This is a genomic window from Bradyrhizobium australafricanum, from assembly GCF_020329495.1.
Lineage (GTDB): Bacteria > Pseudomonadota > Alphaproteobacteria > Rhizobiales > Xanthobacteraceae > Bradyrhizobium > Bradyrhizobium australafricanum.
Genome location: NZ_JAGKJL010000010.1, coordinates 1 through 57,671, shown reverse-complemented (window position 1 = coordinate 57,671; position 57,671 = coordinate 1). Strand labels below are relative to the sequence as shown.

Sequence of the window (57,671 nt, the reverse complement as noted above, 5' to 3'; positions counted from 1 at the left end):
ATTTCGTCGTTCTTCATGGCGTCTTGAGTGGGCAGTGGCGAGTGGGACAAGAGTGGGCAGAAGCTTCACGTGGTGAGTTCATATCACCATCTTCCCACCAATGGAAGGCCTACGCGCTATCGAAGGACCATACCGCGAGGCACGACCGCCCCTGTTTGACCGCTATCGCCTGGTCCACACGATCGGATGCGCTCTCTCGCCGCGCTTTTGCGGCGCGAATTGTCACAACCACCGATTTTCAAACAAAAGTTCCACAGCCCCCTTCGCATCGGGGAGCCGAGCTCGACGAGCGACCCAATCCGCACGTTTTACAACCGCGCCGACGTTCGTTAAGAGTGCCGGCTTTAGGGACACCAAATTCGCCAATGAAAACCACTCACAAGATCGGTGCCGCTCGCTTGATGTACCGCGCCGTTCGCGCTGGACGGTCGCTGCTGGGAAGATCCGATCGTCAGATCGCCGTCAGAAACGGCATCAACTACGATCTGGACCTGGCGCAAGGCATCGATTTCGCGATCTATCTCGGCAATATCTACGAGCGCCAAACGAGGGCCACGCTGCGCGAGCTTGTGAAGCCCGGATCACTGGTCCTCGATATTGGGGCCAATGTAGGAGCCCACACGCTCCATCTGGCTCGCCTCGTTGGTCCGGAAGGACGCGTTCTCGCCTTCGAACCGACCGACTTCGCCTTTCGCAAGCTCAATCGCAATCTCGAACTGAATCCCGAGCTGCAGAAGCGCGTGATCCCTCTGCACTGCTTCCTGACCGGTAAGGACGCCGAACCCGTTCCGTCAGCCATCTATTCGAGCTGGCCGCTCACCAATGAAAGCGGCTTGCACGCAAAGCACCTTGGGCGTGAGATGCGCACGGAAGCCGCGCAAGCTCGCAGACTCGACGATGTTCTGGCCCAGTTCCCGGATCTGCGGGTGCAGCTCGTCAAGCTGGATGTGGATGGCTACGAGTGCGACGTTCTCCGCGGAGCCTCAAAGCTCATGAAGGACGTGAAGCCGATTTTCGTCATGGAACTGGCGCCCTACGTGCTCGAGGAACGAGGGACCTCCCTAGAAGAACTCTTTTCGTATTTCATTCCAAACGGGTACCGTTTTTTCGATGAAAAGCACGGCAACGCGCTGCCTTCCTCGGCCGCCGAACTAGGCCGAATGGTTTCGGACGGCGCCTGCATCAATGCAATTGCCCGTGTGCAATAGCGTGACTGTCGGAGATTGCATTGGCTTCTTATTCATCCCAGGCGAACACAGCGGCGACTTTGTCCAGCGAGCCGCGGCCGCTCAGCAACCGTAAGCGCGAATTCCTGGAGCGCATCGAGGCCACGCTTGAGGAACAGGAGCGCTGGCGGAAGATCAATTCGGCCTACTATGCCGAAGACCTTCAGTACATGCGCTTTCTGATTCCTCCTGGAAAGCGTGTGCTTGAACTGGGTTGCGGCCGCGGCGAGCTGCTCGCCGCGCTTGAGCCTTCTTATGGAGTGGGCGTCGACTTCAGCCAGGCGGCGATCACGCGGGCGCGCGAACGATTCCCCAATCTGCAATTTCATGAAGGCGACGTGGAAGATCCGCAAACGTTCGACGCGATCGAAGGTCCATTCGACTACATCGTTATCGCGGACACGATCGGGATGTTCGACGACATCGATGGGACGCTTGGGCTGATCCAGAGGATCTGCTCACCATCGACGCGACTGGTGATTTCCTATTATTCCCCCCTCTGGGAACCGATCCTCAAGATCGGAGAAATGCTCAGACTGAAGAGCCGGCAGCCGAAGATCAATTATATCGCCACCTCGGACTTCCTTAATCTGATGGATCTTGCCGACCTTGAGGTCATCAGGCACGAGCAAAGGCAATTGCTGCCGCGGCGGTGGCTCGGGCTGGGGCCCTTCATCAACCGGTTCATCGCGCCGCTGCCGGGCATCCGCAATCTTTGCTTGCGGACATATTTTGTTGGGCGCCCCATACGGCAGTTTGCCGACCGGAAGCTCTCGGCGAGCATCCTCATTCCTTGCCGCAACGAACGTGGCAACATCGAGAGCGCCATCAAGCGCATGCCCAGGTTCGGCAGCGCGCAAGAGATCATCTTCGTCGAGGGCAACTCAAGTGACGGCACCTTCGAGGAGTGCGAGCGGGTTCGCGACGCCTATCGGGGCGTTTGGGACATCACGGTGCTGAAGCAGGACGGCAAGGGCAAAGGTGACGCCGTACGAAAAGGCTTTGCGGCAGCCAAGCAGGACGTCCTGATGATTCTCGATGCGGACCTGACCATGCCGCCCGAGGCGTTACCAAAGTACCATGCTGTGATCGAAAGCGGCAAAGCTGAATTCGTCAATGGCAGCCGCCTCATCTATCCGATGGAAAACGAAGCGATGCGGCCGCTCAACCTGATTGCCAATCGATGCTTCGCCTACATCTTCAGCTATCTGACCAACACGCGATTGACCGACACCCTGTGCGGTACCAAGGTCCTGCTGCGAAAGGACTACGAGGTGCTGGCGCGCGAGCGATCCTATTTCGGCAATTTCGATCCGTTCGGTGACTTCGACCTGATCTTCGGTGCGGTGAAGCAAAACCTGAAGCTGATCGAGACGCCCATTCACTACAAGGCCCGCACGTTCGGCCAGACTCAGATTTCGCGCTTTCGCGACGGCTGGCTGCTGCTGAAGATGGTTGTATTCGCGTATCGCAAGCTCAAAGCCATATGATCGGTGAGCCGTGACAGACAATCCAGCCGGCTTGAACCAGCGCCAGATCGTTCACCGCGAAGTGTGGGAAACGAAGCGGGCGATTCGCCTTCTCTACCAAGACTACCATCGGCAGCTGTTTGAGAACTGTCCGGAGGGCGCGATTCTCGATATCGGTGGGGGCACCGCCCACATCAAACAAACTCGCCCGGATGTCGTCTCCGTCGACATCCTGCGCTTTCCCGGCATCGATGTGGTGGCCGACGCTCACCGGCTGCCGTTCCAGGGCGGCGTATTTGGCGGCGTGGTGATGCTCGACGTCCTGCATCATCTGGAGCGCCCGATTGAATTCCTCAACGAGGCGTCACGTGTGCTGAAGCCAGGCGGACGGCTCGTGATGATCGAGCCGGCGATGACGACGTTGGCGCGCAGGTTCTACGACCACTTTCACGAAGAGCCGGTGGATATGACTGCCGATCCATTCGCTCCGGTGCCGATCGATCCCAATCGTGACCCGTTCGACGCAAACCAGGCCATTCCCTCGCTGCTGTTTGCGACGGAGCCGGCCCGCCGGCGCGTGGAACAGACCGTGCCATCGCTGCGCGTGCGCAGCGTGGACTGGCACAGCCTGTTTGCCTATCCGATGAGCGGCGGATTGCAGAGATGGTCTTTGATTCCGGCGGCTCTGGTCAGCCCGACGCTGCAGTTTGAAAAGATGGTACCGGTGTTCCTTCGCAAGCACCTCGCGTTCCGAATGATCGTCGTGGTCGAGCGAGTGTAGGAATGCAGCAACTGCTGAGAACCTTCGCAACGGCCAGCGGCAGAGGCAGCGATTGGACGCTGGCAGGCGTCAGAATAGCCAGATTGCTGTTCTGGCCGCTGACCGCGTTGACCCTGGTCTCACTCGTGCTTCAGCTCGGTGTCTGGCAGAGGGAGTTCAAATTTCCCGGACCGTTCGGAGCAGAGACGAATCCGCCGCGCGCTTCACTGATATTGGGTGTTCCGCAGGAAGCGGCGCCGCCATGGTGGAGGCAACCGCTGGTCGGGGACAGCAGCGGGAAGCCATTTGAATCGATGCTCGAGCTGAGCATCAACGGCCACACGATGGGGCCCCAGCACACTCTGCACGATCTCATTCGGTCGGGTACTACGGCCGGCTTTAGCCACTGGGGGGATTACGTGATCTTCGCGCTTCCCCCTGACGTAAAGAATGATGCGGCGGCAGTAGCAACCCTTCGCTACAGCGTACGACCGAGAGCCTGGGTCTCCTCTGCACTTGCGATACTGTGCGCACTGCTCGGCTGTTTTGCGTATTCCGGGCCGCTCGGATCGTTCGTGAACCGGTATGGGGAGCGATCGAGGACGGCCCTGCTGGGAACACCCTATTGGATCCTGGCCGGGCTCTGCGGGGCCGCGTTAGTTGCCTCGGCGGCATTCGTCGTCGCCAGCCTCTATGCATGGGCGAGCGGCTATGCGCTGCCAACCGCCGCGCTGATCCGCTGGTCGCCATTAGCCAAATGGGCCGCCAGCAACGAGCCGTTTCTCACGTACCCGCTCTTGATGCTCGCCGGGCTCGGTGCGGTAACGACGTGGTTGATCGGCTCGAATGCATCTCAGCAGGTCCGGACAGAAGCACACGAACGGGCCCTGCGGCGGCTCCTCGCCTGGTCTGGATTTCCGATCGTCGCGTGTGCATTGGTCTTTTGCATCAGCGCCATGTGGGCGGGGGTCGTCAGACCCAGCGACCCCAGCGCCACGATTCTTGGTGGTCTGCTTCCGTTTTCAGACGCAAACGGCTACTTGGCGTCCGCCCAAAGTCAGGTGGCGCATGGCAGCTGGAGCTGGTTCGCACTTCGGCGGCCTCTGGCCGCAGCCTTCAGATCGGTTCTCCTGATTTTTGGCAACCTTTCTCTGCAGCACATGCTGATTCTGCAAGCCTGCCTGCTGGCAGGCGCGATTTGTTTCGCGACACACGCGATCATGAAGTGGCGCGGCGTCTGGGCTGGAATGGCCTTCCTTGCGTTGACTTATATCTACAGCCGATATTTCGTGCCGACAACGCTCACCGAACCACTGGGATTGTTCTGGGCGCTGCTGTCGATCCCATTTTTCCTCAAGGCCTTCCACGATCGCTCTGTCAGTGCAGCGCTGGTCGCGTTTGCGATGACAGCCATGGCATTGATGACGCGAATGGGAAGCATGTTTACGCTTCCTGCTCTCCTGGTCTGGCTGGTCTGGCAATTCGGTCGTTGCGCCAAAGCAAAGGTCAGGATTGGCCTTGCAGCTTCATGTGTTCTATTCGGCGTTCTCGGATTGAATTCCGTGCTACCACGGGCCTATGGGGCAGGCTCTGGTTCGACGACCACCGGCAATTTTGCCTACGTGCTCTGTGGCCTTTCGATCGGAACGACTTGGGACGGCTGCCTCAAGAAACTCGCCGCGGAAGGTACGCCTGTGGTCGGCAGCGAGGAAGCCATGGTCCGGCAACTCTACTCTGCCGCCTGGAACAATTTTCGTGCGAACCCCGTCGTCCTCTTTCAGCGATTGGCAGACAGCATCGGGGAATTCGCGACGACGTTTCCCGGCGTGCTCTGGCGAGGCTACGGATGGGTCGTCCAGCCGGACTGGCTGCCCCAGAACGTGCTGACGGCGATATGCATCGTCGGCCTTTTGTATGGCGCCATACGACGAGCGAACGCCGTCGAACTCACATTCTGGGCTCTTCTCTGGACGAGCATCGTGGCATCGTCCGCATTCATTTACTTCGACGATGGAGCCCGCGCGCTCGCAGCAAGTCAGCCGATGATGGCGCTGTTCTTTGCACTGGGACTGAGCAGCCGTACATGGACAGCGATCGCGTCCTCTCAACATTCGCGATTGTCACGAAACGGATTCGTTGGATTGCTCGTGGCGGCGGCGCTCTTCGTTTGCGTGCCTTGGGCAGCTCACCGCTTCTTTGTCGAGAAGATGGATAGCGCGAGCAATCCGTCAAGCAACAGCGAGTCTCTGGTCTTCGGCGGTCGTCAGATGTCTGGTTTCCTGGTCGTCGACGACGACCAGCCTCTTCGGGCGAACATTCCCTCTGTCCATCTTGCGGAGTTCGCGGCGATGATCGCTCAAAGCGGCGTGGAACACTATCAAGATCTGATCCATCCCATAATGCCGCCTCTGCCCTTTGGCTTCGTGTTTGCTCCACGCATGGAAAAAGGCGTGGTTGGCGAACCTCTGTACATCGTCCCGGCGGAAGTCGTCGAACGTCCCGACGTTCAAGCTTGGCATTTCGATTTGAAGCCATGGGGCCAGCTACATGCAGGATTTGGCGTGCCGTATTGGGTCTATGTCACGAAGGCGGAGCCGTGGCCGGCGACCGAGCGATGACATCCTGAGCTACGCTCGCGTGAGCCACCTCCCGGCCCTGACTTGCCGCCAAGCATGGTCCATCCTTTGTCGAGAACATGGGATGATCGCTGCATTCATTTTTCCCTCCAATTGAACCCCCTCCGCTCCCCGATCACCAAACAGGCATGACCGCCCCTTGGACCGCCGACGCCGATCACCATGACGGCCAGCACCCGGATGAGCGATGCGCCGTCTGTTCCTGATCCCCTGCCTGCTTGCGGCCGTCCTGTGGTCGGCGGCCTGCTTCGCCCAGGCGCGCGCCCAGTTCGGCCCGCTCTGTACGACCGAGACCAGCCTGGCCGACCAGATGATCGACGCCTGCACCAAGATCATCGCGCTGAAGGTATTTTCCGGCGAGAAGCTTGCCACCATCTATTTCTGGCGCGCGGTCGGCTGGAATAAGAAGGGCAACTACGCGCAGGTGATTGCCGACGCCACCGAGGCGCTGCGCCTCAAGCCCAGCACCGCCGTCTACAATTTGCGGGGCTCGGCCTATTTCGACAAGGGCGAGCACGACATCGCGATCGCCGACTTCAACGACGCGCTGCGCATGGGCCCGCCGAGCGGCATCATCTTCCACAACCGCGGCAACGCCTATCGCAGCAAGGGCGACTACACCAGGGCGATCGCCGACTACGACGCCGCGATCAAGGCCGGTCCGAAATCGGCCTTCTCCTACCAGAACCGCGGCTCCTCGAAGCAGGCACTCGGTGATCTCGACGGCGCGCTCACCGACATCAGCGAGGCGGTCAGGATCGACCCGTCGCTGCCGCAGCCGCTGATCAGCCGCGCCGTGATCTGGCGCGCCAAGGGCGACATCGCCCGCGCCATTGCGGACACGACGGAAGCGATCCGGCTCGCCAAGGCGAAGGCGCCGGTCAACGTCATGACGCCGCCGGGCAGCGTGCTGATCTCGGCCTATACCCAGCGGGGCCTCGCCTATGAGGCCAAGGGCGATGCCGCGCACGCCAAGGAAGACTACGCGTCAGTGCTCGAGGGCGCGGCCTCCGACGCCGGCAGCAAGGCCAACCAGGCCACCGCCAAGGTGCGGCTGGCGCTGCTGAAGGAGGCCGACGCCGCCCCGCGCAAGACCGCGGCGGCACCTGCCGCCGAGAGCAGCCCTGCACCGCCGGCGCCCGCAGCTGCTCCAGCCTCGTCCGCGGCACGCGTGCAGGCCGCGGCCGCCGGCCGCCGCGTCGCGCCGGTGATCGGCAACGGTGCCTATGCCCATGTGAAGGTGCTGCCCAACCCGCCCAACGACGCGCGCGCCATCGCCAAGAGCCTGCGCGAGATCGGCTTCACCGTCTCCGAAGGTCTCGATCTCGGGCGCGACGCCATGCAGCAGACGATCCACGATTTCCTGCGCGAGGCCGCGCGGTCGCAGATCGCGGTGGTCTACTATGCCGGTCACGGCGTGCAGGTCGACGGCCGCAACTACCTCGTGCCGGTCGATACCGAGTTCAAGGCGGGCGGGCGCATGACCGACGCGATGGTCGACATGGACATCATCATGGCCGGTCTCGACGATCAGATCCGTACCAACATCCTGATCCTGGATGCCTGCCGCAACAATCCGATGGCGCCGCAGGTGGCCTCCGCGGGGCTAAGCCGCGGCATCGAGGCCGGCTCCGGCCTTGCCGCGCCCGCCTCGCTCGGATCAGGCTCGACGCTCGGCGCCGGCACGCTGATCGCGTTCGCGACCGCGCCGGGCCAGGTCGCGCTCGACGGCGAAGGCGCCAACAGCCCGTTCTCGGCGGCACTGTCGCGCCATGTCGGCACGCCCGGCCTCGAGGTGCAACAGATGCTGACGCGGGTTCGCGCCGAGGTCGCCGCCACGACCAAGGGCAAGCAGGTGCCGTGGTCGAACTCCTCGCTGCTCGGCGAGGTCTATCTGGTGGAGAGGTGAAGCACAGCTCTCACCCGTCATTGCGAGCGAAGCGAAGCTCTATCCATGCCTCCACGTGGGGAAAGATGGATTGCTTCGTCGCTTCGCTCCTCGCAATGACGGAGGAAGCGGTCTTACTTGCCCCACACCTCGTTCGCGACCTCGACGGCGAGCCGCAGCTTGGCCCACTGCTCTTCCTCGGAGAGGATGTTGCCTTCCTCGGTCGAGGCGAAGCCGCATTGCGGCGACACCGCGAGCTGCTCGATCGGGGCAAATTTGGATGCCTCCTCCAGCCGCCGCTTGATGTCGTCCTTCTTCTCGAGCTCGCCGAACTTCGAGGTGATGACGCCGACCACCACGACCTTGTTGCCCTTGGGCAGGAAGCGCAGCGGCTCGAAGCCGCCGGCACGGTCGGAATCATATTCGAGGAAATAGCCGTCGTAATTGGTGCCGGTGAGCAGCGTCTCGGCGACCGGCTCGTAGCCGCCGGAGGAGATCCAGGTCGAGCGGAAATTGCCGCGGCAGACATGGGTCGTGATCACCATGTCGGACGGACGGTCGGCGATCGCATAGTTGATGACCCGGGCGTAGATCTCCTGCAGGCCGTCGGGATTGTCGCCGCGGTCGCGCGACTTCTGCAATTCCTCCTGCGAGCACAGATAGGCCCACACGGTGTCGTCGAATTGCAAATAGCGGCAACCGGCGTCGTAGAACGCCTTGACCGCCTTGCGGTAGGTCTTGCCGAGGTCCTGATAGAATTCCTCGAGGTCCGGATAGACCTCCTTCGAGATCAGCTTGCGGCCGCCGCGGAAATGCAGCACCGCCGGCGAGGGGATCGTCATCTTCGGCGTGACGTGCGCCTGGTTGGCGTATTTCTTCAGGAACCTGAAGTGATCGAGCATCGGGTGACGATCGGAGAAATCCAGCTTGCCGATCACCCTGATGGCATCGTGCCGGGTCTGCACGCCGGCGAACTGGATGCCCATGTCGGGATGGAACAGTTCGCAACCGGTCAGATGGCTGAGGAAATCGAAGTGCCACCAGGAGCGGCGGAACTCGCCGTCGGTCGCAAGCTTCAGGCCGACCGAGGCCTGCTTGTGCACGACCTTCTCGATCTCCATGTCCTCGACCTTGCGCAGCTCGTCGGCCGAGATCTCGCCCTTCTCCAATCTGGCGCGGGCCTCCTTGATCTTCGGCGGCCGCAACAAGCTGCCGACCTCGTCGGCGCGGAACGGAGGCTTGGTTCGCTGCATGGTCAACTCCCGGACGTTTCTCATGTGCCTTCTAATGTGCCTTGGCCCCGGAAACGCCGAGGTGGCGCTCGAGGACGGAGGGATCGGCTTTCAGCGCGCTGCTTGCGGCATCGTGCACGATCATGCCGCGTTCCAATATCACAACGCGGTCGGCCAGCCCCAGAATCTTTTGCGCGTTCTGCTCGACGATGATCGAGCAGATGCCGCCCGAGCGCGTGATGGTTCCGATCGCCTTTAACAATTCCTCAACGATGATCGGCGCGAGGCCTTCGGTCGGCTCGTCGAGCAGCAGCACTTTCGGATTCAGGGTCAGCGCGCGGCCGATCGCCAGCATCTGCTGCTCGCCGCCGGACAGCTGGTTGCCGAAATTGCGCCGCCGCTCCTTCAGCCGCGGAAACATCTCGTAAACCCGCTCGACCGTCCACGGCCCGGGCTGCGCCACCGCGGTCATGTTCTCTTCCACCGTCAGCGAGCGGAAGATGTTGCGCTCCTGCGGCACCCAGCCGATCCCGGCGCGGGCGCGCTGGTCGGGCCGCATCGCCGTGATGTCGCGGCCTGCGAGCGCGACGCTGCCGCCGAAGCGCCTGACGATGCCGACGATCGAATTGATCAGCGTGGTCTTGCCGGTACCGTTGCGGCCGAGCAGCGCGAGCACCTGGCCCTCCGCAAGCGCCAGCGACATGTCGGGCAGCACCACCGCCTCGCCGTATCCGGCACGCAGGCCCTGGATGGAAAGAAGGTCAGGCATCGGCGGCCTCGCCGAGATAGACCGCCCTCACCTGCGGATCGCGCGCGACCTCGTCGGGCGCGCCCTCGGTGAGCAGGCCGCCATTGACCAGCACAGAGATGCGGTCGGCGAAGGAGAATACGAGGTCCATGTCGTGCTCGATCAGGAGCACGGTGACGTCGCGCGGCAATGCCGCCACCGCCGCGAGGATGTCGTGGCGCTCGCTCTCGGGCACGCCGGCCGCGGGCTCGTCGAGCAGCAGCACCCGCGGCTTGGCGGCGATCGCGACCGCGATCTCGAGCAGTCGCTGCTTGCCATAGGGCAAGGTCGAGGTGAGTTCCGTCATCACGTCGAGCAGATGGAAGCGCGACAGGATCTCGGCGATCTCGGCGTTGACGTCGCTCCGGGTCCCCATCCGCCGCCACCAGTCGCCGCCGCGGCCCATCCGTTCGGAGACCGCAAGCCCGATGGTCTCGAGCGGGGTCAGGTCGGGATAGAGCTGGTTAATCTGGAAGGTGCGCGACAGCCCGCGCAGCACCCGCTTGTGGACGGACAGGCCGGTGATGTCGCTGCCTTCGAGGAGAATGCGCCCGCTGTTCGGCGTCAGCACGCCGGTCAGCTGATTGATCACAGTGGTCTTGCCCGCGCCGTTCGGCCCGATCAGCGCGTGGCGGGCCCCCTGCATGACCTTGAGCGAAAGATCGCGGGTGACGCGAAGAGCGCCGAAGGATTTTTCGAGGCCGCGTGTTTCCAGCGCGATCGTCATGACGCGTCGCTCTCCGGCACGGCAACGGCGGCCTTGCGGCCGGCGAACTGGCGGATGATCAGGTTGGGCACGAACAGCACCCAGCGATGGATGCGCGCGCGGCCGACCAGCACGATCACGACCAGCACGAGGCCGATCCAGAACAGCCAGTATTGCGGGGTGATGCTCTGAAACAGCTCCTGCAGCATCTTGAACACGACGGCGCCGATGAGGCCGCCATAGAGATAGCCGGTGCCGCCGATCACCAGCACCAGCATCAGGTCGGCCGAGCGCTCGAAGGAAAACACGTCGAGCGAGGCAAGCGCCGTGGTCTGGGTGAACAGCGCGCCGGCGATCCCGGCATAGAAGGCGGCAAGCGTATAGACCGCGATCAGGCGGCGGTTGACCGGCACGCCGATCGCGGCCGCGCGCAGCGGATTGTTCCGGATCGCGCGCAGCGACAGACCGAACGGCGAATGCACAATGCGTCGGGCGAGCAGGAACAGGATGAACAGCACGATCAGCGAGTAGAAGAACCCGGTCTTGCCGAACATGTCGAAGGTGAACAGACCGAGGATCGGCTGCATCTCGATGCCTTGCAGCCCGTCAGTGCCGCCGGTGATGTTCGAGAAGCGTTCGGCGAGCGCTTCCAGCAGCAACGCAATACCGAGCGTCACCATCAGCCGCGTCAGGTCGACGCCGCGGATGACCAGGAAGCTGGTCAGGAAGCCAAGAACCGCCGCAACCAGACCGGCGGCGACCAGCGCGATCACGGGCTCGTTGATGATGCCGTGCAGCGCCAGCAAGCCGGCCGAATAGGCGCCGACGCCGAAGAAGGCCGCGTGGCCGAGCGAAACGATCCCGGCGTAGCCGAGGATCAGGTCGAGCGACAGCGCGAACAAACCGAGCCGTACGATGTCGGTCATGATCAAATAGCGCGACGGGAACACGAAGGCGCAGGCGAGCGCCAGCGCCCAGAACGCGACCTCGCTGACCCGCCAGCGGGCGCTGGCCATCGCGTGAGTGGAAACGTCTGATAGCGCCGTCATGAGCGCCTCACCGCGCAGCGGTGCGGCCGAACAGGCCGTTCGGACGCCAGAGCAGGATCACGATCATGACGGTGTTGATCACGAACGGACCGAGCTTGGGCACGTAATACTTGCCGGCGACATCGGCGATGCCAAGCAGCAGCGACGCCAGGAACGGACCGGTGATCGAGGACGAGCCCCCGACGGTGACGACGATCAGGAAGTAGATCATGAATTTCAACGGGAAATACGGATCGAGCCCGAGGATCTCCGTACTCAGCGCACCGCCGAGGCCGGCGAGGCCGCAGCCGAAGGCAAAGGTGAAGGCGAACACCTGCGGCACGTTGATGCCGAGCCCGATCGCAGCGCGCGAATCGTCGACCGCGGCGCGCAGCCGGCTGCCGAACCGGGTCTTGGCGAGGATCAGTTGCAGCGCCAGCGGGAGCAGGCCGCAGATCACCACGATCATCAGCCGGTAACGGCCGATGCCGACGCCGAACAGGTCGATCTGGCCTTCCAGCGCCGCCGGCAGCTTGATGAACACCCGCGACGATCCCATGATGTAGTCGACCGCCGCGACCGACATGAACACCAGGCCGATCGAGAACAGCACCTGGTCGAGATGGCTGCGGCTATAGAGATGGCGGTACAGCGTGCGCTCTAGCGCGATGCCGATCACCGCGCTGCCGACAAAGGCGAGCGGCAGGCCTGCGAAGAACGGCCAGCCGGAATTGTTCACCAGCACGGCGCAGATATAGCCGCCTGCCATGGCGAAGGCGCCATGCGCGAGATTGACGAAATTCATCAACCCGAGCGTCACCGCAAGCCCGCAGGCGAGCACGAACAGCAGCATGCCGTAGGCGACGCCGTCGAACAGGTTGGTGAGGATAGAGGCCATGGAAAGAGGAGGAATCCCGATATTTACGCGCCATTCCGGGCCAGCGCGCATGCACTGAACCCGGAATCTTTTTCACCAATTTCGAGATCCCGGGTTCGCGCTAATGCGCGCCCCGGGATGACGCACTTTCGCGCGTCACTTCTTGGTCTTGCCGGAATCCTTGACGGCCTCGAAGGCCGCGAATTCGACATTGTAGAGTTCGCCGTCGACCTTCTCGACCTTGCGAATATAGATGTTCTGCACGATGTCGCGGGTTTCCGGATCGATCGAGATCGGGCCGCGCGGGCTCTCCCACTTCATGCCCTTCATCGCCTCGATCAGCTTGTCGCCGTCGGTCGCACCATTGGTCTTCTTCAGCGCCTCATAGATCAGATGGATGCCATCATAGCCGCTGACCGCCATGAAGCCGGGGCGGTTGCCGAACGCCTTCTTGTAGGCGACGACGAACTCCTTGTTCATCGTGGACGGATGCGCGGCCGAATAGAGATGCGCCGTCACCGCGCCGAGCGCGGCATCGCCCATATTGTTGAGCAGATCGTCGTCCATGACGTCGCCGGGTCCGATCACCCTGATGCCGCTCTTGTCGAGCCCGCGCTCGGCATATTGCTTCATGAAGTTGCCGCCCTGCCCGGCCGGCACGAATACGAACATCGCGTCGGGCTTGGAATCCTTCATGCGCTGCAGGAACGGCGCGAAGTCCGGATTGGCGAGCGGGACCTTGACCTCTTCGACGATCTCGCCGCCGCCGGCGGTGAAGTGCTGCTTGAAGAAGGTCAGCGCATCGTTGCCGGGCGCGTAGTCGGAGGTCAGCGTCGCGACCTTCTTGATGCCGTTCTTCACCGCCCAGTCGCCGATGATGGTGGAGGACTGCGCCAGCGTGAAGCTGGTACGCACGATATAGGGCGAACGCTCGGTGATGATGGAGGTGCCGGCCGCCATCACGACTTCCGGGATCTTGGCCTGCGTCGCCAGCGGCGCCGCGGCGAGCGCCGCGGGCGTCACGCCGAAGCCGGCGATGAAATTGACCTTGTCGTTGACGATCAGTTCCTGCGCGAGCCGCTTGGTGTTGTCCGGCACCGCGGCGTCGTCCTTCAGGATGATCTCGATCTTCTTGCCGGCGACGGTGTCGCCCTTCTGCTGCATGTAGAGCTTGATGGCGTTGTCGATCTGCTTGCCGGTCGACGCCTGACCGCCGGTCATCGGCAGGATCAGCCCGATCTTGACGGCGTCGTCCGCCCACGCCGGCACGCTGGCGCACAACCCGGGAAGCACGGCCGAAGCGGCGCCCCACAGCAACATTTTGCGACGATTGAACATCGACATCCCCCTCCCCCTTCTGATCTTCGGCGCTGAGCTTTAGTTCCGGTTGTTGGCTTATCTTAACCCAACCGTGTCACCGCCAAGCCGCAACGCGACAAGGCGTCTCCCCGTGCCCTCTGTCAATCGGACGATGGATGTGTGTCGCGCGGGACGCGATCGGACCCAACTAAGAAAATGGTATTAAAATACCAAGAAGCCACGAAACTCAATGCCAAGAACCGATCACGCGCCACCAGAGCACCTTGGCGGCCCCGATTCATTTGTACGATTGTGCAAACAGCGCCGCGATGTCAACAAACAAGCACAATTGCAGCCGAACGGTCGCGCCCAAGATCATCATCCATAAAGACCAGGGCTGTATCCTGCCTCACATGCCGTTCTTCTCGCGCCCTATCTCTGTCCTGACTGCCCTCGCGTTCGCGGCCTGTACGCTCGGAGGATGCGGCACCGTGAACCGGAAGCTCTCGGCCGGCATGGCCGACTACATTCCGGCCTGGGCCGGCGGCCTGCCCGCCGACGCGCCGCCGCGGGCAGGTACCCCCGAATACGACAAGTTCATGCAGGAGCGGGAGCGCAAGCGCCTGATGCCTGCGGCCGAGCGCGGCGATGACGCCAAGCCGGCAACGCCACCGCAGGACGCTGCCCACTGAGCGTACGGCCGGACCAGGACAGGCACCGGGTTGTGCCGTGCACGGGATAAGCGACAGCCCGACAGACTAGCTGGAGTGATCCTCGCGGATGATTTCGCCGCGGTGGCCGAACTCCACCATGTGGACAGTGACGTTGTCGTCGCGACGAACGCACCCGTAGGAATCCGGCAGATCGGCGACGGTCAGCACCTCAGCAAATACTGAATAGCTGTCGTGGTTCGGCGCAGCGAGGGTCATGGGAACGCCCGCACCGAACCGCCCGGCACGATGTGGCAGTGACCGAAGAAAATGTGCCTGATCTTGCTCCGGTGCTTCGTGACGATCGATCGGAACTGCATCATCGAGCAGGCCGATCCGGTCCACCGGCGCGATGCGGGTCGGGAATAGATTGTGATGCATGAGCAGGAAGAACGGGCCGTCATGCGCTGGCGTTCCAGCCAGGCCTGCCGCGCCGGGCAAAAGCTGCCGGCGGCCGTCTGCAGGTCGTAGGTGTCAAGCAGCAGGTAGCCGCCGAACGAGGTGTCGTGAACGCCTTGCGCGAACCAGTCCGCGTCGGCGCATTTGGGAAACAGGCTGAGACACCTCTCGCGATGATCATGATTGCCGATGCAGAGCCGCACCGGGATTGAGAACCCGTTCAGGCGTTCGCGCGGCAAGTGATAGTCAGCGAGCTCGCCGATACCCGAAAGATCGCCGAGATCACCATCAGCTCGGCGTCGCGGTGATCGGCAAGCACCTGATCCAGCGCGCTCGAAGTTCTGCATGGGATCACGGCCAAAGATCGTTCTCCCCGGCGTCGTCAGATGGATGTCGCTCATGTGGATGAGTTTCATGCAGCACCTCGATGCAGGGCGACACCCTAGCCGTCAAAGCGCGACAACCGGAGTGAACGCGGATCAGTCCACGAACACCACGGTCTTGCGTCCGTTGAGGATGACGCGATCGGCGAGATGGTAGCGGATCGCGCGCGCCAGCACCCGGCGCTCGATGTCGCGCCCCTTGCGCACAAGATCCTCAGGCGTGTCACGATGGCTTATACGCTCGACGTCCTGGTCGATGATCGGCCCCTCGTCGAGATCGCTGGTGACGTAATGCGCCGTGGCCCCGATCAGCTTGACGCCGCGCTCATGGGCCTGGTGGTAGGGCCTAGCGCCCTTGAAGCCCGGCAGGAAGGAATGATGGATGTTGATGCAGCGGCCCGACAGCCGCGCCGACATCTCGTCCGACAGGATCTGCATGTAGCGGGCCAGCACCACGAGATCGGTCTTGGTGTCCTGGGCCAGCTTCCACACCGCGTCTTCCTGCTGCCGCTTGGCCTCCTTGGTCACCGGCAGATGATGGAACGGGATATCGCCGAAATCGAGCGAGCCATAGGTCTCGCGCGGATGGTTGGAGACGATGGCGGTCGGAATCATCTCGAGCTCGCCGGTGCGCCATCGGTAGAGGATGTCGACCAGGCAGTGATCGGATTTCGACACCAATAGCATCACCCGGCGGCGGCTGGCGCGATCGCGCATCTGCCATTCCATCCCGAAACGTTCGGCGATCGCGGCAAAGCCGGTCTGCAGCGCCGCGAGCTCGACCGCGAGGTCGGCCGCGGTGAACACCACGCGCATGAAGAACTTGCCGGTCTCCACATCATCGAACTGTTGGGCGTCCAGGATGTTCTGGCCGTTATGGGCGAGAAACGTCGAGACCGCCGAGACGATCCCTGGACGGTCCGGACACGACAGGGTCAAAACGAACTGATGGTCGGGCATGCCAATTGACCAAAGCTTGAGCAGATTGATGGAACGGTCATTTTCGGCCCCCGTCTACACCGCAGGCGGCCTTGCGCCAATCCCGGCGCGGGGGTCAAATCGAACAAATGACGACAATGTTTGTTAGGATCCATCATGGCTGAACGGCTGAACGGCTACCGCATCCTGATCCTCGAGACGCGCGAGGAGGCGCAGTTTTCCCGCCTGCTCGCCGAACAGGGCGCCGACGTGCTGCAATGCCCGATGTTCACGATCCACGATGCGCCTGATCCGGTGCCGATCGAGGCCTGGATTCGCCGCGCCATCGAACGGCCGCTCGACGACCTCGTGCTGATGACCGGCGAAGGCCTGCGCCGGCTGATGAAAGTCGTGCGCCGGATCGGCGTCGAGCGGGAGTTTGTCGATAGCCTCGCCAAGGCGCGCAAATTCGCCCGTGGCCCCAAACCCGGCCGGGCACTGCGCGAGATCGGCCTGGAACCGCAAATGACGACCGAGAAGCCGACCTCCGAAGGCGTCGCCGAGATGCTGTCGAAGCTCGACCTGACCGGCCATCGGCTCGGCCTGCAGCTCTATCCGGACAAGGATCACGCCAGCCTGATCGGCGCGATCAAGGCACAGGGCGCCGAGGTCGATACGGTGCTGCCCTACGTCTATGATGCGCAGGCCGCCGACGCCAACATCGTCACCGCGATCGAGGAGATGGCGCAGGGCCGCATGGACGCGATCGCTCTGACCAATCTCGGCCAGGTCCGCCGCCTGATCGAAGTGGCACGGGCGCGCGGTTGCGAGGACAGGTTACGCGAGGGGTTCGAGCGTACGCCGATCGCGTCGGTCGGACCGGCGGTATCGGACGAACTCAAGTCCCAAGGCCTGCGCACCGACATCTACCCGGCCGAAGACGCCTTCTTCATGCGGCCGCTGATATCGGCGATGGCGGCGGCGCTTTCAAAGAATCCGCCGCGCGCGACGGCGCGAAGCTAGAGCCTTTTCCGTTCCGATCGAATCGGAACGGAGCTCTAGATTCTAGTTTTGACGCGTTTTCTTCACGCGAACCGGCGTCCACTTCGCTCGAAAACGCTCTAATCAACCTTGGCGCCGGCGAACTTGACCACCTTGCCCCACTTCTCGGTCTCGTCGGCCACTAGTTTGCCGAAGTCGGCAGCCGAGCCCGGCAGCATGATCGCGCCGATCTCGGTAAACCGCGCCTTGGCCTTGGGATCGGCGAGGATTTCATTGACGGCCTTGTTGAGCCTGTCGACGATTTCAGGCGGCGTGTTCTTCGGCGCCGCGAGGCCGTACCAGGCGCTGGCCTCGTAGCCCGGCAGGAAGTCGGCGACCGGCGGCAGGTCCGGAAGCACGTCCGAACGGGTCGTGCTGGTGACCGCAAGTCCGCGCAGCTTGCCGGATTTGACGTGCTCGGCGCAGGTCGGAAGATTGTCGAACATCACCTGCATCACGCCGGACAGCATATCGGTGAGCGCCGGCGCTCCGCCCCGGTAGGGCACGTGCTGCATGTTGATGCCGGTCAGCATCTTGAACAGTTCACCCGACATGTGGATCGTCGAACCGTTGCCTGAGGACGCCATGTTGAGCTTGCCGGGATTGGCCTTTGCATAGGCGATCAATTCGGGAATCGACTTGATCGGCAGCGAGGGGTGCACCACCACGACGTTGGGAAAGCGAATGATGCCCGCGATCGGCTCCATCTCGCGCATGAAGTCGAACGGCAGCTTCTGGTAGAGCGTCGCGTTGATCGCATTGGCCGGCGCGACCAGCAGCAGCGTGTAGCCGTCGGGTGCCGCGCGCAGCGCCTGCTCGGTGGCGATGTTGGTCCCGCCGCCCGGCCGGTTCTCGACAATGAAGGATTGCCCGAGCTTTTCCGACAGCCACTGCCCCATCAGGCGCGCCGTCAGGTCCGCCGAACCGCCGGGGGTATAGCCGATCACGAGGCGAACCGGCCGCGTCGGATAGGCCTCGGCAATCGCTTTTCCAAATGTGAGCGGAAGCGCAGCCGTAGCGGCTGCAAGTTGCAGGAACTGGCGGCGTAGAACCTTCATGATATCTCCTCCGACGCACTGGCGGCTCTTGCGGCACGCTCGGGCACGCGCATCCTAGCCGCGCAGCGTCGCCAAGCCGACAGATATTCTCAGTCGGAGGGCGGGAGGTTTACCGCGTCACTTCGTCTCGCGCAGATAGGCCTGGTACGCGAGGGCGATGCCATCCTCGAGCGAGGTGCTGGCGCGCCAGCCGAGCCTCGCCAGCCGACCGACGTCGAGCAGCTTGCGCGGCGTGCCGTCCGGGCGCGATGTGTCGAAGCTGATCTCGCCACGATAGCCGACGGCGGCCGCGACGACGCGCGCGAACTCGGCGATGGTGATGTCCTCGCCGGTGCCGATATTGACCAGTTCGGGCGATGAATAGGTCTTCATCAGATGGATGCAGGCGTCGGCGAGATCGTCGACATAGAGGAATTCGCGGCGCGGCGTGCCGGTGCCCCACACCGCGACGTTGCCGGCGCCCGAAACCTTGGCCTCGTGGAAGCGGCGGATCAGCGCGGCGACGACGTGGCTGTATTCGGGGTGATAATTGTCGCCGGGGCCGTAGAGATTGGTCGGCATCACGCTGATGAAATCGGCGCCGTACTGGCTGCGATAGGCCTCGGCCATCTTGATGCCGGCGATCTTGGCGATGGCATAGGGCTCGTTGGTCGGCTCCAGCGGGCCGGTCAGCATCGAATCCTCGCGCAGCGGCTGCGGCGCCAGGCGCGGATAGATGCAGGACGAGCCGAAGAACATCAGCTTCTCGCAGCCATTGGCGTGCGCCGCCTGGATCACGTTGCTCGAGATCGCCAGATTGTCGTAGAGGAATTCGGCCCGCAGCATGTTGTTGGCGACGATGCCGCCGACCTTGGCGGCGGCGAGGAACACGGCCTGCGGCCGCTTCGCGGCAAACCAGGCGTTGACCGCGGTTTGGTCGCGCAAATCGACCTCGCTGCGCGACACCGTCAGTAGATCGGCCTCCTCGCGCGCCAGCCGGCGCATCAGGGCCGAGCCGACCATGCCGCGATGGCCGGCGACGAAGACCGACTTGCCCTTCAGCTCAAACACCGTGCTTGCCATTGGCCGCGTCCTGCCTGGCCTCGACGAGATCGCTGGCAATCATTTCCTTCACCAGTTGCGCGAACGGCGTCTTCGGCGCCCAGCCGAGCTTGGCGCGCGCCTTGCTGGCGTCGCCGATCAGAAGATCGACCTCGGTCGGGCGGAAATAGGTCGGATCGATCTGCACCAGGGTGTTTCCGGACGCCTTGTCGACACCGACCTCCTCGACGCCCTTGCCGCGCCATTCGATGCTGCGGCCGACCTCGGCAAACGCCAGTTCGACGAACTCGCGGACCGACCGCGTTTCGCCGGTCGCGAGCACGAAGTCGCCGGGCTCGTCGACCTGCAGGATCCTGTGCATGCCCTCGACATAGTCGCGGGCGTGGCCCCAGTCGCGCTTGGCGTCGAGATTGCCGAGATAGAGCTTGTTCTCGAGGCCGACCTCGATGCGGGCGACGGCGCGGGTGATCTTGCGCGTCACGAAGGTCTCGCCGCGGATCGGGCTCTCATGGTTGAACAGGATGCCGTTGCTGGCGAACATGCCATAGGCCTCGCGGTAGTTCACCGTGATCCAGTAGCCGTAGAGCTTGGCGACGCCATAGGGCGAGCGCGGATAGAACGGCGTGGTTTCCTTCTGCGGCACCTCCTGCACGAGGCCGTAAAGCTCCGAGGTCGAGGCCTGGTAGAACCGCGCCTCCTTCTCCATGCCGAGGATGCGGATCGCTTCCAAAAGGCGCAATACGCCGATCGCGTCGGCATTGGCGGTGTATTCCGGGCTCTCGAAACTGACCTGGACGTGGCTTTGCGCCGCGAGGTTGTAGATCTCGGTCGGCCGGATCTGCTGCACCAGGCGGATCAGATTGGTCGAATCGGTCATGTCGCCATAGTGCATCAGGAACGGGACGTTGCCGACATGCGGATCCTGGTAAAGATGGTCGACACGCGCGGTGTTGAGTGAGGACGAGCGACGCTTGAGCCCGTGCACGGTATAACCGAGGCCGAGCAGATATTCGGCGAGATACGCGCCGTCCTGCCCGGTGACGCCGGTGATCAACGCAACGCGCCGCTTCGAGTCCTGAGCCGCCGAATCCTTAACTGCCATGTCATCTCCAGAGATCGCGCAAACAGCGCGCCGACGAGGCCGGTCTGTAGCATCCGGCCTGCTCCAAGTCTAACATCACAATTGCTGAATCGGGGCTTCAGCGCCCCCGAAAATGGTTAAATGCGGCCTGGATCCCATCATTCCCCGTAGTGGCGCAGCCGGTCGAGGTTGAGGATGGTCACCCCGCCATAGTCGAGCCGCAACAGCCCCTCGCGCTCCAGCCGCTTCAGGCACTGGTTGGCGTTCTGCCGGGAGATCCCCGACAGCGCCCCGATCTCCTCCTGGGTGATCTCCAGGTGCAGGGTGAGGTCGGGGTAGAGAATCGGATTGAACAGCGAGGCGATCGAGCGCGCCAGCCGCGCGGTGGCATCCAGCGTGCGGCCATATTCGAGCAGCGCAATGAACTGGCCGAGCCGCTCATTGAGCGAGCCGACCAAGAACCGGTTGAAGCCGACACTGTTCTCGAACAGCCAGACGAAGGTCCGGCGATCCATCATCGCCAGTCGCGTGTCGCGCAGCGCGACCACATCGTAGCGCCGGGGCTCATTCTTGAGCACGGTCCCCTCGCCGAACCACGCGCCTGCGGTGAGACCCGCGAAACTCGCCGCCTTGCCGCCGCGCGAGACGATGCCCATGCGCGCCAGCCCGGTGACGATGCCGGTCCAGTACTGAAAATTGTCGCCGCGCATGAAGATGAATTCGTTGGCGCGATAGGATTTCTCGGAAATGCCAGCGCGCGCGATTTCGATTTCTTGCTCGCTCAGTTCGCGCGACCAGGCCGCGATGCGCCTCAGGTAATCAGCAGCGATCATTCTAGCGACGGCGTCCTACCCCAAGAGACTGCAACGATATTGCACTGCAGCAACGCCGTGCGCGAAGCCAGGGACCCGAGGCCTGGAATGCCAGCGAAAATTCCTGACCAAATGTCGGGCACATGACAATTCAACCTATCGCTTTCTCGTATTCAGAGCCACCTCGCGTAACGTCGCGCAGTTCCTTGATGGATCGCTGAAGGCGGACGAGGCGAGGGACGGGCTTGCAGGCGGGTGCGGCGTTACCGCGCATGACGCAGGCGATCGGGGCGAGCGATCTCCCGAACGCCGACATCAATAGTCGGATGGTCTCCCTTCGGCGGCCCATGTAAGATCGAAGTGTAAGATCGAAGCGAAGATAAGAAGATTAAAGAGCGCGCCAAAGCGCCCGTATCTGGAGGGAACAGGGTGGCTAATAGTCTCGAGGTGCGCGGAGTCTCATTGCGCTTTGGCGGCGTCCGCGCGCTGACCGAAGTGAGCTTCGGCGTCAACGAGGGCGAGCTGTTTTCCATCATCGGCCCGAACGGCGCCGGCAAGACCTCGATCGTCAACTGCATCTCCGGCCGCTACCGGCCGACTGAAGGCCAGCTGTTCTATCGCGGCCAGGACATCACCGGCCTCAACCCGAACGCGCGGCCCCGGCTCGGCATCGGCCGGACTTTCCAGAATCTCGCGCTGTTCCACCACATGAGCGTGCTCGACAACATCATGGTCGGCCGCCATCACCTCCTGAAGAACAACTTCATCACGGGATCGCTGTACTGGCTGACCGGCGCGCGCCGCGAGGAGCTGGAGCACCGCCGCAAGGTCGAGGAGATCATCGACTTCCTCGATCTGCAATCGGTGCGCAAGGCGACCGCCGGCACCCTGCCCTATGGCCTGCGCAAGCGCGTCGAGCTCGCCCGCGCGATGGCGCTCGAGCCGCAACTGATCCTGCTCGACGAGCCGATGGCCGGCATGAACTTCGAAGAGAAGGAAGACATGGCGCGCTACATCGTCGATCTCAACGAAGAGTTCGGCATGACGGTGATGATGATCGAGCACGACATGGGCGTCGTGATGGACATCTCCCACCGCGTCATGGTGCTCGACTTCGGCCGCAAGATCGCCGAGGGCGATCCGGGCACCGTGCTTGCCGATCCCCATGTCAAGCGCGCCTATCTCGGCGAGGAAGACGAAGTGCTGGTCGATCCCGACGACAAGCCCGCGGTGCGGGAGAGCGCCGCATGATGGACTATGCCGGTCGCGCCGCGCAGGCCGACACCTTTCCCAAGATGCTGCGCCTGAACGCGACGGAGCACGGCCGAGAGATCGCGCTGCGCGAGAAGGATTTCGGGCTGTGGCGCGAATTTACCTGGAACGACTACCAGACCCGCACCCATGATTTCGCGCTCGGCATGGTCGAGCTCGGGCTTGGCCGCGGCGACGTGATCGGCATTATCGGCGACAACCGGCCGGACTGGGTCGCCGCCGAGATCGCGGCCCACGCGATTGGCGCGATGAGCCTCGGTCTTTATCGCGACGTGCTGGATGAGGAAGCCGCCTATCTCCTGACCTATGGCGAGGCCAAGCTGGTCTTCGCCGAGGACGAGGAACAGGTCGACAAGCTGCTCGGCCTGGCCGATCGCGTGCCCCACCTCGAGCACATCGTGTATTCCGACCCGCGCGGCATGCGCAAATACGACGATCCGCGATTGATGGAGGCGAGCAAGCTCGTTGCGCTGGGCCGCGACCGCGCCACGCGCGAGCCTGGACTGTACGAGCGGCTGGTCGACGCTACGAAGGGCGAGGACGTCGCGATCCTCTGCACCACCTCGGGCACGACGGCCAACCCGAAGCTTGCGATGCTCTCTGCCGGGCGCGTACTGCGGCACTGCGCGACCTATCTCGCCTTCGATCCGAAGGGGCCCGACGACGAATATGTCTCGGTGCTGCCGCTGCCCTGGATCATGGAACAGATTTACGCGCTGGGCAAAGGGCTGCTCTCCCGGATGAAGGTCAACTTCGTCGAAGAGCCCGACACCATGATGCACGACTTCCGCGAGATCGCGCCGACCTTCGTGCTGTTCGCGCCGCGGGTATGGGAATCGATCGCGGCCGACGTCCGCGCCGGGGTGATGGACGCCTCGCCGTTCAAGCAACGGCTCTATGACCTCGGCATGAGGACCGGCCTTGCGGCGCTCGCCGAGGGCAAGCGTTCTGTGTTCGCCGACCAGCTCTTGTTCCGTGCGCTGCGCGACCGGCTCGGCTTCACGCGGCTGCGCTCGGCGGCGACCGGCGGCGCGGCGCTCGGGCCGGACACCTTCAAGTTCTTCCAGGCGATGGGCGTGCCGCTGCGCACGCTGTACGGCCAGACCGAGCTGCTCGGCGCCTACACGCTGCATCCCGAAGGCAAGGTCGATCCCGACACCACCGGCGTGCCGATGGCCGACAACATCGAGATCCGCATCGACAATACCGACGTCAACGGCGTCGGAGAGATCGTGGTGCGGCATCCCAACATGTTCCACGGCTATTACAAGAACCCCGAAGCATCGGTCGCCGACATCAAGGACGGCTGGATGCATTCGGGCGATGCCGGCTACTACAACGACAACCGGCAGCTCGTGGTGATCGACCGCATCAAGGATCTCGCCGAGACCTCGCGCGGCGAGCGCTTCTCGCCGCAATATATCGAGAACAAGCTGAAGTTCTCGCCCTATGTCGCCGAGGCGGTCGTCCTCGGCGCCGGCCGCGACGCGCTCGCCGCGATGATCTGCATCCGCTACTCGATCATCTCGAAATGGGCGGAGAAGAACCGGATCTCGTTCACGACCTACACCGACCTGTCCTCGCGGCCCGAAGTCTATGCGCTGCTCAAGAAAGAGGTCGAGACCGTCAATGCCACCCTGCCGCCGGCGCAACGCATCTCGCGCTTCCTGCTGCTCTACAAGGAGCTCGATGCCGATGACGGCGAGCTGACCCGGACCCGAAAGGTCCGCCGCGGCGTGATCAACGAGAAATACGCCGACATCATCGATGCGATCTACCGCGGCAAGGCCAGCATCCCCGTCGACACCGTGATCCGCTTCCAGGACGGCTCGACGCAGCGCGTCCGCACCACGCTCGAGGTCGTCGATCTCGGCCGCGCCGTGATCGCGGAGGCCGCGGAATGACTGTGTTGCGCGACCAGAGCGCGGTGCTCATGAATGTGCCATCTCCCCTTGTGGGAGAGGGCTACACCGCTAGTCGACACGAACTCGCTTGGGTGAGGGGTACCCTCTCCACGATCCCGATGCGGAGACAACCCCTCGCCGGGCTTCGCTTTGCGAAGCCACCCTCTCCCACAAGGGGAGAGGGTGCTGGCGCCGCAGTCCGGAGCGACCGCACCCCATGAACATCCAGTTCCTGATCCAGCTGATCGTCAACGGCCTCGTGGTCGGCACGCTGTATGGCGTGGTCGCGATGTCGTTCGTGCTGATCTACAAGGCGACACAGGTCGTGAACTTCGCGCAGGGCGAATTGCTGCTGGTCGGCGCCTGGGTGTGCTGGGCGCTGCTGACGAAGTATCAGGTGCCGTTCTGGGTCGGCATGCCGATCACGCTGGTCTTCATGTTCATCTTCGGCATCGCGATCCAGGTCGTGATCCTGCGCCCGATGATCGGTGAGCCGATCATCTCCGTGATCATGGTGACGATCGGCCTGTCGACGGTGTTCCAGGCCGCGCTGAAGTGGATCTTCGGCGTCAACCCGCAGCCGTTCCCGCGCGTGTTTCAGAGCCAGTCAGTCAGCCTGTTCGGGCTGCAGATCCAGACCGTCTATGTCATGAGCCTCGTGGTCTCGCTCGCCATGATGGTCGGCATGGCCTGGTTCTTCCGCGCCTCCAAATATGGCCTTGCGATGCGCGCCACCGCTTTCAACCAGCAGGTCGCGCAGTCGCTCGGCATTTCCGTCAAGAACGTGTTCGCGATGGCGTGGGCGATCTCGGCCACCGTCTCGGCGGTCGCCGGTGTCGTGGTCGCCGTGGTCAATGGCGTGTCGTCCGGCCTCTCCGCCTACGGCATCAAGGTGTTTCCCGCCGCGATCCTCGGCGGGCTCGACTCAGTCGGCGGCGCCGTGCTCGGCGGCATCATCATCGGGCTATTGGAAAATGTCGCCCAGTATGTCGACAGCCAGTACCTGCACTGGGGCAATCTCTACGAGATCGCGCCGTTCTACGTCCTGATCATCATCCTGATGATCAAGCCGTACGGCCTGTTCGGCACCAAGGATATTGAGCGGGTCTGATCAATGGCGACAAGCACACTCATCCCCTCGGGCGATTTCCGCACCAGCTACGCGGCCGACACCACGATCTTCCCGACCGCAACCAGCCGCAATTTCGCGATCCTCGGCATCGTGCTCGCCTGCTTCGCGCCGATGCTGCTGTCCAACTACCTGCTCTCGATCGCGATCCAGATCGGCATCTTCGCGATCGCGGCCCTCGGCCTCAACGTCCTGGTCGGCTTCACCGGCCAGATCTCGATCGGCCACGCCGCGTTCTTCCTATTCGGCGCGTTCACCTCGGCCTACATCTCCAACAACGCGCCGATCCCGGTGTTCTTCGCCATCCCCCTCGCCGGCGTCGTCACGGCACTGGTCGGCCTGATCTTCGGCGTGCCGGCGGCGCGGCTGAAGGGACTCTATCTCGTAATCGCGACGCTCGCCGCGCAGTACATCCTGCTCGACTTCTTCTCGCGCGCCGAATGGTTCTCCGGCGGCTCGGTGCCGGCCAGCGCCAATCCGTTCTCGATTTTCGGCTACACCCTGCGCGGCGACCGGCAGTATTTCTACGTCGTGCTCGCCTACATGGTGATCAGCTACCTGCTGGTCACCAACCTGATGCGCACCCGCGACGGCCGCGCGCTGGTCGCGATCCGCGATCACTATCTCTCCGCCGAGATCATGGGCATCAACCTCACCAAGTACCGGACGCTGTCGTTCGGGCTTGCCGCCTTCTTTGCCGGCATCGCCGGCGCGCTCTATGCTCACTATCAGCTCGTGGTCTCGCAGGAAGGTTTTGGCATAGAGCGCTCGGTGCTGTTCCTCGCCATGGTCATCATCGGCGGCACCGGCTCGGTGATGGGCACGCTGATGGGCACGGCCTTCGTGGTGCTGCTGCCGGAATCGATGGAATGGCTGAGCGCCTGGCTGAAGGGCGGCGCCATCGACAAGGCGCTGCAGCTCAACAACAACATCACCTTCCTGCGCGAGATCGCGATCGGCCTGATCATCATCGGCTTCTTGATGTTCGAGCCGGACGGCCTCGCGCATCGCTGGAGGCAGATCAAGGCTTACTGGAAGCTCTACCCGTTCTCGCATTGACGCAAGGCACGGAACGCAACTCAAAATTCGGTTCAACGAATAAGCAGGAGGAAAGCAAAAATGACGATTAGATCCCTTTTGAGCTCGGTCTCCGTTGCGCTGCTGATCAGCAGCGCGGCCGCCACCGCGCAGGCGCAGATCGCCATCGGCCATCTGCAGGACCTCTCGGGCGGCACGTCCGACGTCGGCACCCCCTATGGCCAGGGCGTCGCCGACACCTTCGCCTGGGTCAACAAGAATGGCGGCGTCGGCGGCAAGCAGCTCAGTGTCGACAGCAACGACTATGGCTACCAGGTGCCGCGCGCCATCGCGCTGTACAAGAAATGGTCGGCGCCCGACGGCAAGGTCGCGGCGATCATGGGCTGGGGCACGGCGGATACCGAGGCCCTCACCGGCTTCCTGGCGCAGGACAAGATCCCGGACATCTCCGGCTCCTACGCCGCGGCGCTGACCGATCCGGAAGGCACCAGCGGCAAGGCCAAGCCCGCGCCGTACAATTTCTTCTACGGCCCGAGCTACTCGGACTCGATGCGCGCGATGCTGACCTGGGCCGCCGAGGACTGGAAGGCCAAGGGCAAGCCCGGAAAGCCGAAATTCGTCCACATGGGCGCCAACCATCCGTATCCGAACGCACCGAAGGCGGCCGGTGAAGCGCTGGCGACCGAGCTCGGCTTCGAGGTGCTGCCGCCGCTGGTGTTCGCGCTGTCGCCCGGCGACTACTCGGCGCAGTGTCTCAGCCTGAAAAGCTCGGGCGCAAATTATGCCTATCTCGGCAACACGGCGGCCTCGAACATCTCGGTGCTGAAGGCCTGCAAGACCGCCGGCGTCGATGTCCAGTTCCTCGGCAATGTCTGGGGCATGGACGAGAACGCGGCGAAGACCGCCGGCGATGCAGCCGACGGCGTGATCTTCCCGCTCCGCACGGCGGTGAGCTGGGGCGGCAACGCGCCCGGCATGAAGACCGTGATGGAAATCTCCAAGATGTCCGACCCGTCCGGCAAGGTCTATCGGCCGGTGCACTACATCGCCGCGGTCTGCAGCGCGCTCTATCTGAAGGAGGCGCTCGACTGGGCCGCCAAGAACGGTGGCGCCACCGGCGAGAACGTCGCCAAGGGCTTCTACCAGAAGAAGGATTGGGTGCCGGCCGGCATGGACGGCGTCTGCAATCCGTCGACCTGGACCGAAAAGGATCACCGCCCCACCACGAAGGTCGACCTGTATCGCTCGAAGATCTCGGGCGCGACCGATGGCGACATCAACGACCTGATGGGCAAGGGCACGATCAAGCTCGAGAAGGTGAAGACCGTCGACCTGCCGCGCAAGCCGGAATGGTTTGGGTGGTAAGGCAACGGCTGATCACGTCCACCAATCGTCATGCGCGGGCTCGACCCGCGCATCCATCAAGCGAAGACGTATTCCGATCGATGGATTGCCGGGTCATAGGCGAGCGGAAGCGACGCCGTCCTTTGGACGGCTATGCCCGGCAATGACGTCGAAGGGTAACACAGACCATGAACGAAACCCTCGAAGCCACCCGCCCGATGCCGACGGCCGTCCCGCCGCCGCCGCTGCTCAGCGTCAACAATATCGAGGTCGTCTATGACGACGTCATCCTGGTGCTGCGCGGCCTCAGCCTCGAAGTGCCGAAGGGCGCGATCGTGGCGCTGCTCGGCGCCAACGGCGCCGGCAAGTCGACCACGCTGAAAGCGATCTCCGGCCTGCTCAAGACCGAGGACGGCGAGGTCACCCGCGGCGAGATCCTGTTCGAGGGCCAGCGCATCAACGGCATCGATCCGGACAAGATCGTCCGCCGCGGCATCTTCCAGGTGATGGAAGGCCGCCGCATCGTCGCCGATATGACGTCGCTGGAGAACCTGCGGCTCGGCGCCTTCACCCGGCGCGACGGCGAGGTCTCCGATGACATCGACATGGTGTTCAAGTATTTCCCGCGCCTGAAGGAGCGCACCGGCCTCGCCGGCTATCTCTCCGGCGGCGAGCAGCAGATGCTCGCGATCGGCCGCGCGCTGATGGCGCGCCCGAAGATGATCCTGATGGACGAGCCGTCGATGGGGCTGTCGCCTCTGCTCGTCAAGGAAGTGTTCGCAATCATCAAGGAGATCAACCGGGATCTCGGCGTCACGATCCTCCTGGTCGAGCAGAATGCGCGCGCCGCGCTCTCGGTCGCGAGCCATGGCTACATCATGGAACAGGGCAAGGTCGTGCTCGACGGCTCCGCCGACGAGCTGCGCGACAATGAGGACGTCAAGGAATTCTACCTCGGCGGCGCCGGCGACCAGCGCAAGAGCTTCAAGAACCTGAAGAGCTTCAAGCGGCGCAAGCGCTGGCTGTGAGGATAGCGAGCGTTTTCGGGCGGAGTTGCGTGTGCAGAAAACGCGTCAGACCAGGAAGGCGGTTCTATCCGAGCACCTGCTCGGCTTCAGTGACCGCGCAAAGCACATGATAGAACGACGACGCCGGGATCGTGGCGACCAGCGAATTGCCGTCGCGGTCGAACTGATCGTACCAGCCGCCGGCCACGGCATGGCCGAGATAGTGCCGCTCGAGCAGCACCAGCGCCGCACGCGCCTCGTCCGCCGCGCCGGCTTCGCCCGACTCGGCCTGCGCGATCCAGGCCTTCGCCAGCTCGCTCTGCGGCCACAGCCGACGTGTGTGGCGGCGAATGTTGCCCTCGGCGTCGCCCTCGTCGACCAGGCAGCCGGTGGCCGCGTCGCGATAGCGCAGCGCCGACGCCAGCAGCTCGCCGCGCGGGCGCCCGGTCGGGCAGCCGGTGATCCGCTCAAATCCCCTCAGCAGCCAGACCCATTCCGCGAGGTGCCCGGGCTCGACGCTGACCGGCGGGATCTTCGACCAGTCCTCCTCGAAATATTCGCCGAGGGTGCGCGTCTGCTTGTCGTAGAGGCTGGCAAGGAACAGCGCGAAGAAATCGCCGGCGCGGTTCTGGAACGACAAATCGTGGGTCGCGTCGAAGCAGGCGATCATCGCCTCGAACAGATGCATCTGCGGGTTCTGCCGGCGCGGCATCGAGGGCGGCAGGCCCTCGTGGAAGCCGCCATGGGGCGAGCGCAGCTGGGTATCGAGGAACGACAGCAGCGCGTCGATCTCGGCGCGGATCTGGGCGTCCTGGTCGAGGCCGTAGGCGGTCGCGAGCGCAAGCAGCACGAAGGCGTGGCCGTAGGTGTCGCGCAGCGGGTCGTGCACGCCGCCCTCGGCCGTCAGGCTGTAGACGAAGCCAGGCCGGCCGTCCGGCCCCCTGGCCTTGGCCAGCAGGTAGTCCAGCCCCTTCAGCGCGACCGCGCGCCCCTCCGGATACCAGCCCAGCTGGGCCGCCTTGGCGTAGCAATAGATCTGGCGCGCCTGCACCATGATCCGGCGCGGGGCGGCGCGGTCGGCCGTCCCGTCGTGGTGCAGCCGGTCGACAAAGCCGCCGGCGCTGCTGTCCCAGCCTGCGGTCGACCACAGCGGCAGGGCCTCGCCAATGATACGGCGCTTCAGCCTCGCGACGACGTCGGCGGCCCCGTCCGCCGCAACGCTCTCTGCCTCAGCCATCGTGCTCCCTGGAACCGTCCCAATGTCAGCGGTCACCGTCTGATAGCACGGGCGGACCGGCACGCAACCCGCGCACATCCTCCCAAGGACCTGCCATGACCGACCATTACGACGCCCTTGAAACGCGCGATCCGGCCGAGCGCGAGGCCGCGTTGTTCGCCCGGCTGCCCGAGGTGCTGCGCAAGGCGATGGCAGCGCCCGCCTATGCCAATTTGCTGAGAGGCACCGATCCCGCCTCCGTCACCAGCCGGGAGGCGCTGGCCGGGCTGCCGGTGCTCCGTAAGTCGGAACTGCCGGCCCTGCACAAGGCCGCCCCGCCGTTTGGCGGCTTCGTGGCCGACACGCCCGGCTCGTTCGCCCGGCTGTTCACCTCGCCCGGACCGATCTTCGAGCCGGAGGGCCGCCAGGCGGATCCTTGGCGCGGCGCCCGGGCGCTGTTTGCGGCGGGCTTTCGCGAGGGGGATGTGGTGCTGAACACCTTCAGCTATCACCTCACCCCCGGCGGCTTCATCTTCGACGCCTCGGCGCGGGCGCTCGGCTGTGCGGTGATCCCGGCGGGCCCCGGCAATACCGAGCAGCAATTCGAGCTGATCGAGGCCTATCGCCCGGTCGGCTATAGCGGCACCCCGGACTTCCTGAAGATCCTGCTCGACGCCGCCGCCACCGCCGGCCGCGACGTGTCCTCGATCAAGCGCGCGCTGGTCTCAGGCGCGGCATTTCCGAAATCGCTGCAGGAGGAGATGAAGTCGCGCGGCGTCGAGGCTTATCAGGCCTTCGGTACTGCCGATCTCGGCCTGATCGCGTTCGAGACGGCGGCGCGCGAGGGAATGACGGTCAACGAGGAGTTGATCTTGGAGATCGTCAAGCCCGGCACCGGCGATCCCGTTGCGCCGGGTGACGTCGGCGAGATCGTGGTGACCTCGCTCGATCCGCACCATCCCTGGATTCGCCTCGCGCTCGGCGACCTGACCGCCGCCCTGCCCGGCGCGAGCCGGTGCGGACGCACCAACATGCGAATCAAGGGCTGGATGGGCCGCGCCGACCAGACCACCAAGGTGAAGGGGATGTTCGTGCGCCCCGAGCAGATCGCGGAGATCGGCAAGCGCCATCCCGAGCTTGGACGGATTCGCCTGGTCGTCACGCGCGCCGGCGAGGCCGACGCGATGACGCTGAGAGCCGAATGCGCCTCGGCGCCCGATGCCCTGCAGAGCGAGGTCGCGGCAACGCTGCGTGCCGTGACAAAACTCGGCGGCACCGTCGAGCTGGTCGGCACCGGCTCGCTGCCGAACGACGGCAAGGTGATTGCGGACGAGCGTTAGGCTTTGAGATCACCCCCGGCGTTTGATCGGTCTGGATTTGTCGCACGCGGCGTTGTGAACTATTGAGCTGGCTCATGCCTCGGAGACGGACGGATCATCACCTCATGAGCAGCGCTTCCGGAGATCAGCCGCGAAGGCCGGCGGTGTTCTTCGATCGGGACGGCGTCCTGAACCAGGACATCGGCTACCTGTTCGAAAGCCACAGGCTAGTCTGGATCGAAGGCGCGCGCGAGGCGGTCAAGGCCGTCAACGACATGGGCTATTTTGCGTTCGTCGTGACCAACCAGTCAGGCGTCGCAAGGGGTCTCTACGAGGAGACACACGTCCAGGAGCTTCACGACTGGATGGCGGCTGAACTCGGCAAGATCGGCGCGCATATCGACGCTTTCGAATACTGCCCGTTTCACCCGGAAGGAAGCGTGGAACGATACCGGCAGGTCAGCCACCGGCGCAAACCGTCGCCGGGCATGATCAGTGACCTGCTGGAACGCTTTCCGGTCGACGTCGAACGCAGCTTTCTGGTCGGCGATCAGCCGACGGATCTCGAGGCGGCACGGGCGGCCGGGCTGAAGGGCTACCTGTTCTCAGGCTCCAACCTGGAAAAGTTCCTGAGGCCTCTGCTGCTCGGGAGCTGAAGACCAAAGCGTCGGGCGCGAGGCCGCCATCGCGATCAGAACTTCCGGATCAGCTCGATCACCTCGTCCTGCTGCCGGCGCGTGATCTCGGCGAACATCGGCAGCGAGAGAATTCGGCCCTGATCGCGATGCGCGTTGGGGAACTGCTCCGGCCGATGATCGAACCGCGCATAGGCCGGCAGCAATGGCAGCGCGGTGGGATAGTTGATGGCGGTCTGCACGCCATTGGCGTTGAGATGGGCGGCGAGCGCGTCGCGGCGCGGATGCCTGATCGTGTAGAGGTGATAGACGTGGCTGCGTGCCGGCGCGACCTCGGGCACCACGACATCCTCGATCTGGTTGAGGCCGGCATCATAGACCTCGGCCGCGGCCTGCCGGGCCTCGGTCCAGGTGGCAAGATGCGGCAGCTTGGCGGAGAGGATCGCCGCCTGCATGCCGTCGAGCCGGCTGTTGATGCCTTCGATGTGGTGCTGGTGCTTCACCAGTCCACCATGGCGCGCCAGCATGGCCATCTGCTCGGCGAGCGCCGCGTCGTTAGTGACGACCGCGCCGGCGTCGCCCATCGCGCCGAGATTCTTGCCGGGATAGAATGAATAGGTCGCGGCCTCGCCGAAGGTGCCGACCATGCGGCCCTTGTAGCGCGCCAGATGGGCCTGGGCGCAATCCTCGATCACCCACAGCTTGTGCTTCTGCGCGATCGCCATAATCGCGTCCATATCCGCGGGCTGGCCATAGAGATGCACCGGGATGATACCGACCGTGCGCGGCGTAATCGCGGCCTCGATGGCCGCCGGATCGATCGTGAACGTCGCCTCGTCGGTGTCGCAGAAGATGACGGTGGCACCGGAATGGGTGATCATCGCCGCGGTCGAGATCCACGAATGCGCCGTCGTGATCACCTCGTCGCCCGGCTTCACCTTCAGCGCCCGCATGGCGAGGTAAAGCGCGTCGGTGCCGTTGGCGCAGGACACGCAATGAGCGACCTCAGCCGCCGCCGCAAATTCGCGCTCGAAGGCGTCGACATAGCTGCCGCGAATGAAGGCGTTGTCGCGGATCACGCCGGCGATCGCAGCGTCGATCTCGCCCTTGATGGACTGGTATTGCAGTTGCAGGTCGGCATACGGCACCGCCATTGAATTTCCCCTATTGCCCTATTGGCTCGTCAGCAGCCGGCGCGCCGGATTGCCGGCATAGGTGCCTGATATCGTGATGTCCTTGGTCACCACCGATCCGGCGCCGATGACGACGTCGTCGACGATCCTGACCGGCATGATCGTCGCATTGGAGCCGATCGACACCCGGTTGCCGATCACCGTCTCACGCCACAGCTCCTTGCGTCCACGGGCCGGGCCGCCGGTGGAGAACGTGTCGTTGACGAACATCACACCGTGTCCGACGAAACAATCCTCGCCGATGGTGACGAGCTCGCAGACGAAGGCATGCGACTGCACGCGGGTGCGCGCCCCGACGATCACGCCCTTCTGGATTTCGGTGAAGGGGCCGACGAAGCAGTCGTCGCCGAGCTTGCAGCCATAGAGGTTGCAGGGCTCGACGATCTTGACGCGTTCGCCGAACGCGACATCGCGCACGCTGGCCTGATGCACGTCCGGCCTGTTCACGAAGCGACGCCCAGCCGGCTCAGCCGTGGCGTGAAGCGCAGCGCGACTTCCTCGCCGGTTTCGATCGACTCATAGAGGGCCGAGATTAGCTCCAGGCTCTTTCGGCCCTCGAGCCCGTCGACCAGCGCGGCGCGCTGGTTCTCGAGGCAATCGACCACATGGTGATAATAGGCCTGATGGCCGAAGCCGTAGACGTTGGGCGGGTTAACCGAGAACTTCTCCACGACGTCCTTGTCGGACGGCAGCTCGTCGACAAAGCGCCAGTGCCGGATCTGGTTGACCGCGAAGCCCGAAATCTCGACGGTGCCCTTCTCGCCCAGGATCGACAGCGAGCCCTCGAGATCGGTCGGCCGCGCCGCGGTGGTCGCCTCGATGATCCCGAGCGCGCCGTTGCGGAACTTGAGCGTTGCGACGGCGGTGTCCTCGGTTTCGATGTTGGCCAGCGCCGTCACCGCGCGCGCATGCACGCTCACGACGTCGCCGAAGAACCACTCCAGCATGTCGACATGGTGGCTCGCCTGATTGGTCAGCACACCGCCGTCATAGGCCCAGGTGCCGCGCCAATCGTCCTGATCGTAATACGCCTGGTCGCGGCACCAGCGAACCCGGACCGTCCCCAGGATGAGCTTGCCGAAGCGGCCGGCATCGAGCGCCTCGCGCGCCTTGAGTACCGGCACGTTGAAGCGGTTCTGCTTGACAATGAACATCTTGACGCCGGCCTCGTCGCAGGCCCGGATCATGTCGTCGGCGTCCTGCAGACGCAGCGCCATCGGCTTCTCGACCACGACGTGCTTGCCGGCCGTCGCGCAGGCGATCACATGCGCGGGGTGCTGACCGCTCGGCGTCAGCACGGCGATAGCATCGATGTCCTTCCGCGCCAGGAATTCGTCCATGTCGTAATGGGCCGCAACGCCGAACTTCCCGGCAACCGCATCGGCGCGCCCGCGGATCGGATCGCAGACCGCGACCAGGCTCGCTCCTTCGATGTGATTGCCACCCAGGAGATCCGAGTGACGCTTGGCGATACGCCCGCACCCGAGGAGGCCAAATCTGATCATGCAACAGGCCCTGTCTTGTCTCGTGGCTGGCCAGTGCAACCAGCCGAAGAGCCGAGGGAACAAGCGGCCTTGCGAGCCGCACGGTAGCGTTCCATTACCCAGAAAACCCGGGATAAAGCAAGGCCATGCGCCGATTAGGTGGCGGACGGCACGCCGATTCCACCATGTTCGTCGCCGGGCAGTGGGGAGCAAGCCCGATCCGCGCCGACCCCCGAATGTCGGCTCCCTGTCAAACCTTGTGGTACTCGCGGTACCACTTGATAAATCGCGCGATCCCATCCTCGATGCTGGTCGCAGGCCGAAATCCGATGTCCCGCGCCAGATCTTCAATGTCTGCATAGGTCGCCGGCACATCGCCGGGCTGCATCGGAAGCAGTTCCCTGATTGCTTTCCGGCCGAGCTCCTTCTCCAGCAGAGAGACGACGTGCAAGAGCTCCTCGGGGTTATTGTTGCCAATATTGTAGATCTTCCAGGGCGCCCTGCTGCTCGAAGGATCGGGCGCGGCTGTGGGGGGGATTGATTGCCCCTGAGGTGGCCGCTCCATGAGGCGGATGATCGCTTCGGCGATATCGTCAACAAAAGTGAAGTCACGGCGCATATCACCGTTGTTGAACAATTTGATCGGCGTTTCACTCAAAATCGCTTTCGCGAAAATGAACATGGCCATGTCCGGGCGGCCCCACGGACCATAGACCGTGAAGAACCGCAGGCCGGTAGCAGGGATGCCGTACAGATGGCTGTACGAGTGCGCCATCAACTCATTGGCCTTCTTTGACGCGGCGTACAGGCTGATCGGATGGTCGACATTGTCATGCACCGAGAAGGGCAGTTTTGTATTGCTGCCGTAGACCGATGACGATGATGCAAACAGCAAGTGTCCGCACCCGTTGTGGCGACATCCTTCAAGAATATTGATGAAGCCCTCCAGGTTTGCATCCACATAGGCATGTGGATGCTCCAGCGAGTAGCGCACGCCGGCCTGGGCGGCGAGATGGACAACGACAGGAAAACGATACGCGGCAAAGAGCGACTTGATACCCGCGCGATCAGTCAAATCGAGCTTCACAAAAGTGAAGTTCGGGTCACGCTTCAGGATCTTGAGACGCGCTTCCTTCAGTCGAGGATCGTAATAGTCGTTGACGATGTCCAGGCCGACGACCTTGCGGCCCGCCGCCAAGAGGCGCAGGGCAACATGAAAGCCAATGAACCCGGCAGCTCCAGTGACCAGTGGTGTATCGTGCGACATCGCTTTCTCAGCCATTGTTCTATAGCCGCCAGAGCTCGATGCCGGCGGGAGCTACGCTACGGTCGAGCTTCGCTTTGACATCCAGAATGAGGCCCGTGCCGCCATCCAATAGGCGCTGAAAGAGCGGCCAGCCACCGGCGAGATAGCTATCATGCGCGACGGCCAGGATAACCGCATCCGCCGGGCGCAGGTCATCGAGATCAGTCAGCGTCAGCCTATATTCATGGCTTGCATCCTCCGCATTCGCGAGAGGATCGTGCACCTGAACGTGAATACCAAATGTCTCAAGCTCACGAATGATGTCGACCACACGGGAGTTGCGCGTATCCGGGACATTTTCCTTGAAGGTCAGGCCAAGTACCGTGACGGTGCTTTTGCCCCCCTTGCCCTTCCCGCGAAGCAGCATTCGAACACATTCACGCGCAATGCGCTGACCCATGCCGTCATTGATCCGGCGACCGGCCAGAATCACCTCCGGATGGTAGCCCGCTCGCTCGGCACGAAAAGTCAGATAGTAGGGGTCGACGCCGATGCAGTGGCCGCCAACGAGGCCGGGCTGAAACGGCAGAAAATTCCATTTTGTGCCCGCGGCCGCCAAAACGTCGCCAGTGTCGATATTCAGCACCTGAAAGATCAGCGATAGCTCGTTCATGAACGCGATGTTCAGATCGCGCTGCGTGTTCTCGATGACCTTGGCAGCCTCGGCCACCTTGATGGAAGGTGCGCGATGGATGCCGGCCGTCACGACGGACCCATAGACATTAGCAACGATGTCGAGCGTTTTCGTATCCTGAGCAGAGACGACCTTCATGATGGTCTCGAAACGGTGCAGTTTGTCACCGGGATTGATCCGCTCGGGAGAGTACCCGACCGTGAAGTCCACGCCCGGCTTCAAATGGGAGACCTCGGCTAGGATGGGGATACATTCCTCCTCGATCGCGCCCGGATAAACCGTCGATTCGTAGACGACGATGTCACCCTTCTTGAGCGCACCGCCGACCGTGCGCGATGCGGCAATCATTGCCCCCAGATCCGGCCGGTGCGCATCGTCGATTGGCGTCGGCACAGTGACGATGAAGAAATCCGAGTCCCGGATCGCCACCGAATCCACGGAGAACGTCAGCGACGGATGGCGAAGATCTTCGGCGTCGACTTCACGCGTACGGTCATATCCCTTGCTGAGCTCGGCAACACGGCTGCGGTCCACGTCAAAACCGACGACGGGTATTCTTTTGCGGGCGAAGGCAACCGCAACGGGAAGGCCGACATAGCCCAACCCAATAACTGCAATCTTTCGGAAATGTGACATAAAGGAAGTTCCGGCTCAGGCGTACCATCGAGGCCGGTTGTTTAGCCGCCATACAGCCGACGTCGCAAGAGCGAAAGTCCTTAAGATACCAAGGATTCTGCCGCAAAAAATGAGCGCTATTGCCAGGGCGACCTAAAGAGAATACCAAGGCGTATTAACCTCTTCGGCCCCTCTTGCGTCCTTGAGACACCTGCGACACCGCCAAAATGCGTCGGCTCTGAGCTTCGTCGACCCAATACCGGCGTCGCCAACTTTGCCTTATCCGATTCCCTCGGGATAACCTTCGCGGCTATTGGTTCGCGCCTGAGCCAGGTCATCAACCGTGGATTGCCGTCTTATTGTCGTGGTTTAGATGCGATATGAACTAATTCTGCTGGACGGGCAATCTCCCTGGCTCGGCCCCTGCCCGCTGACCGATTTGCAAGCCTTCCAGTAGGGCGCGATGTGCGGAATCGCCGGATTTCTCGCGGACCCCAGCAGTCGGACATCGGTCGACCAGCTGAAATCCATCGCCGACGCCATGGACGTCAGCCTGGAACATCGCGGTCCCGACGACCACGGCATATGGGTCGATGCCGAAGCTGGTGCTGCCCTCGTTCACCGCCGCCTGTCGATCGTGGATCTTTCGCCCGCCGGACACCAGCCCATGCACTCGGCCGATGGCCGCTTCGTGATGGTCTACAATGGCGAGGTCTACAGCCACCTTCCAATCCGAGCCGAGATCGAAGCGACCGGCCACCGTTTTCGCGGACACTCGGACACCGAGGTCCTGCTCGAATCGTTCGCGCGATACGGAATCCGCGCCACGGTTGACCGACTGATCGGCATGTTTGCGATCGCGATCTGGGACAGGCAACAGCGAACCCTGAAGCTCATTCGCGATCGACTCGGCATCAAACCGATCTATTGGGCCAAGATCGGCGGGCTGTTCATGTTCGGCTCGGAGCTCAAGGCGCTGCGCCGGCATCCGGGATGGACGCCGCGGATCGAACCGGCGGCGGTCGCCTCGTTCATGCGACACAACTATATTCCGGCTCCGCACACCATCTATCGGGATGTCTACAAACTCGAGCCGGGGACTATTCTGACCCTGGAATTCGGCCGCGAACTACAAATTGACAAGTTCTGGGATGCCCGGCAGGTGGCTCTCGACGGCCTGAGCAACCCGCTCTCCGGAGACGAGGCGTCGCTGGTCGAACAACTCGAGACGCTTCTTGTCGATGCCGTCCGCAAGCGAACGATGGCGGACGTGCCGCTCGGCGCATTCCTTTCCGGCGGAATCGATTCATCGACCGTCGTCGCGTTGATGAAAGCCGCAAACGTCGGACCGGTAAAGACGTTCTCGATCGGCTTTGAGCAAAAGGCCTTTAACGAGGCACCTCACGCCGCTGCGATCGCCAAGTATCTCGGAACCGAGCACACCGAACTCATCGCAACCTCGCAGCAAGCGCTCGAGGTCGTACCGAAGCTTTCCGAAATCTTCGACGAGCCGTTCGCTGACTCGTCACAGATTCCGACCTACCTGGTTTCGGCGATGACACGCAAGCACGTCACCGTCGCACTTTCGGGCGATGGCGGCGACGAACTCTTCTCGGGCTACAATCGATATCAGCTGACCCGGCGTTCCTGGAGGATGCTTTCGCTGGTGCCGACCCCCGCGCGAAAGGCACTCGCAGCGGGCCTGACTTCGGTAAGCTCGGAGCGATGGAACGCGATTTTCGACTACCTTCCGGAGCACAGCTATCCACGACTGCCGGGCGACAAGATCCATAAATTCGCGAACGTGCTCGGGTTGAACGATGCCGATGAGCTGTACAGAAAGCTGATCAGCCATTGGGACCCGGATAGCATCGCGCCCGGCGTGGCGGAAGCCCGTGGGGTCTTGTGGGACAATTCCGTACGGACCGACTTTCCGAACTTGCTCGATCGAATGCAATTCCTCGACTCGGTGACCTATCTTCCCGACGATATCCTGACGAAGGTCGATCGTGCGAGCATGGCGGTCGCTCTTGAAGCGAGAGTGCCGCTGCTCGATCACCGCGTTGTCGAAATGGCCTGGCGGCTCCCGCACTCCGTCAAGATCCGGCGCGGCGTCAGCAAATGGCTGTTACGTCAGGTTCTGTACCGTCACGTCCCGAGAAATCTCGTCGAGCGTCCAAAGATGGGCTTTTCTGTTCCACTCGACGAATGGCTGCGCGGGCCGTTGCGGCAGTGGGCGGAAAATCTGCTTTCCGAGAAGCGGTTGCGGGAGACGGATCTCTTCGACGTCGCGCTCATTCGCCGGCACTGGACCGAGCATCTGTCGCGCAAGCGCAACTGGCAATACGCGCTCTGGGACGTCTTGATGTTCGAAGCCTGGCGTGAACGGTGGGGATAGATTACTTCGAAAGCCGGATGCTCGGGATATCATTCGGAATCTTGCCCTCCAGCAAGCCGCGATAAAGATCCTCATAGCGCGACACACAAGCATCCAGGCTGAAGGTCTTTTCGGCCCGATCTGCCGCGTTCATACCCATCCTGACTCGCAATGCCCCGTCCACCGAGAGACGGAGTATCGCCTCGCTCATCGCCTTGGGGTCACGCGGCGGCACAATGACCCCGGTTTCTCCGTTGATGTTCGCCTCCGGGTTCCCTCCCACGTCAGTTGCGATCACTGGAAGTCCGGCCGCCATGCTCTCGAGCACCGCGTTCGAGAACCCCTCCTCGTGCGAGGACAGAACACCGATGTCCGCGCCACACAGGAGGTCAGGCACGTCGCTTCTTGAATCGAGAAAGAGCACGTTGTCAGCTATTTTGAGATTCGTCGCTTGTTCACGCAGCGCCCCGCCGATTCCGTCGTCGCGCCCCACTACTAAGAGCCTCCAGCCGGCGGGCAAATGGGGGCAAGCCATCGAGAAGGCCACGAGCAAATCCTGATGTCCTTTGTAGGGGATGAGGTTTGCCACCATAATGAAAACAAGCGCGTCTTGATCGATTTCGAGGGAGGCACGCACGCCCTGCCGCACCATCGAAGACTTTTGATACTTTGCGAAATCGATGCCGTTGTAGATCAGGCCGAGCCGATCTGCCCGGACGTTTTCGTCATCATGCAGTTGGCGCACCACGCTGTTTGAATTGCCGAGAATGGCCGTCATATGGGGATGCAGCCAGCCTTCGATCGCAGGACTAAAGCGAATGTTGCGCTGATAGTAATTGAGGCTTCGTCGGCTCATGATCCGAACGGGAACGCGAGCCAGAATCGACGCCGGAGCCCCCAGGATGTATGCCCCAGGCAAAAAGAAATGAGCGATTGCCGGACGAAATCGGCGCATGACCCGGCAAAGCCAGAGTACCGTCTCAGCGAGACGCACGAAGCTTCGTATCCGAGACGCGCCGCCGGAACGCCGCGCGACCGGACGGGCTATCACCTCGAAGCCGGCCGCCTCCAGACCGTCTGCGAGCTTGCCTCTTTCGGTCAAGCAACAAACGACCGGCTTCCATCGGCCGCGATCAAGTCTCGGGATGATCTGTGCCAGATGCCGCTCGGCTCCCCCGACATCGAGGGAGCCGATCACGTATATGATCGGGAGTGGGCTCATTGTCTGAAAATCAATGACATCCTCGCCGCGACCGCGAACGCCTTGTCGCGATCCCATGCGGCAGAGCACATAGCATCGTTCCTCTACGCATTCCGAACAAACAGGAATTCGGAATTTGCTTCGCCGGTTGCGATCTTCTCGAGCTTGAAGCCCATCTTCTCGACAAAATCGATGGCGTCCTTGTCGTAGACGAACTCCATGGGCCAGCCGCCGAGCCAATCGCGGATGTCGGTAAACTTGTTCATGCCGCGCATTTTCTTGTATTCCCGCACCCGCCGCAGGAACGCGGGCAAATTGCGCGGATCTCGGTACATCTCGAAACGCCAGACGTACCAACCGTCCATGAGCCTGCGCCGCAGCCAACCGGAAGCAACGTATCGGCGCTTCACATCAAGCCAGAACTCCGGAGTCGGGTCTTTCTGTACGTCGGCCGAGTAGAGTGCGATGTAGAACAGTCCTCCCGGCTTCACTCGGCTGGCTGCATTTTGAATCGCATGCCAGACCTCGCCCGTGTGATGCAGCACACCCCACGAATAGACCAGATCGTAGAGCGGCAATTTGGCGACGTAGGCATCGTCGAGAACCGACCCCTGCTCCGCGGTCCAATTGGCAGGGTTGCCCGCTTGCGACTGGACAAATTTGCTGGCCCGGACCGAATCCGGATCATAGTCGAAGCCGTCCACCCGGGCGGCGCCTGCATCGAGCATGGCAATCGAATGCAGCCCGCTGCCACAGCCAATATCGATAACCGTCAGGCCATTGAGATCGGAACGCCCCATGAACTGAAGGATATGACGCTTCGAAGTCTGAACCTTCTCCGCGTCGAAATTCTTCTGAATGAAGTCATGCCAATTCTTTCCGAACTCGAAGCGCTTCTCTTCTACCTGGTCCATCAAATTGTCCTCTGGAATCCGTTTAACCATACACCGCGAGCGTTTCATCGATCGCACGCTGAACCCCGAAGCGCTTGAACGCGAACTCAGGACCATCTTTCGCCGCGGCTTCTCGCCAGTGGCCGTCTCGCAAAAGGCGCACGATTTGGCAAGCACTCGATGCCGCGTCCCAGCCTTGGAGAACCCACCCTGACTTGCCGTGATTGACCGCCTCTGGCGCGCCGCCGGCGGGCGTCGTCACGGCGGGCACCCCCAGGAACTGCGCTTCGACCAAAACGTTCGGAAGCCCCTCCGCACGGGAGGTCAGAAGCATCAGGTCCATGCTGGCAATAGCGGCCATCGACTCCTTCAGATGGCCCGCGAAAAACACGGCTCCTGCCAAATCGTCAGCAGCCGCGCGAGCCTCCATGACCGCGCGCAAAGGTCCATCTCCAACGATCAGAAAACGTACATCAGGCAGTTCCCGGCGGATGAGCCCTGCGATCTCCAGCCACAGCATGGGGCACTTTTCCTCGGTAAAGCGCATCACGGTCCCCACAACCTGCGCGCCGGGTTCAATTCCGACGCGCTGTCGGAGCTTGGCGCAATCCGCCTTGTACCCCGCCAGCTCGGACTCATCAAAGGCATAACCATTGCGGACAACGCCAATCGAGTCCTTGGCCAATCCAAGCCACGCCTCGTAAGCCCTCGCGCCAGCCGCACTGTTGTTGATCATCTTGACACCCGGCTGACGCGCGAGCCAGCGGTAGCTTTCACGCATGTATGGCTGATGAAAAACGAAATTGATCGGCGGCAAACTACGTTGCGAGATGATGATCTTTGGCACGCCGGTCAGCACCGCCGCGATACCCCCTTTGATGTTGACTTCGTCGAGCCACAGATGGGCAATCTCGGGGTTCTGCGCCGCCAATGTCTTGGCATAGAGGGCCACGTCGTCCCGCAGTTCCGGCGGCAAGGCATCGACGACGGCCCGCCGCGCCGGTTCGAGGTTACTGTCCACCTCAGTGCCGATGACGCTGGCTGCAATATCCCTGGACTCCAGCTCCGGCAGAAAAAACCTGCTGACTGGGGAGGATAGATTGACGCATGCCACGCGGATGCTTGGCTTCCGGCCTTCGCGAAGCCCCCGCGCCGTGACCACCAATTGGCGCTCTGCACCGCCTGGGCCAAGCGTGCCGATCATCATCGTCACACCGTGCTGCTGCGCAATCGATCTCCTCGCGGCCGAGACACCTTGCCTCTCCAGCTGGATACCGAACTGCCTGAGCGCGCGACGATGTCGTCGATCGGGCATCGCCAGGACGAGCTTGAGAATTCCACGCTCGACCCGCTCCACCATGCTGAGTTCTGCCGGATCGCGCGCCAACAAGGGACGACAGCGAGCCATCTTCGACCAAGCTAACAAATACGCATCTTTGAACGTGACGGTTGGAGGTCGACGCGGCCGGTACTGCCGAATACGAGCCATCTTCGACCAGGCGAACAAATACGCATCTTTGAACGTGACGGTTGGAGGTCGACGCGGCCGGTACTGCCGAATAAATGCAATCGAGCGGTGCGGCAGATTGCGACGGACCGCCACGGCGAATGCCCTCGCCACGAATTTTGGACCTATTGCAAACATGGAAGAAACGGTCCGCGCCGGCGGCCGCCATGCAGCATTGCCCTTCGATGTCGCTTGTTCCTCCTTGCCCACGTTCTTCGCCCCCTAGACAAATGGCCTGGCCGGCCCCCGTTCAAATCTTGCGGTCATGGGTTTGCTCGTCCTGCTAAATACGCACGATGGGTTCGGCACTACCTTCGGCCCGGTCGCCCGCTCACGATCGATAGATCCAGGACGGGAGCTTGGCTGCAAACCACCGCAGCGCCCAAGGTCGTTGCGGTCGATCTGCCTTCTCCACAACAGGATCAGCCGACGGACCCGCCTCAGCAACCTCGCTATCAACTGCCGAACCGACCGCAATTTCATCGCGGGCGGCCAGCATCCCGTCGGCCATGAGCTCAATATTAAAAGAAGTCTTGACCTGTCGCGGGGCCAGTTGCGCAGCTTTTTCTCTCCAGCGCAAGTTGCCTAGCAAGTCAACGATAGTATCAGCCATAACCCGCGCTGTCGCATCGGGCTTGAATATCTGCCCCGTCTTGCCATCCAGCACAGCCTCGGGAGCGCCTCCAGCGGAGGTCGTAGCGACGGGAACCCCAAGGGCCTGAGCTTCGAGAATGACGTTTGGAAGACCCTCGATACGAGACGCCAGAAAGAACAGGTCCATTGCTGCGATTGCCGCGGCCGGGCGCAGTTCCAGATCGGCAAATATCAATGCGCCGGTCAACCCAAGCTGCTCGGCGCGAGCGCGAACATCATCGAACCGCGCGCCATTGCCCACCAGCAGGAAGCGCACATTCGGCATCTTCTCACGTATCATCGCGGCGACATCGAGCCAGAGGAACGGACGTTTCTCCGTCATCATCCTGAAGACACCGCCAACAATCAGCATCTTCTCATCGATGCCCAACGCGGCTCGGTATTGTTTTCTCAGGACCTTGGGTGCAGCATCATTGTCGAGGTCAATTCCGTTGTGCACGACCTTGATCGCTCCCTCTGGGAGCTCCAGCCACGCGGCATACGCGCGCGCACCAGCATGGCTGTTATTTAGCATCTGCAGGTTCGGTTGCTCTGCCAAGAACCGATAACAATCACGATGGTACCCGTGATAGTAAGGGAAATTGTACGATGGCATATTGCGAAAGCAGAGCAATGTTCGGGGGATCTGCAGTACGGTCGCTGCAATGCCTCCTTTGATGCACACTTCGTCCATCCAGAGATACACCGTCTCGGGATTTACATCCGAGAGAACGTCGTAGTAGGCCCTTACGTCAGCGAGCTCCGGCGACAACACTTCAAATGGATCGGGATCCGCCGTCTTCCCGGATCCGGTCGGAGATTTGGCGGCAGAGAAGCCGTCAATGATTTTGACGCCCGCCTTCTGCAGCCTGGCTCTGAAGAAATTCTCCCGTTCCGTCGCCGGCGGATGGACGAGCGCCACAGTAACTGAATCAATCCCTCTCGATACGATCTGTTCGACCAAGGCGACCATTTGCCGTTCGGCGCCACCCGGGCCCAACGAACCAATGATCATCAGGATTCCACTGCGATGCGGCGACGCCTTTGCCGACGCGCTCGACATCGCCTGCGCAGCAAGGGCCTGAAAGGCCGTTAATTGCTCCTGATAGTCGGTCGCTCGCCCCTTCTGCCCAATGTACAGAAGTCGATTCCCCGCCCCAGCCTGAGTTGGCTTGTTCTGGCGCATGTTCTCAAGCCAATCCGGCAGAGGATCAACGAGCGGCTTTCCGCTCCAGAAGGCATCGTTCGGGACAAAGATGTTGTCGTCGAACCCCACCTGATGCGTCACCACCTCATCGAAGCCGAACCGGGAGAGAAGCGCTTTCAGTGACGATTGATCGAGTGAGCGAACGTGCTGCCAGCGATGGAACAGCAAATTGCTGACCGGGCAGTACGCCATGTCCAAATCGAGATCTTCGTTGTTGGGCGTCGTGATGACCAACACGCCCCCGGGCCGCACAAAGCGCGCCAGACGATCGAGCGTGACGTCCATGACCTCGTCCAGAACATGCTCGATGACCTCGGACATGATTACGACATCAAAGGTCTCCGTCGAGTCCTCGCCCACGACGCCCAGGAATCCATCGAAATTCTCCAGCGCACGCTGCAGATTTGCCGCGCGTCCTTTCGACGGCTCGTATCCCGCCACGGTCAGGCCCCGCTGGGCCATGAAGCGAAGAAGGTGGCCATCGCCGGCACCGAAATCGAGAATGCGTCCGTGCTTTGGAAGTATGTGATCAATAGCCGTAATGACACTACGGCCGCCAAGCTTCGCGAAACTGAGTTCGGTCAGCCGGGTTTGCCCCACATTGTCCCAGAACCGGTTGACCAGTTCGGGGGTCCACTTCAAGCGTTCCGCAGCCATGTCAGAGCTTTCTCACCATTGTACGAAGCAGCTAAGCCCCATCCTACTGCTTGATCGTGAAGGCCTGCCCCGTTGGCAAAAGCGCGAGATTCTCGGCCTTCGATTCGAAGAATTCGTCAGCTGCTTGTTTCGCGCCTGGGCATGATTTGAACCCGTGGTCATCAAGCAGGATAATGCCACCCGCAACCATGCGAGGATAGAAGAACTGAAGCGAGTCGAGCGTGGGCTGGTAGAGATCAACATCGACGTGCACAAAGCGAAACCTGCAGTCGGCCGCTTCGGCAAATCGCGTGGGAATCCAGCCCTTGTAAATCCGATAGTTGTCGAACTCTCGCAAGCTCTGCGTCAACTCATCTTCGGCCGCGGTCAGCGAGCCCTTTCGCCAGTACGTGCCATCGACGGAAGCCGGCTCGGACAACCCCTCGAAACTGTCGAAGAGATGAATCGACATCGGTATCTTCCTGAAGGCCTGGCACAGCAAGTAGGCCGTAGCGCCCCTGTACGTGCCGCATTCGGCGGCATCGCCTTCGAGATGAAGCACGAGCTTCAGCAACTCGTTCATCGCATATTTGCGATCAAGCGAATGCCAGTTCCCTACATCCATGAACCTCATGTAGTAGGCAAGGAATGCTTCATCCTCGAGGAATATCCGAGCAAATTCGGAGAATTTGAACTTCGGATAGATGGCTGTCGTCAGCGCCTCCGCCGAAAGATAGCGTTCGAATTCGGAGGATTGAAACTCCAGCCCACGCTTCAAGAGCGTAAGAAGCTGAACAGCCTTGTCCGGCGCAAGGCTCTGGATCTCCGCCGCCAGCCGCGCAGCATCAGAACTGTAGACCGGGGCCGGAGCGGGTTGCACCGGGGCCGCGCTCTCGGTCTTCGCGCGCGGTCCCAGCAACGGCGCCATTATTCGCTTCAACATCCTCCGACAGCTCCGCTTACCCGGGCGACATCTTCTTGTTCAGAGGAAATCACGATTTCACTCTCCAGATTGACCAAGGCTGTCGTGAAAGCCCCTTTTGTGCCAACAACCCGGAATTGAATGGCATCCTCGACGAAATCGATTTTTGCACCATCGTGGAGATGCGCGGCGCCGAGCGTCAGAAAGAAGTCGCCCGCCGCCAACCACATCGTGCAATCGCACGCTATCGTCAGAACATCACCGGCACGGGCTTGCCACGCCACGCCATGGCTGGTCAGGTTGGTTGCCCCCCATACGACAGTTCCCCTGCGGTCCTTGATTGCAAAACCACAGGACAGTGCCGGAATGTCCGCATCGCACCGAAACCGCATCGAAAAGCGATAGTTACTTCCACTCTGAAGGAGCGTTGCGCGCCGTCCGTGCTCATCGAACACCCCCCAATCGAGCAAACGCCCCTCACCCGATCCATATCGAACCTTCGGCGCGATCTCCTCCGCCGGCAGCTCGGAATCGTCGGCATTCTCGACGGTTCTTTGACTGATCGCGTTCTCCAGCCCCGGCGACGACGCCTCTTCGGCCGCGGTCGCCGTGCTCGCTTCCGATTTGCCAAACAGCAGATTGTGATAGACCACCGATATCGGCCCGGCCTCGCCTTCCGCGAAGACTCGTCCGCCTTCCAGAATCAGGGCGCGATCGCAGAAAGTCGTAATCGTGTTGGTATCATGGGACACGAGCAAGATCGTCGCGTTCTTCTGCTTCAGCCGCTGGATCCAGCCGAAGCACTTCATTTGAAACCGCGCGTCGCCAACCGATAGAGCTTCGTCAACGATCAGGATATCAGGCTCGACGCTGATCGCCGTGGCGAACGTGAGACGCGCCTGCATCCCGGTCGAATAGGTCTTGAATGGCTGGTCGATCACGTCCCGCAACTCGCTAAATTCGATGATCGAATCGAGCTTGCGTTCGATTTCCGCCTTGGGCATGCCGAGGCACAGCCCACCCATGAAAATGTTCTCTCGGCCGGTGTAGTCCGGGTGAAAGCCGGTTCCCAGTTCGAGGATGGCGGTGATCCGGCCGTTGACGTCCAAATCACCCGACGAGCGCTCGAGTGTTCCGGCGATGATCTTGAGCAGCGTCGATTTTCCGGCCCCATTGCGCCCAAGAATTCCGACGATCTCTCCACGCTTGAGATCGAGATCGACGGCCTGAAGGGCCACGCGCTCGGTGTGGCGCGGAACGCGGCGAATAACTTCCACCAGCGGATCGATTGCATGCTCATAGACGCGGTACGCCTTTCGCAGCCCGCGCGCACGGATGGCGATTTCAGATCCGGTCATAGCGCGTCACCAAAGCCGTGCTGCAGGCGAGAGAATACCGCGTAGCCGATTGCCAGGCAGGAGACCGCCCCAAGGGGAAAAACAATCCAAGCCGCCGGATGTTGAAAGGCTCCGAAATAGAGCGCGTCCTGCCAGCACCAAACCTGGTAGCTGAACGGATTGAAATGAAAAACCCAGTTCATCCAGCTCGGCGTCACATACGGGTTGAACAAGATGGGCTGAGCGAACAGGTTGACCGCACAGAAGATCGTCACGATGTCGCGCAAATCGCGAAAGAAGATGCCGAGGGCCGATAGCATGAGAGCAACGCCGGTCATCGCAATGAGTTGGATCGCAATCAGGAACGGGACGGTCAGAACCATGAAGGTCAGGGTTCCGCTGACCGCAGCGTAGCCGATCGTGAACAGAAGCGCGATTGAGTATGGAAGCGCCGAAGCGATCGCAGTCTTGATCGGCAATACCACGACCGGAAAAATGATCTGCTTCACGAGGCTTGCATGAGCGGTCAATATCGTGCTGGAGCGCGCCAGCAAATCCTGAAACGCCAGCCACGAGACTATTCCGATCAAGACATTGACGGCAAAATCGGGATGCCCGCCGCTGCTACCGACGCGGGTCGGGAATACGTAGGCGAACAGGAGCGAGTACATCAGCATGAGCAGCAGCGGATGGCCATAAGCCCACAGCGCGCCCAGCAGCTGTCCGGTGTGACGATCACGCAACTCACGCTTCACGAGCTCAGCAACGAGCTCGCGGTGTCCGTACACCGAGCCAAGAAGTGACTGCGCCGCGATCACAGCGAGACCTCCGGATTAGCCGACAGCCACGCTTGCGCCATCAAGACATTCCACAGCGGATAGGCCCAGTTCGCGCCAGCCAGATGCGCTTGCCATCGCTCTCGGATCGGTGCGGGAGTGAACAATTCCTGGTCCTTCAATCTTTTCTCAGCCAACAATTCTTCCGCCCAGTCCCTCAGCGGTCCCCTCAGCCACTCCGCCAGCGGCACGCCAAATCCCATCTTTGGACGGTCAAGCAGTGCACGCGGGACACGGCGATAGAGCACCTCGCGCAACGCCCATTTGGCAACGCCATCGCGATACTTCATATGCCTTGGAAGGGTCCAGGAGAATTCCACGACCCGGTGATCCAGTAGCGGAACCCGCGCTTCGAGGCCGACGATCATGCTGGAGCGATCGACCTTCGTCAGAATGTCGTCAGGCAGATAGGTGAGAGTGTCGATAAGCATCATCCGGTCGAGAAAATTCGGAACGCCGGTCGGGAGATGCGTATCCCAAAGCACCCCCTTGGTCTCGGAAGCTCCGATCACCAGATCGTTCGGTGTGTGCCAATGGCTCAGCATCCCGCGATAGAGCGTGTCGGGATCACCCTCGAGAATGGCCGGGGCGTACCGTTCAACCTTCGAACCAAGACCGTTTATCCGCCAGCGGCCTGGCAGCACCTCGCCGATCTGATCCAAGGCACGCCTCGGAACAGCACGGAGACCTCGAGCCAGCACATTGCGCAAAGCCCCTGGGGCGGGGCTGGCGACCTTTCGCATATCCAGCGCGTAGGCATAGCGGGAGTAGCCCGCGAACAATTCATCGCCACCATCTCCCGAAAGCACGACCTTAACATGCTGACGGGTCAGCTCGCACACCAAGGCGGTCGGCAGTTGAGAGGAGTCGGCGAACGGTTCGTCGTACCATTGCGGGAGATGCTCAACCATATCCAAGGCATGCGAGGCATCAGCATACAATTCGGTGTGGTCAGTTCCGAGATGGCGCGCGACCTCGCGCGCAAAGGGCGCCTCGTCAAATCCCTTCTCCGCAAAACCGATCGAGAATGTATTGATCTTTCGATCTGCGGTCTCTGCCATCAGCGCAGTCACGAGCGAAGAGTCTATCCCTCCCGACAACAGCGAACCAATCGGCACGTCGGCAACCAGCCGGCGCCTCACTGCATCGGACAGCAGAGCATCAAGGCGATTGATCGCCTCGCCCTCGTCGATTTTCGATTTGCCGCCTACCGACGTCTCAACGAGGCCTCTGAGATTCCAGAAACACTCAGTCGAAACTTCGCCGCCAAGCTTGGTCTTGAGCATGGTGCCCGGTTCAAGCTTGTAGGTATCCTTATAGATCGTAAAAGGCGCCGGGATATAGTTGTGGCGCATGAACGAAGCCATCGCGTTGCGATCCAGGGCTGGCGCCCAGCCCGGAACAGCGCGCAGCGCTTTCAATTCCGAGCCGAAGGTCAGCACCCCGTCAATTACGCTCCAGTAAAGCGGCTTGATTCCAAGGCGGTCGCGCACAAGAGTCAGGTCGCCAGTCTGCTTGTCATAGAGCGCGATGGCGAACATGCCGATCAGGCGCGGCACCACGTTTTCGATGCCCCATTCCGCGCAGGCCTCGAGGATAATTTCAGTATCCGAGTGACCTTTGAGCCGACGATTGGTCCGCTCAAGATCGGCCGCAATCTCGTTATGGGAGTAAACTTCGCCATTGTAGACAATGACGAACTGCCCACATCCCGACGTCATCGGTTGAGCGCCCGTGGGGGTCAAATCACGGATCGCCAGACGTCGGTGACCGAAGCCCACACCTCGTTCGCTGTCGAGCCAAGTGCCGCGCGAATCCGGCCCACGATATGCGAGGCTATCGGTCATTTCGTCGAGGACCCGCTGCGATAGAGGCCCGCGGCCGCCTGGCCGAAGTCGCATGAAACCCGCAATGCCGCACATTACTGCGCCCCTCTCCCCCTGGCCGTAGACACTGTTCAGATCACTGAAAAAAGCAGAGCAGCAAAGAACCTGTATTTGACGCAATCATTGCGCTGCATCCTGATGCTCCTGGTGATTCAAGCCCAGCAAGCTTGGAGCCAGTACACGGCCTGATCCGTAGAGGCGTACCGCTTCATCGAAAGCCCGACTGGGATTGGCTACATCGGTGATCATCACAGCATCAAATGGAATGGCAACACGATCGTAGCCAGCAACGACCTGGACCCCGACGAAACGCGTGTCGCCTGCATTTTCATCAACAATTGCGACGATCGAGACACCGCAATCGACAGCCGACAGCATGGCAATCTCGGCCAAGTCCGACCTTCCACAAAGCACCAGATTCTGGAAATGCTGCGCCTTCGCCAATTGAAGGACCTGCGCACAATCGGCCTTGGCCTGACGAAAAAACGAGAAAGAGGACGACAGATATTCCACGGTCAGGCGCGATTTCTCAGCGAAGCCCTTTGGCGTCAGGTAATAGGCGTAGCGACGCGCCGGCGCCTGGCTGACTTTGACAAGGCCCTTCTTGATGCATCGCTTGAGGTAGGCGTTAACGAGGCCAAGCGCGATACCAAGCTCCTCCGCGATGCGGCGCTGCGATTGCGCGCCGTCATCGACGGAATTCAGCAAATTAAGGACGATCCGTTCATCCTCCCCGCTAGAATCCGGCAACGTGTGGTCCATTGAGACTCCCCCTCCGCCGGCGACAGATAGTCCGTTCATGCCGTGAACGTCAAGTCGAACGTTCACGATGTGAACAATTCAATCCATTGAATTTATTGTAGAATTTTATGGCTAGCTAATTGAGCCAGCAAATTGGCATGTTCGGACGGGCGCCTTTTCTTAGCCTGGATGCAAACGCCCACTCACTACGGCGTACCGATAGTATTCGCTCGGCGCTGCCACCGGCCGCGTTCGAACGCCGCCAAATGGACTGACCATACCCCTGCCCCCAGTAGTTGCGTTCGATGAATAACATTCCAGAGTGCGCTGACCGCAATGTCGACGAACAACGACGCCTCGGAATGAGCGGTCACCACATCCGATAAGCGCCTGTACTGGGCGGTTAGAGCTGGCGCAAATCAAGAGCAACCGCGTCGAAGCGTCCGCGCAGCAGCAGCCGGCGCTGTGATAGACCCAGGCGGCACAAGCAGCGCATCGCTCGAACTTCGTACCCACCAAATCTGATGATGTCGCACCCGAACCATGCGGCAGGCCGCCGCACTGCTGGTGGACGTGCGTCATCCCGTGGTATGATTGCGGCCCTTCGTGACGTTGGCGACGATGCTGATGGCCTACTTGCGGTCCTGCTGCTCCCTTCGAGACGACACAGATTTTTCATGCTCCCGATTACCCATGACATCCGGGCTTCCGACAATCCTGCTTCGACTGATCAATGAATCCCCTAGAAATCAAGCTGAAGGGTCGCATCCTCTACATCGCTAACGAGGACTGGGCGTTCTTGCTCAATCGCCTGCCAATGGCGCGGGCAGCGCGTGACGCCGGCCTTGAGGTTCATGTGGCGACCAATGTGAGCAGCGGCGCCGCCTCTATCAAGGCGGAGGACTTTGTACTTCACCAGATCCCCTTCCAACGTGGTCAACGGGCGATGCTCACGGCTGCTGCGGCGCTGAAAGCTATCCGGGAGGTGGAGCGCGCGATCAAGCCAAGCATCGTGCACCATTCCGGGGTGCAATGCTGCGTCTTTGGTTCGCTGGCTGCGCTCGACCGGAGATTCCCCGTCGTCAATGCGATCACCGGGCTCGGCTATATCTTCACGTCATCGAGTTCGCAGTCACGTCTGCTGAAGCGCGTCCTGACCAGACTGCTGCCTTGGCTGCTCAATCGAAATCGCAGCTACACAATCGTGCAAAATCCCGACGACCGCGAGGCGCTGATGGCGCTCGGTGCCAAGCCCGACCGCATGACGTTGATTCCGGGATCTGGCGTTGATGATGAATCACTGCAGCCGCTACCTGAGCCGGCAGGCCCGATCACGATCGGATTCGCGGGGCGGCTGCTGGTCGACAAAGGCATCCGCACTCTGGTTCACGCCCACGGTCTACTGCGCGATCAAGGACACGATATCAACCTTATCATCGCAGGAAATCCTGACCCGGCGAATCCATCGTCCGTGTCACACGAAGAGATCGAAGCCTGGATCGCACGACCGGGCATCACGTGGCTCGGGCACATCGACAACATCGCCTCGCTGTGGCGCGCTTCACACATCGCGGCATTGCCTTCGTATCGTGAAGGGCTTCCGGGAGCGTTGATGGAAGCAGCCGCCTGCGGCAGGCCCCTGATTGCGACGGACACGCCTGGCTGCCGCGAGATTGTGCTTGCTGATCAAACCGGCCTCTTGGTACCACTCGAGGACCCAATAGCCCTGGCAAGCGCAATTCTGCGGCTTGCTGAAGCGCCTGAGTTGCGGGCGAGGTTCGGTGCTGCGGCGAGACGACGCGTGTCGGAGCGATTCTCTGCAAGGATTATCGGCTACACGATCACTCAGCTCTACGGTGACATATTGGCGCGCAATGAGACACCACTGACTGCTTCGAACGCCCGAACCGATCGATAACCGCGACCTCGCCGATCGCGGCCCACTGAACAAGCGAACTGACGCAGCCGGCGTCAAAGCGATGTCCCTCACAGGCTGCGGCCAACGTGTCGTGCCGTGCTTGATATCACCACTATTCTCCGGGCTCCTGCGCCGGCGGCCGGGCCTGTGAATGCGGCAGTTGCCAAGGAAATCTCATGAACTCCTCCATGGGACTCGCCCACAGAAACGCCCGCGCAAGCGGAGGCTGGCTGAATTGCTTTGCTGCTCGTTCGAAATTGGCGACTTGTCAACCTGCTTCCTGGTGTTTACAGGACAACGCAATCGTCAAGCACGACCAGAGAGTTCCGCTCATGGAAGCAACTCGGCTCACTCGAAATCTTGGGTACCTTCGGTCCCGGGACCAGCCATACCTGTGATGACCGGGAGAGCCCAAGCGAACGAAGCAAGCACGGCGTCGCCGTGGAATTGCGGCGCGGTTCGTTGATCCGGCCCAGCGGCGCCGGCCGAACTCAAGATACGCTGCGCCATGTTCGCAAGGCTCCGCATCCGCGAAAGATGACGAACGTCATCACGGCAATTGTTGGCAATTGTTGCTTCGCTGAGATAACAGAGGCTTACTCTTGGCACCAAGCAGGTTAAGTTCTCGAATCTTCGAATCCGCAGGCCGCCAGCCACACTCACCGGCCGCGTATGACCTGCAACGGGACTGGCAGCATGAATACGAACGAGATCGCGGTAGCGGGCAAGATTTCAACGCGCGTGAGCTTGGGCGTATTGATCAGCTTCCATATCGTCGCCTGCTGCATCTCGCTCGGCTATCTCAGCCGCAGCTACGGCAACTTCCATATTTTTTATGATGCCGAACTGCTCAACGGGGCGATCGCAACGATCGCCGCGTTTGCTGCTCTCTCCTACCTTTTCCTCCTCGTTCCATTCAGCTTTGGTTATTTTCTCAGCTTTTATTTTTACACCATGATCCTTGGATACCTCTGGCTAAATTGTTTCTCCCGCTTCGAGTACAATCACTGGCTCAGCGGAGCCTCTGCCGTCGCGTCCATGATAGCATTCATGGCGCCATCACTCCTCGTGACATCTCCGATCCGACGAGTGTTCACGATTAGCGAAACAACCTTCTACCGCGCATTGACAATTATCTTGGCAGTCGGCGTGGCCACGATCCTGATAGCCGCAAGCTATAGCTTCAAAATGGTCTCGCTCGGGCAGATGTACGACTTCCGCGACAAGATCAACATGCCCTCCCCGCTCGTCTACTGCATTGGCGTCGTTTCGAACGCCCTGTTGCCCTTCACCTTTGCTTGCTTTGTGGAGCGGCGGAATTACTGGCGAGCTGGACTGACGCTTGTCCTATTGCTGCTTGTCTACCCAATCACGCTCAACAAGATCGCGTTCTTCACACCAATGTGGCTTCTGGCCATGGCTGTACTGACGCGCCTGCTCGATTGCCGAATTGCAGTTGTGCTCTCGCTATTCGTACCGCTGATTATCGGCGTCGTCTTGTACGCCATCCTCGGCATCAGCGACACGCGCTATCTCGATATCGTCAATCTTCGAATGATTGCTACGCCTTCAAATGCGATGGATATCTACAACGACTTCTTCTTCAACCACCCTCTCACATCCTTCTGCCAGATTACATTTGTCAAAACCCTCGTCTCTTGTCCCTATCCGGTTCAGTTGGGAGAAGTGATGCAGCAGGCCTACCGGCTCGGTAATTTCAATGCCTCCCTTTTCGCGACCGAAGGGATCGCTTCGGTCGGCGTTCTCCTGGCGCCGATCCCGGTTTTGGCATGCGGACTTGTAGTCGCTCTCGTCAATCGATTTTCCTCGGGCCTTCCTCCTCGCTTCGTCCTTGTATCTGGTGCGATCCTTCCTCAGATCCTCTTGAACGTGCCATTCACGACAACCCTCCTCTCTCACGGCGCCGCCGTACTTTTTCTGCTATGGTATCTGACGCCGCGCTCAGTCTTTGCATCGCAGAGTGGGTCTGTCGCCGTCGAGAGGAAGCTTGAAGAGCACCTCGCATGACCATCAAGCGGTCGATGTTGGTTAGCGATCGCATTTGGTGCGAGCCAACACTGCATTTTGCCCTGATCTACGCCGCATCCTGATCTGCAAACTGGACACGACATGTCGAAGCGATTTCAGCGGAGGCTCGTTCTCGCGACTATTTTTGGAGCGATCTTATACATTCCGCTCGGGCTCTACCTCGATACGCTTCCGCCTTGGCGTGAGCCGGACCCGGGCCTCATCCGCCCGCCATTCAAACATTTTGGCGGCAACGCTTGGCAATATCTGACACTTATCCCAGGCGCCGTCTCGGACAGCAATGAGGCACCCAGTCGGTCTCGGCTTGAAGTGACAGAAGACCGTCACGCTCTCGGACCAGCTCATACGACGCACGTCGATATCGCCGAGAAAGGAAACGGACGATACTCTCATTGGCAGTCGTCCTTGATTTTCTCGACGAGCGACAACAGCGACCCGAATACAAACGGGCGAGCCTACCGAGTCATTGATCCAGACGCGAAGGACCCCTTCGTTTCGCTCCGAATTCCTCATCGTCCAAGTTTGTTGAGCCGGCTATTCCCATCGAGGTTCGATCACTGAACCTCTCGCCCCTCCAGCTTGCGCGTTTTGCATCTGGAAGCAGATATTCACGAGCGGTCAGAACACGAGGTGACCAAGAAGCGGATCGAGCGATCTTTGACCGGACACCAAAAGCAGCGCACGGAGCCAGCAAGATCAATCCTATTGCGATTGCATTGGGATAGTGGAAAACGACGTCCTGCATGTTCTCAATGTGCAAAACGTACTCGGGATTCAAATAGTCCTCATTGTCGGATCGACTCGATACGTAGCGGTAGATCTCGTTGGCGTTCGCCCAACCTGCTTTTGTGTACTTCGCGACTATCTCCGCTCGCAAGACGCCGCGCCGCACGTCGTACCTGTAAGCCGAAATCCCATAGTCTGGATCAACCAGGTAGTCGTGCCCACCGGCAGCAAACTTTACGAGCACACGGCCACCGACATCGAACGCCCACGCTTGAATTCCATTTTTGCGAAGAATCTCGGAAGTGATCACTGCGCGCTGGCCACAGAAGCCGCATATCAGCGTACGTTTCTGAAGAAGGCCCTCGCTCCAAATTAGGCTCGCGTCGATTAGTGCTAACTGAGCAAGAGTTGCAGAAAGAACACGCTCAATCGGTGTCAACGAGAAGTCGCCCGGTTCGCAGTTGTAGCTGGTGTAGTGCACCGCGAGCGCGATCCGGTTCGCGTAGGCGACATCGTCGGTCTCAGAAGGACGTCGGATGAGTTCGGCGTCCGGAATCCCGCTAAGTGTGCGCCCGCTCACATAGTCGTATCCGGGTACACCAACTTGCCTGCCTCGCGATTGCATAGGCAGAAGCTGCGAAGCAGAGACGGCCACCAGCAAGATTGCGACGACGGTCCGCAGCAGGGTCGGCCTTCTGAGCCTCGGCAGGGTCCTCAGCCAGTTCATCGGCCGCGACGCTCATTGTTGAGGGCGCTCTTAAGCTCCGTACTGCACCCGCATGAGACGCAAGACGCTTCTTGTGCTTGAACACATTATTTTCAAACGGTGAGAGCGTGAATAGCTCAATTGAGCTATTCACCGTGCAGATTTGGCCCGCCAGAAACCTACAGAAACACTGGTGCAATCTGAAACCCAAGAACCACATTGGCTAACCAGGTGACGGAGCGCTTGGTGACTCTGCCGGCGCGCCTGGAAAATCGTGGAGGGCTAGCAGGCAGCAAGGATTGCTGCCGAGCGCAATTCAAATATCAATCGATGAAGGGCAAGCTATCTTCCGTATCTCTCCGGCGAAGGCCGCCTTGTGTAGTTTGCGAGGCGGCCTGAGGATTTGACCTTAAGTCTAGCTTTAAGGTCACGTCGGGAATGCAGGTCAATGTGTTGGGCGCCGAGCGTCGGCGGCGATGGAGTTACGACGAGAAGGTCCGCCTTGTCGAAGAGACCTTGCAGCCCGGCGAGACGGTCTGCGGGGTAGCACGCCGGCACGGGGTGGCTCATAGCCTGCTGTTCACCTGGCGTCGACAAGCGCGCCAGGGGCGACTGGGCGGAGATGCTGCGCCTGCTCTTGTGCCCGTCG

General features: G+C 61.6%; 49 protein-coding genes (1 of these 49 running past the window's edge). 19 read left to right on the top strand and 30 right to left on the bottom strand.

All coding sequences use genetic code 11. The features are described 5' to 3' along the window. A protein-coding gene (locus tag J6525_RS11555; protein WP_225644476.1) for a hypothetical protein crosses the window boundary here: on the bottom strand, nt 1–17 show its beginning. The gene continues 1,339 nt to the left of window position 1, outside the view; only the first 17 of its 1,356 coding nucleotides appear in the window; the start codon lies at nt 15–17; the stop codon falls past the left edge of the window. Between the two features lie 348 nt (nt 18–365). On the opposite strand from J6525_RS11555, the gene J6525_RS11550 reads away from it, so the two are divergent. From J6525_RS11550 to J6525_RS11530, 5 genes are all read left to right on the top strand, one after another. Further along, nucleotides 366–1,208 (top strand): FkbM family methyltransferase, encoded by an 843-nt coding sequence (locus tag J6525_RS11550; RefSeq protein ID WP_225644474.1) that lies wholly within the window; start codon nt 366–368, stop codon nt 1,206–1,208. Between the two features lie 20 nt (nt 1,209–1,228). After that, nucleotides 1,229–2,716, top strand: coding sequence for a glycosyltransferase (locus J6525_RS11545; RefSeq protein ID WP_225644472.1), 1,488 nt, complete (start codon nt 1,229–1,231; stop codon nt 2,714–2,716). A gap of 10 nt (nt 2,717–2,726) precedes the next feature. Further along, nucleotides 2,727–3,476 carry a class I SAM-dependent methyltransferase gene (locus J6525_RS11540; RefSeq protein WP_225644470.1) on the top strand — a complete coding sequence of 250 codons (750 nt, stop codon included), beginning with the start codon at nt 2,727–2,729 and terminating at the stop codon, nt 3,474–3,476. Nucleotides 3,477–3,478: 2 nt separating this feature from the next. After that, on the top strand, nt 3,479–6,073 hold the full coding sequence (locus tag J6525_RS11535; protein ID WP_225644468.1) for a hypothetical protein: 2,595 nt from the start codon (nt 3,479–3,481) through the stop codon (nt 6,071–6,073). Nucleotides 6,074–6,278: 205 nt separating this feature from the next. After that, nucleotides 6,279–8,000: a caspase family protein gene (locus J6525_RS11530; protein ID WP_225644466.1), complete on the top strand. Its 1,722-nt coding sequence runs from the start codon at nt 6,279–6,281 to the stop codon at nt 7,998–8,000. A gap of 113 nt (nt 8,001–8,113) precedes the next feature. On the opposite strand, the gene J6525_RS11525 is transcribed toward J6525_RS11530, so the two are convergent. From J6525_RS11525 to J6525_RS11500, 6 genes are all read right to left on the bottom strand, one after another. After that, nucleotides 8,114–9,232: a cobalamin-independent methionine synthase II family protein gene (locus tag J6525_RS11525; protein ID WP_225644464.1), complete on the bottom strand. Its 1,119-nt coding sequence runs from the start codon at nt 9,230–9,232 to the stop codon at nt 8,114–8,116. A gap of 31 nt (nt 9,233–9,263) precedes the next feature. Beyond that, nucleotides 9,264–9,980, bottom strand: a complete 717-nt coding sequence (locus J6525_RS11520; RefSeq protein ID WP_225644463.1) for an ABC transporter ATP-binding protein — start codon at nt 9,978–9,980, stop codon at nt 9,264–9,266. Beyond that, nucleotides 9,973–10,725, bottom strand: a complete 753-nt coding sequence (locus J6525_RS11515) for an ABC transporter ATP-binding protein (protein ID WP_225644461.1) — start codon at nt 10,723–10,725, stop codon at nt 9,973–9,975. Before J6525_RS11515 ends, J6525_RS11520 begins: the two co-directional genes overlap by 8 nt. Beyond that, on the bottom strand, nt 10,722–11,753 hold the full coding sequence (locus J6525_RS11510; protein ID WP_225644459.1) for a branched-chain amino acid ABC transporter permease: 1,032 nt from the start codon (nt 11,751–11,753) through the stop codon (nt 10,722–10,724). The genes J6525_RS11515 and J6525_RS11510 overlap by 4 nt, the downstream gene beginning before the upstream one ends. A 7-nt stretch (nt 11,754–11,760) precedes the next feature. Next, nucleotides 11,761–12,630, bottom strand: a complete 870-nt coding sequence (locus tag J6525_RS11505) for a branched-chain amino acid ABC transporter permease (protein WP_225644457.1) — start codon at nt 12,628–12,630, stop codon at nt 11,761–11,763. A 135-nt stretch (nt 12,631–12,765) separates the two neighbouring features. Then, nucleotides 12,766–13,947 (bottom strand): ABC transporter substrate-binding protein, encoded by a 1,182-nt coding sequence (locus tag J6525_RS11500; RefSeq protein ID WP_225644455.1) that lies wholly within the window; start codon nt 13,945–13,947, stop codon nt 12,766–12,768. 374 nt (nt 13,948–14,321) lie between these two features. On the opposite strand from J6525_RS11500, the gene J6525_RS11495 reads away from it, so the two are divergent. Further along, nucleotides 14,322–14,600: a hypothetical protein gene (locus J6525_RS11495; protein ID WP_225644603.1), complete on the top strand. Its 279-nt coding sequence runs from the start codon at nt 14,322–14,324 to the stop codon at nt 14,598–14,600. Nucleotides 14,601–14,666: 66 nt separating this feature from the next. Here the strand turns inward: J6525_RS11495 and J6525_RS11490 are convergent, their stop codons facing one another. From J6525_RS11490 to purU, 3 genes are all read right to left on the bottom strand, one after another. Further along, nucleotides 14,667–14,837: a hypothetical protein gene (locus J6525_RS11490; RefSeq protein WP_225644453.1), complete on the bottom strand. Its 171-nt coding sequence runs from the start codon at nt 14,835–14,837 to the stop codon at nt 14,667–14,669. Next, a complete protein-coding gene (locus J6525_RS11485; protein WP_225644451.1) occupies nt 14,834–15,418 on the bottom strand; it encodes a metallophosphoesterase family protein in 585 nt (194 codons plus the stop codon). Before J6525_RS11485 ends, J6525_RS11490 begins: the two co-directional genes overlap by 4 nt. A gap of 78 nt (nt 15,419–15,496) precedes the next feature. Beyond that, the gene (gene purU, locus J6525_RS11480; RefSeq protein ID WP_016840251.1) at nt 15,497–16,360 is read right to left on the bottom strand and encodes a formyltetrahydrofolate deformylase; all 864 of its coding nucleotides are present in this window, start codon (nt 16,358–16,360) and stop codon (nt 15,497–15,499) included. A gap of 135 nt (nt 16,361–16,495) precedes the next feature. On the opposite strand from purU, the gene J6525_RS11475 reads away from it, so the two are divergent. Next, a complete protein-coding gene (locus J6525_RS11475) occupies nt 16,496–17,341 on the top strand; it encodes a uroporphyrinogen-III synthase (protein WP_016840250.1) in 846 nt (281 codons plus the stop codon). A 98-nt stretch (nt 17,342–17,439) separates the two neighbouring features. On the opposite strand, the gene J6525_RS11470 is transcribed toward J6525_RS11475, so the two are convergent. The 4 genes from J6525_RS11470 to J6525_RS11455 all read right to left on the bottom strand — a co-directional run bounded on the left by J6525_RS11470 (nt 17,440) and on the right by J6525_RS11455 (nt 21,372). Beyond that, a complete protein-coding gene (locus tag J6525_RS11470; protein ID WP_225644449.1) occupies nt 17,440–18,417 on the bottom strand; it encodes a tripartite tricarboxylate transporter substrate binding protein in 978 nt (325 codons plus the stop codon). Between the two features lie 117 nt (nt 18,418–18,534). After that, on the bottom strand, nt 18,535–19,479 hold the full coding sequence (fcl, locus tag J6525_RS11465) for a GDP-L-fucose synthase (protein WP_283848622.1): 945 nt from the start codon (nt 19,477–19,479) through the stop codon (nt 18,535–18,537). Beyond that, nucleotides 19,460–20,560 carry a GDP-mannose 4,6-dehydratase gene (gene gmd, locus J6525_RS11460; protein ID WP_225644447.1) on the bottom strand — a complete coding sequence of 367 codons (1,101 nt, stop codon included), beginning with the start codon at nt 20,558–20,560 and terminating at the stop codon, nt 19,460–19,462. Before gmd ends, fcl begins: the two co-directional genes overlap by 20 nt. Before the next feature lie 137 nt (nt 20,561–20,697). Then, a complete protein-coding gene (locus J6525_RS11455; RefSeq protein WP_016847996.1) occupies nt 20,698–21,372 on the bottom strand; it encodes a Crp/Fnr family transcriptional regulator in 675 nt (224 codons plus the stop codon). Between the two features lie 408 nt (nt 21,373–21,780). Between J6525_RS11455 and J6525_RS11450 the strand changes: the two genes are divergently transcribed. From J6525_RS11450 to J6525_RS11425, 6 genes are all read left to right on the top strand, one after another. Further along, complete coding sequence (locus J6525_RS11450; protein WP_225644445.1) at nt 21,781–22,602, top strand: ABC transporter ATP-binding protein; 822 nt, start codon at nt 21,781–21,783, stop codon at nt 22,600–22,602. Next, nucleotides 22,599–24,527, top strand: coding sequence for a long-chain fatty acid--CoA ligase (locus J6525_RS11445; protein WP_225644443.1), 1,929 nt, complete (start codon nt 22,599–22,601; stop codon nt 24,525–24,527). The genes J6525_RS11450 and J6525_RS11445 overlap by 4 nt, the downstream gene beginning before the upstream one ends. A gap of 217 nt (nt 24,528–24,744) precedes the next feature. Further along, on the top strand, nt 24,745–25,638 hold the full coding sequence (locus J6525_RS11440; protein WP_016847993.1) for a branched-chain amino acid ABC transporter permease: 894 nt from the start codon (nt 24,745–24,747) through the stop codon (nt 25,636–25,638). A gap of 3 nt (nt 25,639–25,641) precedes the next feature. Next, complete coding sequence (locus tag J6525_RS11435) at nt 25,642–26,715, top strand: branched-chain amino acid ABC transporter permease (protein WP_057020451.1); 1,074 nt, start codon at nt 25,642–25,644, stop codon at nt 26,713–26,715. Nucleotides 26,716–26,775: 60 nt separating this feature from the next. Continuing rightward, nucleotides 26,776–28,059 carry an ABC transporter substrate-binding protein gene (locus tag J6525_RS11430; RefSeq protein WP_225644441.1) on the top strand — a complete coding sequence of 428 codons (1,284 nt, stop codon included), beginning with the start codon at nt 26,776–26,778 and terminating at the stop codon, nt 28,057–28,059. A 167-nt stretch (nt 28,060–28,226) separates the two neighbouring features. Next, a complete protein-coding gene (locus J6525_RS11425) occupies nt 28,227–29,066 on the top strand; it encodes an ABC transporter ATP-binding protein (protein WP_028338343.1) in 840 nt (279 codons plus the stop codon). A 64-nt stretch (nt 29,067–29,130) separates the two neighbouring features. Here J6525_RS11425 and J6525_RS11420 read toward each other — a convergent pair whose 3' ends face one another. Next, nucleotides 29,131–30,282: an AGE family epimerase/isomerase gene (locus J6525_RS11420; RefSeq protein WP_057020452.1), complete on the bottom strand. Its 1,152-nt coding sequence runs from the start codon at nt 30,280–30,282 to the stop codon at nt 29,131–29,133. 95 nt (nt 30,283–30,377) lie between these two features. Here J6525_RS11420 and J6525_RS11415 point away from each other — a divergent pair, with 95 nt between their 5' ends. After that, a complete protein-coding gene (locus tag J6525_RS11415; RefSeq protein ID WP_225644439.1) occupies nt 30,378–31,601 on the top strand; it encodes a phenylacetate--CoA ligase family protein in 1,224 nt (407 codons plus the stop codon). A gap of 104 nt (nt 31,602–31,705) precedes the next feature. Next, nucleotides 31,706–32,236, top strand: a complete 531-nt coding sequence (locus J6525_RS11410; RefSeq protein ID WP_225644437.1) for an HAD family hydrolase — start codon at nt 31,706–31,708, stop codon at nt 32,234–32,236. Between the two features lie 35 nt (nt 32,237–32,271). On the opposite strand, the gene J6525_RS11405 is transcribed toward J6525_RS11410, so the two are convergent. From J6525_RS11405 to J6525_RS11385, 5 genes are all read right to left on the bottom strand, one after another. After that, a complete protein-coding gene (locus J6525_RS11405) occupies nt 32,272–33,369 on the bottom strand; it encodes a DegT/DnrJ/EryC1/StrS family aminotransferase (protein ID WP_225644435.1) in 1,098 nt (365 codons plus the stop codon). Nucleotides 33,370–33,387: 18 nt separating this feature from the next. Then, nucleotides 33,388–33,855 carry an acyltransferase gene (locus tag J6525_RS11400; RefSeq protein ID WP_038386951.1) on the bottom strand — a complete coding sequence of 156 codons (468 nt, stop codon included), beginning with the start codon at nt 33,853–33,855 and terminating at the stop codon, nt 33,388–33,390. Continuing rightward, nucleotides 33,852–34,913 (bottom strand): Gfo/Idh/MocA family protein, encoded by a 1,062-nt coding sequence (locus J6525_RS11395; protein ID WP_225644433.1) that lies wholly within the window; start codon nt 34,911–34,913, stop codon nt 33,852–33,854. The genes J6525_RS11400 and J6525_RS11395 overlap by 4 nt, the downstream gene beginning before the upstream one ends. A 229-nt stretch (nt 34,914–35,142) precedes the next feature. Continuing rightward, nucleotides 35,143–36,159, bottom strand: coding sequence for an NAD-dependent epimerase (locus tag J6525_RS11390; protein WP_225644599.1), 1,017 nt, complete (start codon nt 36,157–36,159; stop codon nt 35,143–35,145). A 19-nt stretch (nt 36,160–36,178) separates the two neighbouring features. Next, complete coding sequence (locus tag J6525_RS11385; RefSeq protein WP_225644430.1) at nt 36,179–37,468, bottom strand: nucleotide sugar dehydrogenase; 1,290 nt, start codon at nt 37,466–37,468, stop codon at nt 36,179–36,181. Between the two features lie 442 nt (nt 37,469–37,910). On the opposite strand from J6525_RS11385, the gene asnB (J6525_RS11380) reads away from it, so the two are divergent. Beyond that, the gene (gene asnB / locus J6525_RS11380) at nt 37,911–39,845 is read left to right on the top strand and encodes an asparagine synthase (glutamine-hydrolyzing) (protein ID WP_225644429.1); all 1,935 of its coding nucleotides are present in this window, start codon (nt 37,911–37,913) and stop codon (nt 39,843–39,845) included. 1 nt (nt 39,846) lies between these two features. On the opposite strand, the gene J6525_RS11375 is transcribed toward asnB (J6525_RS11380), so the two are convergent. From J6525_RS11375 to J6525_RS11335, 9 genes are all read right to left on the bottom strand, one after another. Further along, entirely contained in the window at nt 39,847–41,022 is a 1,176-nt protein-coding gene (locus J6525_RS11375) for a glycosyltransferase (protein WP_225644427.1), read from the bottom strand. Nucleotides 41,023–41,129: 107 nt separating this feature from the next. Beyond that, entirely contained in the window at nt 41,130–41,939 is an 810-nt protein-coding gene (locus tag J6525_RS11370) for a class I SAM-dependent methyltransferase (RefSeq protein ID WP_016847978.1), read from the bottom strand. Between the two features lie 22 nt (nt 41,940–41,961). Next, a complete protein-coding gene (locus J6525_RS47250; protein WP_225644424.1) occupies nt 41,962–43,635 on the bottom strand; it encodes a glycosyltransferase in 1,674 nt (557 codons plus the stop codon). A gap of 121 nt (nt 43,636–43,756) precedes the next feature. Beyond that, nucleotides 43,757–45,922: a methyltransferase domain-containing protein gene (locus J6525_RS11360; RefSeq protein WP_225644422.1), complete on the bottom strand. Its 2,166-nt coding sequence runs from the start codon at nt 45,920–45,922 to the stop codon at nt 43,757–43,759. A 43-nt stretch (nt 45,923–45,965) separates the two neighbouring features. Then, nucleotides 45,966–46,829, bottom strand: a complete 864-nt coding sequence (locus J6525_RS11355) for a TylF/MycF/NovP-related O-methyltransferase (protein ID WP_225644421.1) — start codon at nt 46,827–46,829, stop codon at nt 45,966–45,968. Between the two features lie 8 nt (nt 46,830–46,837). After that, nucleotides 46,838–48,181, bottom strand: coding sequence for an ABC transporter ATP-binding protein (locus J6525_RS11350; RefSeq protein ID WP_225644420.1), 1,344 nt, complete (start codon nt 48,179–48,181; stop codon nt 46,838–46,840). Beyond that, the gene (locus J6525_RS11345; protein WP_225644418.1) at nt 48,178–48,978 is read right to left on the bottom strand and encodes an ABC transporter permease; all 801 of its coding nucleotides are present in this window, start codon (nt 48,976–48,978) and stop codon (nt 48,178–48,180) included. The genes J6525_RS11350 and J6525_RS11345 overlap by 4 nt, the downstream gene beginning before the upstream one ends. Further along, the gene (gene asnB, locus J6525_RS11340; RefSeq protein WP_225644416.1) at nt 48,975–50,918 is read right to left on the bottom strand and encodes an asparagine synthase (glutamine-hydrolyzing); all 1,944 of its coding nucleotides are present in this window, start codon (nt 50,916–50,918) and stop codon (nt 48,975–48,977) included. Before asnB (J6525_RS11340) ends, J6525_RS11345 begins: the two co-directional genes overlap by 4 nt. 84 nt (nt 50,919–51,002) lie before the next feature. After that, on the bottom strand, nt 51,003–51,644 hold the full coding sequence (locus tag J6525_RS11335; RefSeq protein WP_225644414.1) for a winged helix-turn-helix transcriptional regulator: 642 nt from the start codon (nt 51,642–51,644) through the stop codon (nt 51,003–51,005). Between the two features lie 712 nt (nt 51,645–52,356). Between J6525_RS11335 and J6525_RS11330 the strand changes: the two genes are divergently transcribed. Then, nucleotides 52,357–53,541, top strand: a complete 1,185-nt coding sequence (locus J6525_RS11330) for a glycosyltransferase family 4 protein (protein WP_225644412.1) — start codon at nt 52,357–52,359, stop codon at nt 53,539–53,541. A gap of 696 nt (nt 53,542–54,237) precedes the next feature. Beyond that, entirely contained in the window at nt 54,238–55,569 is a 1,332-nt protein-coding gene (locus J6525_RS11325; protein WP_225644410.1) for a hypothetical protein, read from the top strand. A gap of 484 nt (nt 55,570–56,053) precedes the next feature. On the opposite strand, the gene J6525_RS11320 is transcribed toward J6525_RS11325, so the two are convergent. Further along, complete coding sequence (locus tag J6525_RS11320) at nt 56,054–57,043, bottom strand: hypothetical protein (protein ID WP_225644408.1); 990 nt, start codon at nt 57,041–57,043, stop codon at nt 56,054–56,056. A 417-nt stretch (nt 57,044–57,460) separates the two neighbouring features. On the opposite strand from J6525_RS11320, the gene tnpA reads away from it, so the two are divergent. Continuing rightward, nucleotides 57,461–57,671, top strand: a 211-nt coding sequence (tnpA, locus tag J6525_RS11315) for an IS66-like element accessory protein TnpA (RefSeq protein WP_225644407.1), incomplete at its 3' end; no start/stop codon positions are given.

Bases quoted from the DNA above. Each gene is read 5' to 3' on its own strand.
- J6525_RS11520 (WP_225644463.1), bottom strand. From the start codon at position 9,980: ATGCCTGACCTTCTTTCCATCCAGGGCCTGCGTGCCGGATACGGCGAG.
- J6525_RS11470 (WP_225644449.1), bottom strand. From the start codon at position 18,417: ATGAAGGTTCTACGCCGCCAGTTCCTGCAACTTGCAGCCGCTACGGCT.
- J6525_RS11490 (WP_225644453.1), bottom strand. From the start codon at position 14,837: ATGACCCTCGCTGCGCCGAACCACGACAGCTATTCAGTATTTGCTGAG.
- J6525_RS11500 (WP_225644455.1), bottom strand. From the start codon at position 13,947: ATGTTCAATCGTCGCAAAATGTTGCTGTGGGGCGCCGCTTCGGCCGTG.
- J6525_RS11420 (WP_057020452.1), bottom strand. From the start codon at position 30,282: ATGGCTGAGGCAGAGAGCGTTGCGGCGGACGGGGCCGCCGACGTCGTC.
- J6525_RS11385 (WP_225644430.1), bottom strand. From the start codon at position 37,468: ATGTCACATTTCCGAAAGATTGCAGTTATTGGGTTGGGCTATGTCGGC.
- J6525_RS11355 (WP_225644421.1), bottom strand. From the start codon at position 46,829: ATGGCGCCGTTGCTGGGACCGCGCGCGAAGACCGAGAGCGCGGCCCCG.
- J6525_RS11445 (WP_225644443.1), top strand. From the start codon at position 22,599: ATGATGGACTATGCCGGTCGCGCCGCGCAGGCCGACACCTTTCCCAAG.
- asnB (WP_225644416.1), bottom strand. From the start codon at position 50,918: ATGTGCGGCATTGCGGGTTTCATGCGACTTCGGCCAGGCGGCCGCGGG.
- J6525_RS11475 (WP_016840250.1), top strand. From the start codon at position 16,496: ATGGCTGAACGGCTGAACGGCTACCGCATCCTGATCCTCGAGACGCGC.
- J6525_RS11350 (WP_225644420.1), bottom strand. From the start codon at position 48,181: ATGACCGGATCTGAAATCGCCATCCGTGCGCGCGGGCTGCGAAAGGCG.
- purU (WP_016840251.1), bottom strand. From the start codon at position 16,360: ATGCCCGACCATCAGTTCGTTTTGACCCTGTCGTGTCCGGACCGTCCA.
- J6525_RS11455 (WP_016847996.1), bottom strand. From the start codon at position 21,372: ATGATCGCTGCTGATTACCTGAGGCGCATCGCGGCCTGGTCGCGCGAA.
- J6525_RS11335 (WP_225644414.1), bottom strand. From the start codon at position 51,644: ATGGACCACACGTTGCCGGATTCTAGCGGGGAGGATGAACGGATCGTC.
- J6525_RS11510 (WP_225644459.1), bottom strand. From the start codon at position 11,753: ATGACGGCGCTATCAGACGTTTCCACTCACGCGATGGCCAGCGCCCGC.
- J6525_RS11360 (WP_225644422.1), bottom strand. From the start codon at position 45,922: ATGGCTGCGGAACGCTTGAAGTGGACCCCCGAACTGGTCAACCGGTTC.
- J6525_RS11535 (WP_225644468.1), top strand. From the start codon at position 3,479: ATGCAGCAACTGCTGAGAACCTTCGCAACGGCCAGCGGCAGAGGCAGC.
- J6525_RS11320 (WP_225644408.1), bottom strand. From the start codon at position 57,043: ATGAACTGGCTGAGGACCCTGCCGAGGCTCAGAAGGCCGACCCTGCTG.
- J6525_RS11425 (WP_028338343.1), top strand. From the start codon at position 28,227: ATGAACGAAACCCTCGAAGCCACCCGCCCGATGCCGACGGCCGTCCCG.
- fcl (WP_283848622.1), bottom strand. From the start codon at position 19,479: ATGGCAAGCACGGTGTTTGAGCTGAAGGGCAAGTCGGTCTTCGTCGCC.
- J6525_RS11435 (WP_057020451.1), top strand. From the start codon at position 25,642: ATGGCGACAAGCACACTCATCCCCTCGGGCGATTTCCGCACCAGCTAC.
- J6525_RS11430 (WP_225644441.1), top strand. From the start codon at position 26,776: ATGACGATTAGATCCCTTTTGAGCTCGGTCTCCGTTGCGCTGCTGATC.
- J6525_RS11325 (WP_225644410.1), top strand. From the start codon at position 54,238: ATGAATACGAACGAGATCGCGGTAGCGGGCAAGATTTCAACGCGCGTG.
- J6525_RS11390 (WP_225644599.1), bottom strand. From the start codon at position 36,159: ATGTCGCACGATACACCACTGGTCACTGGAGCTGCCGGGTTCATTGGC.
- J6525_RS11395 (WP_225644433.1), bottom strand. From the start codon at position 34,913: ATGATCAGATTTGGCCTCCTCGGGTGCGGGCGTATCGCCAAGCGTCAC.
- J6525_RS11410 (WP_225644437.1), top strand. From the start codon at position 31,706: ATGAGCAGCGCTTCCGGAGATCAGCCGCGAAGGCCGGCGGTGTTCTTC.
- J6525_RS11525 (WP_225644464.1), bottom strand. From the start codon at position 9,232: ATGCAGCGAACCAAGCCTCCGTTCCGCGCCGACGAGGTCGGCAGCTTG.
- J6525_RS11485 (WP_225644451.1), bottom strand. From the start codon at position 15,418: ATGAGCGACATCCATCTGACGACGCCGGGGAGAACGATCTTTGGCCGT.
- J6525_RS11415 (WP_225644439.1), top strand. From the start codon at position 30,378: ATGACCGACCATTACGACGCCCTTGAAACGCGCGATCCGGCCGAGCGC.
- J6525_RS11495 (WP_225644603.1), top strand. From the start codon at position 14,322: ATGCCGTTCTTCTCGCGCCCTATCTCTGTCCTGACTGCCCTCGCGTTC.
- J6525_RS11550 (WP_225644474.1), top strand. From the start codon at position 366: ATGAAAACCACTCACAAGATCGGTGCCGCTCGCTTGATGTACCGCGCC.
- J6525_RS11440 (WP_016847993.1), top strand. From the start codon at position 24,745: ATGAACATCCAGTTCCTGATCCAGCTGATCGTCAACGGCCTCGTGGTC.
- J6525_RS11370 (WP_016847978.1), bottom strand. From the start codon at position 41,939: ATGGACCAGGTAGAAGAGAAGCGCTTCGAGTTCGGAAAGAATTGGCAT.
- gmd (WP_225644447.1), bottom strand. From the start codon at position 20,560: ATGGCAGTTAAGGATTCGGCGGCTCAGGACTCGAAGCGGCGCGTTGCG.
- J6525_RS11405 (WP_225644435.1), bottom strand. From the start codon at position 33,369: ATGGCGGTGCCGTATGCCGACCTGCAACTGCAATACCAGTCCATCAAG.
- J6525_RS11505 (WP_225644457.1), bottom strand. From the start codon at position 12,630: ATGGCCTCTATCCTCACCAACCTGTTCGACGGCGTCGCCTACGGCATG.
- asnB (WP_225644429.1), top strand. From the start codon at position 37,911: ATGTGCGGAATCGCCGGATTTCTCGCGGACCCCAGCAGTCGGACATCG.
- J6525_RS11330 (WP_225644412.1), top strand. From the start codon at position 52,357: ATGAATCCCCTAGAAATCAAGCTGAAGGGTCGCATCCTCTACATCGCT.
- J6525_RS11530 (WP_225644466.1), top strand. From the start codon at position 6,279: ATGCGCCGTCTGTTCCTGATCCCCTGCCTGCTTGCGGCCGTCCTGTGG.
- J6525_RS11515 (WP_225644461.1), bottom strand. From the start codon at position 10,725: ATGACGATCGCGCTGGAAACACGCGGCCTCGAAAAATCCTTCGGCGCT.